Source organism: Bradyrhizobium sp. WSM3983, assembly GCF_000473045.1.
In the GTDB taxonomy this organism is placed as follows: Bacteria; Pseudomonadota; Alphaproteobacteria; order Rhizobiales; family Xanthobacteraceae; genus Bradyrhizobium.
In genome coordinates, this window is record NZ_AXAY01000004.1 from 340,804 (window position 1) to 397,972 (window position 57,169).

Sequence of the window (57,169 nt, forward strand, 5' to 3'; positions counted from 1 at the left end):
TCAGGACATTGGTCAGCACGTCGAGCCGGCCGACCAGGTTGAACTGCTGAAAGATCATCGCGGACCGCGCCCGCCACTGCCGCAGCTCCTTGCCGCGCAGTGAGGTGACGTCGAGGCCGTCGAACAGGATACGGCCCTGGGTCGGCGTCACCAGACGGTTGATGGTCCGCAACAGCGTCGACTTGCCGGCGCCGGAGCGCCCGATCACACCGACGAAGCCGCCGGGGGAGATTTGAAACGAAGCGTCGTCCACCGCGGCTTTTGCGCCGAAGCGGCACGTCAGACCTTCCACCACCAGCATGCAGGGCTCCAGAGTAGCTGGAGCCCACCGCTATCCCTGCCGCTTGACACTTGTGTGACATGCGCGATGCAGTGCGGCGATCCAACACATCTCATCCCCTGTCATTGTATCGTCATGACACTGTCATCGAGCCGCTCGAAGACGAGCGCCCCCGCCTTCCAACTATCGGACGCAACATGGCCAAGGTGCTTTCGGTCCAACCGACGATCGATCCTTCGGCGAAGCTGCATGAGACCCGGCTCGGCGCCTATACCGAGGTCGGCGCCCGCACCATCCTGCATGAAGTGGCGATGGGTGATTACTCCTACGTCGTCAACGACGCGCAGATCACCTACACCACCATCGGAAGGTTCTGCTCGATCGCGGCGATGACGCGGATCAATCCCGGCAATCATCCGATGCATCGCGCCACGCAGGCACACTTCACCTACCGCTCCAGCGCCTACTTTCCGGGCGAGAGCGACGACACCGATTTCTTCGACTGGCGGCGCCAGCATCACGTCCATATCGGCCATGACGTCTGGATCGGCCACGGCGCGATCGTGCTGCCGGGCCGCAACATCGGCACCGGTGCGGTGATCGCAGCGGGCGCCATCGTCACCAAGGACGTGCCGGCCTATACCATCGTCGCCGGCAATCCGGCGCGCATCGTGCGGCGCCGGTTCTCGGAAGAGGTTGCCGGACGGCTTGCCAAGCTGGCATGGTGGGACTGGGATCACGATAAATTGCGTGAAGCGCTGCCCGATTTCCGCAAGCTCTCGATTGAAGATTTCCTGACGGCATACGAAGCAGGGGCAAGCTCCTCTTCCAGCAAACGAAGCGCGGTCGCGTGACAGACATTTTCATCGAGGGCGGCCGGATCCTGATCGGCTCCGAGTTCGCCGAAACCTCACTTGCAGTATCGGGAACCGACATCGCGCAGATCGACGCATCTCGCTGCCGCGCGCGGCTGGCGATCGATGCGCGCAACCTGCTGGTGCTGCCCGGCATCGTCGACCTGCATGGCGATGCCTTCGAGCGGCAGATGATGCCGCGCGCCGGCGTCGATTTCCCGATCGACGTCGCGCTGGCCGACACCGACCGCCAGGTCATCAGCAACGGCATCACCACGGTGTTCCACGCCACCACCTGGTCGTGGGAGCCGGGCCTGCGCAGCGGCGACAATGCAAGGCGTCTGCTCGAGGCGATCGAGCGGCAGCGTCCGCAATTTGGCGCCGACACCCGCTTCCATCTGCGGCACGAGACCTACAATCTCGATGCCGAGGACGAGATCGGCCAGTGGCTCGCCGATGGTCGCGTCGACCTGTTCGCCTTCAACGACCACATGAACGGGGTCATTGCCGACATCTCCAATCCGCGCAAGCGCAACCGCATGGTGGAGCGCACGGGGCTATCGAGCGAGGCATTCGACAAGCTCGTCGCGCATATCGTCTCGCGCGCCGCCGATGTTCCGGCGTCGATCACCCGGCTTGCTGCCGCGGCTCGCGCAGCCGAGGTGCGGATGCTGTCGCATGACGATGCAACGCCGGCAATGCGCCGGGATTTTCGCGACATGGGCGTGAAGCTCGCCGAGTTTCCGATCAATGAGGAGACGGCGCGCGAAGCCGCAGATCATGGCGACGCCATCGTCTATGGCGCGCCGAACGTCGTGCGCGGCGGCAGCCACACCGGCTGGACCAAGGCCTCGGACATGATCGCGAAGGGACTCTGCACGGTGCTGGCCTCCGACTATTACTATCCGGCGCCGCTGCTCGCTGCCTTCCGCCTTGCCGCAGACGGCGTGCTGCCGCTGACGGAGGCCTGGAAGCTGATCTCGTCGGCACCGGCGCTAGCGACCGGCCTCACCGATCGCGGCACGCTCGCCGCAGGCCATCGCGCCGACATCCTGCTGGTCGACGACGGCACGCCACAGCGGCCGCGGCTGGTCGCGGTGATCGCCGCCGGCAAGCTCGTGCATCTCACCGATGCGACACGGCTGCTCGCTAATGCAGCGATGCCGCGCGAGACTGTCGTCGCGGCATAAATTGGTTATGCTCAGGCAATGACTGGTTTTTCCCGCTACGCGATCTATTTTGCCGCCGGCGCCGACCATGCGCTGTCCCGCTTCGGCGCCGAGTTGCTCGGCTATGATGCCTATACGGGCGACGAGATTTCGTTTCCGCAGGACGCCCTGCATGTCGCGCCGGACTGGCGCGACATCACCGCTGATCCCCGCAAATACGGCTTTCACGGCACGCTGAAGGCGCCGATGGCGCTGGCGCCCGGCAAGACCGAGGCCGAGCTCAAGGCTGCCTGCGCGGCATTCGCCGGCAAGACGCGACCGATGCCGGTGATCCGGCCGGTGGTCGCTGCCATCAGTGGCTTCCTTGCCGTCATCCCGGCCGAGCCAATCGACGCGCTCCAGCAACTCGCCGCCGATTGCGTCCGCGACTTCGATTCATTTCGTTCGCATCTGACGGCGGAAGACCGCGTGCGGCGCAAGCCCGAAAAGCTCACAGAGCGGCAGCGCGAGTATCTCGACCGCTGGGGCTATCCTTACGTGATGGAAGAATTCCGCTTCCACATGACGCTGACGGGGCGGCTCGATGCGGACCGCCGCGAGCCGATTTTGGAGATGCTGCGCGGGCGGTTTGCGACGCTTGATCTAGAGACGCTGACGATCGACCGCATCGCAATGTTCAGGCAGGAAGATGCCGCCTCACGCTTCCGTATCATCGGCGAATGGGCTTTGACGCGGTAGATTTCAGCGCCAGCTCGCAAGATTGAAGGCGAGCGCCACCGCGCCAACCAGAACGAGGCTGGCCGCCCAGACTGCATCCAGATTGAACCAGCTTCGCGAGACGAACCTCAATCCCAGATGGCGGTAGACCAGCCAGGCCAGACATCCGCCGGCGCCGATCATGGCGGTAACGTGCACCAAGGACACCAGCACCGCCATCCCGAGACTTGCCTTCATCAGCGCACCCGCCGCCTCATGGCCGGCATCGAGCTCGAAGGCCTGGCAGAGCCCGAGATAGATCGGTACGAGCATCAGGGCGGCGCCGTGAGCAATGGCAACGGCAAATGACCAGAGCGCCAATTGCGTTGGCGCAATTCGTGCCAGCGCGCGGGGATGGCGCCGCGCGATCAGCCGATAGACGCCGAAGCCGATGACGAGAAGGCTCGCGCCCAGCTGGATCAAACGCTGCCACTCGGCCAGTACGAGCAGGAACGCGAATGGCAGCAGCACGAGAAGTGTTGCCAGGAGATGCCCGGCCGACAGAGCCCACAACGCACGGAACAGCGCGCGTGGGCTCTTGTCCATGAGCCCGGCCGAAACGGCGAGCGGCCATCCCATTCCCGGATTGCCCCCGTGGTAGAGACCACTCGCAACAAGAGCGAGCCAGAGCCAGCCAAGCGCCGGGCTCCCGAGCCCCCCGTCTAGACCGACGGGTAACAAAAGGAGTCCGTCGAACAATCGCCGCCCTCGAGCCTGATCTGGTGCGCGCGATATCCGTCGGGGAAGCTCACGAAATAGTCCTTGTCGAGCTCGATGCCACCGTTGCGACCGACATTGGCCATGACCTCCACGCCCGGAACCCCATCGGGATAGAACTGGTCGTCCCAGGTGGAATAGAGGGAATTGGTCCAGTACACGCGCCTGCCATCGCGGCTGATCTCGACCATCTGCGGACCTGCCGCAAATGCCTTCCCGTTCGGATGGGGAGTTCGGCGCGCGATACCGCCGATGTAGACGGAGCCCGCAAGCTTCGGCTTTCGCGGATCACTCACATCGTACTGGCGCATTTCACCCGTGCCCCAGCACGAGACATAGAGAAACCGGTCATCCATCGACAGGTCGATGTCGGTCACCAGCGGCGGCACGGCGCCAAATCCCTGCAGCAGCGGCGGGAGCTCCTCCTTTGGCGCGGGTTCGGGAGGGATCGTCGCCGTCTTCTCCGCATGGAATTTTCCGCCGTCGCGCCACCAGGTCCAGATCGAGGCTTCGAGATTGGTGGTGTCGACCACCACGCCGACGAAACCGTATTCGCGCACCGGATCGTGTGCGGGTCGCACCTCCAGCGCCATCTGATGGTTGGCGCCGAGGTCGATGGTTTGAACGTTGCGCCGGGCCCGGAGATCCCAGAAGTGGAGCCGGTGGCCGTATTTGTTCGACAGGAGATCTTCGGGGACGATCCCGTTCTCGAACTGCGGCGGCAGCGCCCATTCGCTCGTCACCATGTAGTCGCGCGGCAAGTTCCACCAGAAATCATAGTGCCGCGTCTGCGGACCGCGATCGATCTCCCAACGTCCGAGAACCTCGAACGTCTCGCAATCCATTATGAAGATGCCCGGAGGCCCGCTCGTGCCATCCTTGCCGCCACCGCCCAGCGTGCTGACGTAAATGCCGTCCGGCCCGCAATGGATGGTGTGCGGCCGCGAGTAGCCGGTTTTCTTGAAGACTTCCTCCGGCTCGATGATCTTGTGAATCCTGGCTTTGGTCGGATCGGGCTTGGTGTCGATGATGTAGATGCGCGACGACCGCAGTCCCGGGATGATAAGATAGCGCCGCTCGATGAAGGCGTGTCCGGCGAGCGGAGACAATGCGGACGAGCAAGCATTCCAGCCGAAGTGATGAAACTCGTCGCCCTTGTTCGGCATCGTTACGGTGTGGACGATCTGGCTATAGGTCGGCGATCCCGGCTTGACGTCGATGACCGCGAGCACATCCGGCTTTGAAAAATCCGGACTGAGCAGCAACGTATAGGCAAAGGTCTCCGGCGGAGCTTCCATCGCGAGTTTGGGCGATGCGTGGAAGGTGGGATCCGGCCTCATTGTCATGGCACTGCCTCCCTGTTTGCGCGGCTTGCGCCAACCTGCTCGGGACACGGCATAATGAAGAGCTGTTGCGTGACGTCTTGAAGTCTCTTCAGCCTTGGCTGGCCAGCGCACAATACGTCATCGCGCCGCCCCGCGAAACTGCCCGAAGCGCGCCAATTCGACGCCTCCAGCCGAAATGGGGCTGGCGGGACTAGGCGGAACACTCGCGCGTCTTACTCGGGGTCGTCCCGGCCTGGTGCGCAATCGCGCGCGGGGGCCGGGACGACGACGGAGTGTTTGGCGTTATTTCCCCCAGCGCAGCGCCAGCGCGTCACGCTCCTTGGCCAATTCCAGCAACCCGGCCCGCGTCGCAGGATGCAGCGGCTGCAGCGGATGGCGCACAGCGTCCGATTTGATCACACCGCCGGCCTGCATCATCGCCTTGCAGGCGATCAGGCCGCATTGGCGGTTCTCGTAGTTGATCAGCGGCAGCCAGCGTTCATAGGCGGCCTTCGCCTCCTCGCGCTTGCCGGCAAAATAGGGATCGATGATCTGGCGAATGCCGTCGGGATAGCCGCCGCCGGTCATGGCGCCGGTCGCGCCCGCATCGAGATCGGCGAGCAGCGTGATCGCCTCCTCACCATCCCAGGGACCCTCGATATCCTTGCCGCCCGCCTCGATCAGGCTGCGGAGTTTTGACGCCGCGCCTGCCACCTCGATCTTGAAATAGCGGATGTTGGCGAAGTCACGCGCCAGCCGCGCCAACAACTCGACCGACAACGGCGTACCAGCCACCGGCGCATCCTGGATCATGATCGGGATGTTGATCGCCCCCGAAAGCACCCTAAAGAATTCGACGACGCCTTTTTCAGGCACCCGGAAGGTCGCGCCGTGATAGGGCGGCATCACCATCACCATCGCAGCTCCAGCGGCCTCGGCCTGCTGGCTCCGTGCCGCGCACACGGCCGAGCTGAAATGGGTGGTGGTGACGATTACGGGCACGCGGCCCGCGACCTGCTCCAGCACCGCATGCATCACGGTCTCGCGCTCGGCATCGGTCAGCACGAATTGCTCGGAGAAATTGGCGAGGATGCAGATGCCGTGCGAGCCAGCATCGATCATGAAATCGATGCACCGGCGCTGACCGTCCAGGTCGAGCTCACCGCGCTCATCGAAGATGGTAGGCGCGACCGGGAACACGCCGCGATAGGGGCGCTGGGCCTTGTGTGGGGTGACCGGCATCGAAATTATCTCCCTGTCGTCCTGCCGTTAGTTTTGATGCGCCGGCGAGGCATGTTAGAGCGTGGTACCGCTACCATTTACAGGGCGCAGGCACGCGCGGCAATGCCGATCCGCGCGCCGTTGAACAGGGAATGAAACTTACGCGGTCTTCACCGCGCCAAGGAAGCCCTCGACCGCGACGCGGAGGCGGTCGGCGTCGGCCGACATCTTGCTCACGGACTGGGACAGCACCGTGCCGGCGTTGCCAGTCTCCTGGTTGAGCTTGGCGACGCTGCCGATGGTATCGGTGACCTCGCGGGTGCCCTGGGCGGCATGCTGGAAGTTGCGCGATATCTCGGTGGTGGCCGCGCGCTGCTGTTCGACGGCAGCCGCGATCGCGGTCATCTTCTCGTCGATGCCGCTGATGGCACCGCCGATCGAGCGGATGGCGGCGACCGCCTGCCCGGTCGCACCCTGAATTTCCTCGACCTGGCGCGAGATTTCCTCGGTCGCGGTCGCGGTTTGGGCCGCGAGGCTCTTGACCTCGCCGGCAACCACCGCGAAGCCGCGGCCGGCTTCGCCGGCGCGGGCCGCCTCGATGGTCGCATTCAAAGCGAGCAGATTGGTCTGGCCGGCGATGGCGTGGATCATCTTCACGACTTCGCTGATGCGGCCCGCGGTCTGGTCGAGAATCTCGACGGTGGCGTTGGTCTGCTCGACCTGCGACACCGCTTCGCGCGCATCGCGTGCGCTGGACTGCACCTGCGCGGAGATTTCACCGACGGAAGCCGAAAGCTCCTCGGTCGCAGCCGCAATGCTTTCGAGATTGTTGGTGGCCTGCTCGGCGGCGGAGGAGACCGCAGCCGTCTGGCTGCTCGATTCCGAGACCAGCGTGCGCACATCGGTCGCGGTAGCATCGAGCTCCCTGGCCGACGCGGCAACGCTGTGAATCACCGCCTGCACGGTGTCGTCGAAACTACGGCACGCGTCGTCGACGGTACCGGAGCGGGCGAGTTGCAGCGCCTGCTGCGATTCGCGCTCCTGGCCCAGACGTTCCGCGGTCGCCGCGCTCTCGCGCAAGCTTTCGAGGGCAGCGGCCATGGTGCCGAACTCGTCGGGATAGCGGGATTGCGGAACCTGCGTTGCGTAGTCGCGGGCGCTGATGCGCGCGATGGCATCCAGGATGGACCGCACCGGACGCATCAGGCGATTGCGCACGACATAGACGCCGGTCAGGGTTACGGCGAGCGCGATCAGGAACGCGAGCGACTGGATCACGAGATTGGTCAGCGCCTTCGCCTGCACCGTCTCCGCCCGCGCGATCGACTGGTCGAGCGCCTTGGTCGCGACCGCGACGATCAGGGGGAACGGCGACTGGCACAGCGTATTCCATTCGGACGCAGGCATCGCCGGCTTGCCGCTGCCGTCAAAATTCCTGGTGAACTCGTTGATCTGCTTGAGGACACCGTCGGTCTTGGCCTGCGCGTCCTTCGCTGCGGTGACCAATTCCGCCGTCACGTCGGGCGCAGCCAGCAGTTCGCCCATGCCGGACCAGCCGGAGGCGATGGTTCCGTCCCACTGCGCCAGTGAACGCTTCTGGGTGTCGTCGAGTGGCTTGCTGCCGTTGACGTTCGAGCGCAGTGCCGAACAATGGATCCCATAGCGGTCGCGCACCTGCCAGGCGAGACGGCGGACCTGGATCATGCGGGCGATAAAGGGATCGTCCTTCCAGGCGCGGTTCGATACCGCGGTGGAGGCGAGGTTCGCGGTGTCGATCACCTTGGTGACGGCATCGTACCAGGAGTTGGTCCGCTCGATCTTGCGCTCGGCGCGCGGACGCTTGGCCTCATCGTAGAACAGCTGGAATTGCGGTGCGGCCTCGCCCCAGCGCTGCTTCAGCGTGCTCGCAAGCTCGTCGCGGCGGGCGAAATCGACAGTGGCGAGCGCGGTGCTGATTCCTTCATAGCCGCCTTGCTCGGCCTTCTCGGCTTCGCCCAGCTTGGCACGCGGATCGTCCTCGCCGAGGATGGCGCTCTGGGCGTCGCCGCGATTGTTGCGCAAGGATAGCACGCCATGGAAGATCGCCTTGTCGGCCGCGGCAAGCCGCGCGGTCTCGAGACTGTTGCTGTAGCGGCCGAAGGCCCCGACCATCTGGATCGCCGTGCTGGCGAGCGCACCGGCTGCCAGCAAGGCCATCAACACCAGGAGAAGCGAACTTACCGATTTCTTAAACATTGCCATAGGGTCAGGGGCCTACTCTTCACGAGAGGCCACCTTGCACCGCGAATGCCAATGTTCCGTTAAGGTTTTAGTCAAATGCCGGGAATGCCGGTTTGCCAAACCTCTGGGCAGGCCTAGGCGTCACGAAACCTTCGTGAAATCCGGCGGGCGTCGCTCGGCGAACGCCGTGAACGCCTCGCGTGCCTCCGCGGTGCGCAGGCGTTGCGCGAACTGCTCGCCCTCGGCCTGCATCTGCGCGACCAGCGCCTCGCCGTTGCGCATCAGCTTCTTGGTTGCGGTGAGCGCGCCGGCCGGCTGTCGGGCCAGACGCTGGGCGAGCGCGAGCGCCTCGGCGTCGAGCTTGTCGAGCGGCACCACGCGGTTGACCAGGCCCCATTCCAGCGCGGCCCTGGCGGGTACGGTCTCGCCGAGCGCAAACATCTCATAGGCACGGGCATAGCCGATGCGCGCCGGCATCAGCAGGCTGGAGGCGGCCTCCGGCACCAGCGCAAGGCTGACGAAGGGCGTCGACAATTGGGTGTTGTCGGCGAGCACGACGAGATCGCAATGCAAGAGCATCGTGGTGCCGACGCCGACGGCGCGCCCCTGCACGGCCGCGACCAGCGGGCGGGTGCAACGCGCCAGCGACTGGATGAAACGGCCGACATTGCGGCTGCCTTCGGACTTGCCGTTCGCCACGGCCGCAAACTCGCCGACGTCATTGCCGGCGGTGAACATGTCACCCTCGCCGCGGATCAGCAGCACGCGCGCGAACGGATCGAACTCGGCGGATTCGATGGTGTCGGCGAGCTTGGCATACATCGCATCCGTCAGCGCGTTCTTCTTGTCGGGGCGCGCCAGAGTGATCGTGAGAATTCCGTTGCTGTTCTCAACTCGCACATGCTCGGTCATGGGTCTCTCCTGTTATTCCTCTGAGTCTCTTGTGAGATCCCTTGGAAACTTGTCCTGAATGCTCGTCAGCCAGCGCGCGACGATGTCGATCTCCGCGCTGGTAAATCCTTCCGTCAAAGCCGTGTTGACCGCGGCCGCGTCGGTCTTCGCCTGCGCCAGCACGGTACGGCCCTTCGACGTCAGCCACACCCGCCAGGCCCGGCCGTCCTCGCGATCGGCCCGCCGCTCGACCAGTCTCGCCGCGGCGCTGCGATCGACCAGGCCGGAAATGCCGGCCGGCCCCATATCGAGCGCCGCGCCCGCTTCGCCCATCAGGACGCCATCCTGCTTGCCGAGGATGAACAGCAGCCCCGCCTGTGCCGGCGTCACTTCGCTCGAGGGCTGCGACGCCATCCAGCGCTGCAAGCGCCGTTGCGCGACGTTCAGCAGATAGATCAGCCGATGATGCCGCGCTTCGGCCGCTTTATTTCGCATGCGAAATACATAGTCGACACGGATCGGATTGTCAAAGGAAGCCGCTAGGACGATTTGGCGCGGCAGCCGTCGAGGAACAGCGCCGCGCAGATCTGCACGCGACGTTCGACCTGCTTGCGTGACGGCAGAGGTGCGCCGCCATAGATCGCGGCGCGCTGCGGCGCCGATGCGACCATGCCGATCAGCATGCCAGCCACGTCCTCGACATCGTCGATGACGATGCGCTTGCGCTTGACCTGAAGGCGCAGCCAGCCGGCAAGTGCCTTGGCAGTGCGGGCAATGCCGTTCGTGTAGAAGTTTGCAGCGAGCTCGGGAAATGTGGCGGATTGCTGCAGCACCATGCGTTGCAACGCCACGACTTCCGGATCGAGCGCGAGATCGGCGCAGGCCATCAGCGCGGCGCGTAAGCCCGTTTCGATATCGACGTCATCGCTGCCCTGAAGATCGACGGCAGAGAGCAGCCGCTCGAGCCTGTCCGCGCACATCGCCTCGAACAGCGCGGCTTTGCCCGGAAACAGGCGATAGAGCGTCTTGGTCGAGATGCCGGCGCGGCGCGCCAGCTCTTCGGTGCTGGTCGCGGCATAGCCTTCGACGGCGAACGCATGCCGTGCGGCTTCGAGGACGATTCTCGTCGTCTCCTCGTCGCTGCGCACCGGCGGGCGTCCGCGCGGACGGCATTCGCTTTCCGATTTTGCCTGAGCCATGTCTTTACATGATGACTGTCATTCCATTGACAATTCCAAAGCTAGTCTCATTTTGGAAATCGTCAAGTTTCCTAATTCAGGGATCCGGCCATGACCGTGCACACCACCCCATCCGTTGCCGCCCAAACTGCCCTTCCCGCTTCCGCCCTGGAGGGCATCCTGCCTGGCGCACCAGCCGGCGCCGTCCGTAAAAAGCTCAATGTTCGCAAATTGTTGCTGATGGGGGCCGCGATCGTCGCCCTCGCCGGCGCGAGCTGGTACGGCTACGATTACTGGACCGTCGGCCAGTACCTCGTCTCGACCGATGACGCCTATGTGAAGGCCGACAACACCACCATCGCGCCGAAGGTCAGCGGCTATCTCAATGGGGTCCTGGTCGCCGATAACGAGCATGTGAAGGCCGGCCAGGTGCTGGCCAGGATCGACGATCGCGACTTCAAGGTCGCGCTCGACCAGGCCAAGGCCGATGTGTTGGCAGCGAATGCCACCATCTCCAGCAAGGAAGCGCAGATCGAGGTGCAGCAGGCGGTGATCAAGGCCGCGCGCGCCACGCTCGACGTCGATCAGGCCAACCTCACCTTCGCCGCCCAGGACAACAAGCGCTACACCGATCTCGCCGCGACGGGCTCCGGCAGCGTGCAAAACGCGCAGCAGGCGCAGTCACGCATCGCGTCAGCCCAGGCGACGCTCGAACGCGACACCGCCAATCTCGCATCGGCCCTCAAGCAGGTCGACCTGCTCAAGGCCGAGATTATTCAGGCCAAGGCCGCCGCCGCGCGCGCGGAAGCCGTGCAGCACCAGGCCGAGCTGAACCTCGGCTACACCAATGTGGTCTCGCCGATCGACGGCGTGGTGGGAAACCGTTCTTTGCGCGTCGGCCAGTTCGTGCAGGCGGGCACGCAGTTGATGTCGATCGTGCCGGCCGAGGGCGCTTATGTCGTCGCCAATTTCAAGGAAACGCAGCTCACCCACGTGAAGTCCGGCCAGGCCGTCGATATCGAGGTCGACATGTTCCCGGGCCAGGTCGTGCACGGCCACGTCGATTCCATCGCGCCGGCCAGCGGCCAGGAATTCGCGCTGCTGCCGCCGGACAACGCCACCGGCAATTTCACCAAGGTGGTGCAGCGCATCCCCGTCAAGATCGCGCTCGATGCCGAACATGGACCCGCCATCGCGCTCCGTCCCGGCATGTCCGTGATCCCGACCATTGCAACACGTTCGACCGCGCCGACCGCGAATGCGGCCGACACGCCCAAGACAGCAGCAAAGGCAAAGCTCGTTTCCGGAGGATCGTGCCATGTCAAACAGCCTCTCACTTTCGACGCCCGCAACATCGGCCGCGACGTCTAATCGCGTCGCCGTCGATCCCAACCGCGCGAGCGCCGCAACCTGGATTGCCGTGCTCGCCGCCATGATCGGTTCGTTCATGGCGATCCTGAACATCCAGATCACCAACGCCTCGCTGGCCAATATCGAGGGCGGCATCGGCACCGGCGCCGACAACGGCTCCTGGATCTCGACGTCGTACCTGATCGGCGAGATCATCGTGATTCCGCTGACCGACTATATGAGCCGCGTGTTCACGTTCCGCCGCTACATGCTGGCGAGCGCGACGCTGTTCGCGGCGTTCTCGGTCGCCTGCGCCTTCACTCACGATCTGCCGTCGATGATCGCGATGCGCGGCCTGCAGGGCTTTGCCGGCGGCGTCCTGATCCCGATGGCGTTCACGCTGGTGTTGACCAAGCTGCCGAAACCACAACAGCCGGTTGGGCTTGCGATCTTCGCGCTGTCCGTCACCTTTGCACCCGCGATCGGCCCGACCATCGGTGGCTATCTCACCGAAAACTACGGCTGGCGCACCATCTTCTTCGTCAATGTGATCCCGACCGCCGTGATGGTCGCTGCACTTTACTTGACGCTGGAGCGGCAGAAGATGCAGCTTAGCCTTCTCAGGGAAGGCGACTGGGCCGGCATCGTCACCATGGCGATCGGTCTGTCGGCCCTGCAGGCCGTGCTCGAGGAAGGCAACAAGGACGACTGGTTCTCCTCGCCCTTCATCGTCAAGCTCGCGATCATCGCCGCCGTCAGCCTCACACTGTTCGTCACGATCGAGCTCACCATCGAGAAGCCGCTGATCCGGCTGCGCCTCCTGACGCAGCGCAATTTCGGCTTCGGCACCATCGCGATGACGATGGTCGGCTTCGCCCTCTTCGGCTCGGTCTATATCCTGCCGGCCTATCTCGGCCAGGCGCAGGGCTATAATGCCGAGCAGATCGGCAACGTGCTGGCCTGGACCGGCCTGCCGCAGCTCGTGCTGATCCCGCTGATCCCGAAACTGATGCAGCGCTTCGACACGCGCTACATCGCCATCACCGGCCTTCTGATCTTCGCCTATAGCTGCTTCATGAATACCGCCATGTCGCCGGACTATGCCGGCGACCAGCTCTGGATTCCGAACATCGTGCGCGCCGTGGGCCAGGCTATGGTGCTGACGCCGCTGACGTCGGTGCTGACGGGCGGCATCGCGCCGCAGGACGCCGCCGCGGCCTCCGGCATCAGCAACATGTTCCGCAATCTCGGCGGCGCGATCGGCACGGCGACGCTTGCAACCATCATCACCAAGCGCGAGCAGTTCCACTCCAACATCATCGGCCAGTCGGTCACGCTCGGCCGTGAAGAGGTCCGCACCCGCATCGCGCAGATGACCGATTACTTCATGGCCCATGGCGTGCCCGACCCCAACGCCGCCCGCGAGCAGGCCATCGTCGCGCTCGGCAAGACAGTGAAGCGCCAGGCGCTGGTGATGGGTTATTCCGACGCGTTTGCTGTGATCGGCATCGTGCTCGTGATCGCCGCGATCGCGGTGCTGCTGGCGCGGCGCGTGAAGGCGGCCGGCGGACCGGCCCACTAGGACCTCGCCCATCGATTGCAATTAATCGCGGCCGTCATGCTTGACGGCCGCCTCTTTTTATGTTCCCTATTTGTTCTTATCAATTATAAGTTGCGCAAAAGGGCGTTTCATGAGCGACACTCAGGCCGAAATCGTGCCGGTTCAACTCGTGCTGCACGACGACGAAGATGTTCCGCGCGAGTTCATCATCGACCTGATGCGCCGTGTCTTTGGCAAGTCGGAGAGCGAGGCAGCCTCGGTCATGGCTAACATCGGGAAGCACGCGACCGCTGTCTGTGGCCCTTACCCACCATCCGTCGCAGACGCCTTACTGGAATCTGCCCGGCGGCGTATCACCTTCGCCGGCCACTCTCTCCTGATCACGAGGGAAACGGCGAAGCCCTGCTGCGGACTTTGCGACCAGCCGACAGCGCAATCGGAAGTGCAGTTGATGGACCGCACAGTCTGGCTATGCGCCGATTGCGTGCTCGCGGCAGCAACCGCATCGCAGCAACTGCCCGCGGAAGAGTTCAACTATGCGTTCGGTGTCCTGGATTGGCATTTCGCCGACATCCCGCGGAGTCAGCTTGTAACCACGGTCCGCCAATTTCCCGGCCACATGCGAGCGGACGTCCAGGCCGCCATCGACGGACTATTCGCCTCGCCGGTCCGGTTGCTCGGCCTCGCCGAGGATCGTCGTTACGAAACGCTGTCCATGTCCCGACTGATGCAGACCGATAATTTCGCGGTGACAATCGCACCACTTCAGTACAACGACGTTGATATCGGCGAACAGACACCGGCCAAGTGCCTCGACAATGGTCTCTGGCTTTGCGCTTCGTCCGGCCTTCGCTATGCGATGCTTCTGGCCATTCATCGGGAATATAGCCGTGAGACCGGCGTGCGGATCGAGATTATGGTGCCGGCCGGGGCGGCGGGAGCGGCACTTGTCCAACAATGCTTCACCGCACTGGAGGACGCAGTACAGGCCGCGCGCACCTATCGCGGCAAAATCCTCTCGCTCGATGCCGATTCCGACTACCGCGGCCGCTCACGCGGAATCACGGTGCACAGACTTCCCTCGATCAGGCGTGACGAGGTGATCCTGCCCGACCAGACGTTGCGACTACTCGATCGCAACGTGTTGAACTTCGTAGGGACACGAGACATGCTGCGCCGGTTCGGGCAGTCGACCCGCAAGGGAATTTTGCTCTACGGACCGCCCGGCACCGGCAAGACACACACCATTCGCTATCTTGCGACCCATCTGCCGGGGCATACAACGCTGATCATCACGGCCGAGCAAATCGGCCTGCTCGGCGCCTATATGAACCTTGCCCGCCTCTTGCAGCCCGCCATGGTGGTGATCGAAGACGTCGATCTGATCGCACGGCAACGCGAGAGCATGAGCGGCTGCGAGGAACCGCTACTCAACCGGCTCCTCAACGAGATGGACGGCTTGAAGCAGGACGCTGAGATTCTGTTCGTGCTGACCACCAACCGCCCCCAGCAGCTTGAGAGCGCCCTCGCCGGCCGCCCGGGTCGCATCGATCAGGCGATCGAAGTGCCGCTCCCCGACGAGACCGGCCGCGGCAAGCTGGTCCGGCTCTACGGCAAGGGATTGCCGCTCGACGACGCGGTCATCACTGAGGCGGCCCGTCGCAGCGCGGGCACGAGTTGCGCTTTCATCAAGGAATTGATGCGGCGGCTGGCGCAGGCGAGCCTCGCGCGCGATGGCGGCAACTCCGTGACGTCAGCCGATATCGACGAGGCGCTCGACGACATGCTGTTCTCCGGCGGCCGGCTCAACGCGCGATTGCTCGGCGGCGCACAGGCCATGGCGGCGGGGTAAATCCACCGCCACGATGCTCTGTTCGCATTGCGCCTACGGCGCGCAAGCGAAACTCGCTGCCGCCGTCACAGGGCCGGACTTGTAGTGCGGCCAAGCCGGCCAGCGGCACAGCGGCATCGCGCGGAGCGTCGCGAACGAAGGTGCTTCGACCTTCTGCTCGCTGACTTCCAAGTCGCCCGGCGCCGTGCCCTTCTCGACCCAGTCGACCAGCGCACTCAGCATGTCGACGTTGGCCGGCGCGCCGGAGCCGACATGGTCGACGCCCGGTGCGGTGTAGAGCCGCGCGAACTCCGCCGTCTCGGCCTTGCCGAGCTTGCGCTCGACGCTCTCGAAATAGCGGATGCCGGCATAGGGGCTCTGCGCATAGTCCGCCATGTGCTCGAGCATGATCAGCCGGCCGCTGCGGGCGCGGAAGCGGCCGAGATCAGGATCGGTCGAATCCATCAGGCTCGAGACTTCGAGCAGCCGCGCCTTGTGGTCTTCCACCTTGTAGGTGGTGACGTCGAGCTTGGGATCGCGTGCGAACACATATCGAATGCCGCCGGCCCCATAGATCCAGGCAATGCCGTTGTTGGCTGCAGGCGGTTGCGCCGGCGGCGCGGTGCCGAGCCACCACGCCACCCAGCCGCCGGTCGGCCCGATCGCCGGCGTGTCCTCGCCCGAGACACCCCAGCCCGGATAGTCGTCGAGACCATTGGCGAGCGTGAACGGGAATTTGTAGGTGGCATGCAGCGTATCGACGGCCTTGATCTGCGCCGAGGTCAGGCACTGATCGCCGCTCCTGCCGTCGGCGCAACGCAATGTCTCGACCTTGAACGCCGCCTTGCAGCCCACGGGGTCCTGCACCAGCGCGTCGTCGGATCCGTCCGCCTTGTCGCAGGCCGCTCGCACCGCATCGCCCACGAGCTTGACCTGTGCCGGATTGATCCAGCCCTCGCCCATGGTGACGAGACCGGAGCGGGTGCCGGCATGCTGCAAGCCGACCCAGTTGATGACGGGGACGCGCGCGAAGATTCCGTCGAAATCGTCGGGATAGCGCTGCGCCATGGTCAGGCCTTCGCGGCCGCCTTCGGACGACCCCATGAAGTACATCCGGTCCGGCTTCTTGCCGTAGGCGCGCTGCATCAGCACGACCGCGGCGTCGCGCACCTTCTTGTAGGCGCGGTGGGCAAAATTCTCGAACGCTTCGTCATTCAAGGCAAACAGCTGCGGCGGCTCACCAGGCTTGGATTCATGACCGGAATCGGTGCCGTAGGTGACGAAGCCGCGTGCGAGCGGCGATGGCTTGTCGAAGGGATAGGCCGGCGGCAAACCGAGGCCGGTGATCAGCACGCCGTTGAAACCGCCGCCGCCATATTGCACCGAGCGTCCGTTCCATTCGATGGGCAGATTGACCTGGAATTTGACCGGCGGTGCCTTGGGATCAACGGGCTCGATATGGCCGAGCACCTTGCAGAAGACGGGATTGGCCGGCGTGATGCGTCCCGCCGGCGTCGGTCCGCGCTCGGCAACAGCGAGTTGCGACGGCGCCTGCAACGTCGCTGCGTCGATCATGACGGCATCGGTGCCGCCAACGAGACCTTTGCAGACCGTGTCCGCATCCTCCGCCAGCGTCGCTGCGAACGCGCCGCTCGCGCCCAGCGCCGCCGCCGTCCCCACCAGCCATGCGCACAGCCATGCACACAGCCTCGCCTTCATCAGCGCCATCGTTTCCACCCGGCCTTCTCGGTTTTTGCGTCCGACGGTTGGCTGCATTCAACGCAACCTTCGTGCCTGCGTCAATCGCTTCAGAAAGATCCAAGGGCGCTACCCAACGCAATGGCGGCGACCAGCGCCAGCAGCGACGACACGATGCCCACCATCACGATGTCGAAATAGCTGTCGCGGTGGGTCAGGCCGCAGATCGCGAGCAGGCTAACGACGGCGCCGTTGTGCGGCAGGATGTCAAGCGTGCCGGAGCCGATCACCGCGACCCGATGCATCAGCGCAACGTCTATGCCGGTGCGTGCGGCGAGATCGACATAGGTCTCCCCGAGCGCATCAAGGGCAATGGTCAGGCCGCCCGATGCCGAGCCGGTCAGCGCCGCCAGGATGTTGGTCGCGACCGCAAGCGACACCAGCGGGCCGCCTTCGATCGCAAGGACCCAGTCGCGTACGATCGTGAATGCCGGCAGCGCGGCCACGACGGCGCCAAATCCGACCAGGCTCGCGACACTGAATGCAGGCAGCACCGACGCATTGGCGCCGGCATCCATGGTTTGCCGCAACGCCGGCAGGCGCGCCCAGTTCAGCACGATGGTCGTGACGATGGCGCCGGTCAAGGCAACTGCGACCGACCACACGCCCGCAACCGCTGCGAGCGACGTACCGCCAAAGCGCTGTTCAGCGAGATAGGAGACATCGAGGCGCGGCAGCACGCCGAGCGACATCACGAGATTGACGGCGACAACGACGACCAGCGGCAGGATGGCACTCACGACTGGCGAGGGGTCGCTGCTGCGGCGGCCGTGCTTCATCTCGGCCGGATCGAACTCGCGCGCCGTCGTCGCGCGTTCGCGCACGAGCTCGTCGGACGCGGCACGCTCAGTCGTATCCTCGATATCGTCACCATAGCCCTCCCCGGCGCGCCGGGCCTTGGCTTCGGCGCGATGCAGCCACCACAATCCCGTGCCGAGCATGATGAGAGAGGCGATGATCCCGAGGCCCGGCGCGGCAAACGGCGTCGTGCCGAAGAATGGCATCGGGATCGCATTCTGGATCGAGGGCGTGCCCGGCAGGGCCGACATGGTGAAGGTCGACGTGCCCAGAACGATCGTGGCCGGAATCAGCCGGCGCGGAATTGCAGCCGCACGAAACAGCGAGCGGGCCATCGGCACGATGACGAAGAACGCGACGAACAGGCTGACGCCGCCATAGGTGACGAGCGCACCGGCCAGCACCACGGCCAGGATCACGCGGCGCTCGCCCAGACGTTTCGCCATGAAGGCGGCCACCGAGGTAACCGCCCCGCTGTCGTCCATCAGCTTGCCGAACACGGCGCCGAGCAGGAAGATCGGAAAGAACTGCGCCAGAAATCCTGCCGCATTGACCATGAAAACCTGGGTCAGGTTCGCAAGCAGCGGCTCGCCGCCGAACAACGCCGCCACCAGCGCGGCGAATGGCGCGAGCAGGAGCACGCTCCAGCCGCGAAACGCAAATAGCACGAGCAGGCCGAGCCCAACGAGGAGGCCGACAAGACCCATGCCTCAGCACTCCGCCAGGAGGACATCGAGATCGGCAGTCGAACGCCGGCCTATGTCGGCACCGTGCTCGACGAGAAATGCATCCGCGGCCATGCGCCCCTCTGCGCGCAGCATCGAGACGAACTCCCATTCCGCGTTGAGCTTCGACGATGCGCCGAATTTCGCCAGCATGTCGCTCTTGATCCGGTGGGTCCGCATCTTGGCCCAGCGCGCGCCCTCACCGCTGCCGGGATCGGCCGCCTGCCGCAGCAGCGCGATCATCCGCAGCTCCTTCATCAGCGGTGAATTGAAGGAAATCTCGTTGAGACGGTTGAGAATCTCCGCGGCCGTTCGCGGCTCCTCCAGCCGTTCGGTCGGATTGATCTGAACGAGGATGGCGTCGTGCGCGTCGCTCTCGCGCACCAGCGGCGTAATGGTCGGGTTGCCGGCATAGCCGCCGTCCCAATAAGGCTCGCCATCGATCTCGATCGCGCGGAACATGGTCGGCAGGCAGGCCGACGCCAGCAGGACATCCGCCGTGATCTCGGCGTTGCGAAAGATGCGGCCGCGGCCGGTGCGCACCCGCGTCGCGGTGACGAAGAGCTGGATCGGCGAGCGCGCGAGCCGCTCGAAATCGATGCTCTCGGCCAGCACCGCGCGCAGCGGGTTGTAGCCCATCGGATTGAGATCGTAGGGCGACAGCACCCGCGACATCAGGTCGGTCAGGATGTAGAAGGGCGACGTATCGAGCGTCCAGCGCCCCATCAGCCGGTCGAGCGGCGAGCGCTGCAGCGGGCTGAAGGCCGCAGCCTTCGAAACGCGGCGCCAGTACCGTTCGAGCGCATCACGCGCGCCTTCGGCACCACCCGCCGTCCACCCATCCGCCAGCACCGCCGCATTCATCGCACCTGCGGAGGTTCCGGAGATCGCGGCGACGGTGAGCCAGTTTTCCTCCAGCAGGCGATCGAGCACACCCCAGGAGAAGGCGCCGTGCGAACCGCCGCCCTGAAGCGCGAGATCGATCAGTACGGCGTCCCGTTCCATGGCGGATACTCACGCGGCTGAAGATCAAATTCGACGCGATTTGTACCACGCCGAAGACGACAGCAGTGTAGAGAGCAGTAGCCGCGAAATGCAACCGGAACGTGGCAGCCGTCTAGTGCTCGAACACCAGCCGCGCGCCGATCGTACCTTCGAGCGCGCGGATCTGCGCCAGCAGCGCGCCCGAATCCTCGCCACCGAGATCGGCATCGAGCACGACGTAGCCGAGGTCGCCGGCGGTCTCCAGATATTGCGCGGCGATGTTGATGTCGCGCTGGAGGAAGGCCTCGTTCAGCCGGCGCAGCATGCCCGGCACGTTGCGATGGACGTGGCTGAAGCGTACGCCGGAGGGACGCAAGTGCAGCTGCACCTCCGGGAAATTCACCGCGCCCATGGTCGATCCCGTGATGAAATAGTCGACCAGCTTGCGCGCCACCTCGCCGCCAATGCGCTCCTGCGCCTCTTCGGTCGAACCACCGACATGCGGCGTGAGGATGACGTTGCCGAGACCCTGCACCGGGCTCTTGAAGCGCTCCGAGTTCGACGAGGGCTCGACCGGAAACACGTCGATCGCGGCACCCGCAATGTGGCCGTCACGCAGCGCGCCCGCAAGCGCATCGAGATCGACGACCGTGCCGCGGCTGTTGTTGATCAGGAACGAGCCCGGCTTCATGGCCCGCAGTTCCCTCTCGCCGATCATGCCGGCGGTCTGGGGCGTCTCCGGCACATGCAGGCTGACCACGTCGCTCTGCGCCAGCAGTTCGTCCAGCTTCTCGACCGGCTCGGTGTTGCCGTGGCGGAGCTTGTCGGTGCGATCGTAGTAGATCACGCGCATGCCCATGGCTTCGGCGAGCGTCGAGAGCTGCGAGCCGATATTGCCGTAGCCGATGATGCCGAGCGTACGGCCCCGCACCTCGCGGCTGCCGGCCGCGGACTTGTCCCAGCCACCGTCATGGGCCGACACCGAGCGCGGGAAAATCTGCCGCAGCAGCATCACGATCTCGCCGATCACGAGCTCGGCAACGCTGCGCGTGTTGGAGAACGGTGCGTTGAATACGGGAATGCCGCGCTTGCGCGCTGCCAGCAGATCGACTTGGTTGGTGCCGACGCTGAAGCACCCAACCGCGAGCAGCCCGTTGGCGGCTTCCAGCACCTCGTCGGTGATCTGGGTGCGGGAGCGGATGCCGAGCAGCGACACACCCTTGAGCGCCTGGCGCAGCGCCTCGCCATCCAGCGCCTTGGTGAGGCGCTCGACATTGGTGAAGCCCGCGCTCCTGAACAGATCCACGGCGCTGTCGTTAACACCTTCAAGCAGCAGCGCCTTCGCGCTCCGCTCAGGGCTTTGGCCTGGGGCTGGCATAGTATCTCCATGAATGGCGGCTTTGCCGCAGCACATAGACCGCGGACGACATACAGCACAATAGGGTTTGGATATGGGATTTCGCTTCGCGCCGTCCAGACGACGCACTACAAACATACCGAACCGGACGGAAAATCAGCCTTCGCCCTGCATCAGCGGCTCGCCCATGCCCTGGAGCTTGATCTCGATCAGGCCGTATTGCTGGTCGAGCAGCGCCTTGAAACTCTCGAGCGGCATGTCGCCGGCGCGCTGGCCTTTGTGCCAGTCGCTGACCTGGCACATGGTGCAGCGGAAATTGCAGCGGCTGACATTCTCGATGTCGAGCTTGATCGGCAGATAGTCGACGACGCTGCGGTCGGTGGCAAGGCCTCGCCCGACCGCCCCGAACAACTCCGGTGGATCAACGCCACCGCTCTCAGATCACATAAAACCCGTGCGTGCCGTCGCGGCGGAGCTGGTCGACGAGGCCGTATTCCCAGTCGAGATAGTCCTGCATCGTTCGCTCGGCGATGTCGGTTCCCTCATAGGGGCGACGGTAGCGATGCGCGGGGTCGGGCTTTGGCAGGACCAGCGACGGGCCGACCTCGAGCGGGCCGGCATAGCCGCCGTCGAGCACATAGACCTCCCAGCCCATCTGCGCGAGCCAGGACGCCGTCATGTCGGCGCGGACGCCCTTGTCGTCGGTCAGGAGGATGCGCGCGCCGCGCACCGGCGCCGCCATGTCGGTCTCCTGCACGAGCTGGCCCCCGGGATAGTTGCGGAAACCCGACAGATGACCGGCCGCATATTCCTCCACGTCGCGCACGTCGAAGCGATAGAGCGTGCGGCTGGTCTGCGCGACCAGCGCCGACATCTCGTTCGCGCCGATATGGCGGACGCCAGCGCGATAGGCGACGTCGCGGGCATTGGCCGGGCCGCCCTCGAACGACCCGATCGCGCCACGCCGGTCGGCGCCATGAGCAAGCGTATGCCGCGCCAGCGTCCAGCCGATCGTGCCGTTGCGCAGCGCCCGCACCTTGTTGGGCACGCCGGCATTGATGAGCGACTGAGTGCCGATGATGGAGCGGGTGCGGCCGGCACAATTGACGATGATGGTGGTGTCGGGATCGGGCGCGGCCTGGCCGGCCCGCAGCACCAGTTCCGCACCGGGCACGCTGACCGAGCCCGGAATATTCATGGTCGCATATTCGTCGAAGCGGCGAACGTCGAGAATGGCGATGTTGGCCTTGTCCGCGATCAGTTTTGCCACTTCGTCGGCACTGAACGATGGCGTGTGGCGACGTGCCTCGACCAGCTCGCCAAACGCCTTGGAGTAGGAGTTGACGTCCTCGAACACCTCGTAGCCCGCCGCGCGCCAGGCCTTCAGCCCGCCATCGAGCGCACGGACATTGCTGTAGCCGAGTGCCGCGAGGCGTTCGGCTCCTACCGCGACCAGCCCCTCACCATCATCGAACAGCACGACCGGCACATCCTTGCGCGGCAGCCTCACCGCGGCCTCGATCGCGATCCGGTCCACGGCCAAGTTGGCTGCGAACAGCGGATGGCCGGTGGCGAAGGCGGCCTCGTGCCTCAAATCGAGCAGCGCTATCTCCTCGCGCAGCAGCAGCGCGCGGCGGATATCGGCGGGGGTGACAGTCGAAAGCTTCATGGCGTGAACCTTGGGAACAGGGCCAGAAGCTTTTTGAACTATCGTCGCGATGTTGGCTAGTCGTACCAGCGAACAGGGCTATCGCCAGTTCACCGTGCAGGCAGTCATCGCACTAGTCGCATTCATATGTGGCGACGACGCGCGAAAAGTCGAGTTGCGAGAGCGCATCCCGGTCGATCCAGAAATGAAGCACACACCCGATGTTGGAGTTCCAATCGAAGAATGCGAGGTCGCCCTGCACCTGGAGCAACAACATGTCCTCCAGATGCTCCTCGGTCGCACCTTGGGGGCCGCTGCCATATCCCAGCATCTGATGAAGCGCCGTTCTGAAATGACGGTACTTCCCTTCTTTCACGGTCGGGGTCTTCCAATGGTTCTGCCGCTCGAGATTCGCAACAAAGTCGAGAGGGGCATCATCGCAAGCATCGTCATCCTGGGTCGCCATGCAACGGATCGTGTGGTTGATGGCATTGCCCAGGTCTGCCGCAAATTCCCCCGCGTATGTGCGTACCTGCCCATGTATTCTCTCATAGACATGCACGACATCGAGCCACCAGGACCTAAAGGCTGTCTTTGTGTCCGCATCGACGTCGTCCATTGGAGTTAGCGTCCGACTGCGTTCAAGCCATCCGATTGCTCCAGCGCGAACCCGCTTCAGTTCGGCGACTACTTCGTCGGAAAGCGGCTTGCCGTAGTACCCTAGCTTCAGATCGCTGACGACGTGCGACAATACCGACCGAACCACATAATTAATCAGCAGCCAGTTGAAGGGCCAATGCTCGTCTCTCTCGTATTCGGCCGCTCGTCGGAACTGAAGCAGGTCCCTTTTCTCCGGCTCACCCGGGCCTAACACCTTGCACAATTCCTCGATCATGAGCTCGCCTCCAACGGCATCCTCATGGAAGTAGAAGTCGCGGAACAGCTGGAACGAAAGCGGGTACTTGAACTCGACCTTGGCATAAAAATCGAGCGCCGGATCGAGCCACTTGACCTGGGCGTCTCCGTCGGCACCAGCCAGCGGCATGAGATTTGGCGGTGGCGCACAGTCCGGATAGGCGCCGCCGTCGGTCGGACTATAGAGGACGCGGCAAGGTGGATGCCCTTCACCGACAAACACCGAGCTGCAGAAGAAATAGAGCGTGCCTTGCTTCGGAAGCGGCGACCACCCGGACCCGGGCACTTCCGCCAAGTCGATCTGGGCAACGAAGGTGAGAGCGACGATCTCTGGCGTCACGTTCGCCGTGACTTCCGCCACAGGCCAGTCGAGCTGCGGTGGAAGCCTGGGAAGTCCGCCAAAGAAACTTCGCGCCGGATGAGCAAGCGGCACAGGCAAATCGCTGCGTCTGACGAGCACGGCCGGCAGTGCTGACTCTTCAAGTTCGTCTCGTTCGGATCGCGCCATTGGGTCACCACGACTTAAGCGTGCAGGACTCGGATCGAACCATTTCGCGAAGCCTTGGACAAGCATTTCTTCTTCACCGCGCGGCGTAACCTCGGTGGCGACCTGTGCGATCGACTATCGCGCGACCGGTGACCCGTCAGCCGGGCGCTTCGCGATCACTCGCCAGGAACGAGCCGCCCGACCGGCGGCTGCGCCGGGCGCCGCAGCTTGCGGCGCGACAGATACAAGAGCACGCCAGTGATCGCAAACAACGGCATCAGCGCCGCGGCGATCATGAAGGCGAGCTTGCCGGGCCAACCCAGGACCGCGCCGCGGTGGATGTCGAGCACGCTAGCAATGACCTTCTCCCCAAGGGTCTTATCGGCATAGCGCTCCGCAGAGACCACCTGGCCGGTGACGGCATCGATGCGGAACTCATCGCGCATGCTATCGAGCGTGGAGTCCTTCGGCCACGACCGGATCCGCATCACCGTGCCCGAGCCGGCGGGAAGCGTTAGCTGAGCCCTGGCAAAACCGCCGCCCTCCTCATGCTGGAGGGCCGACCACGCGCGATCGAACCCGACCGGCTGCGCCGGTTCGGGACGACCGGGTGGACGCGGCTGCTTCGGCTGCATCTTCGCTGCCGCCACGTGTGGACGCGACAGCAACCAGACGGCGCCGTCCTTGTACCAGTCGAACGAATACCACAGTCCGGTCAGGGTCATCACGAGGTAGACCGGCAGAACCCAGGTGCCGATGACAGCGTGCAGCGAGCGGTGCAAGCCGCGGCCGCTGAGCCCGAGATTCGGCTTCAGCCACATCTTCACGCTGCTTGCGCGACGTGGCCAGCGCAGCACGAGGCCCGAGACCAGCATCACGAGCAGACCCAGCGCGGCCACACCGGTGATCTGACGTCCCCAGCCCTTGGCATCGCCGGGAATGAGTAGCCAGCGATGCAGTCTGCGCACCGTCGCAAAGAAGTCCTCGCCGCGCGGCACGCCGAGCACGCTCCCGTCATAGGGATCGACATAGAGCGAGGACGGACGCGCGCCCTGCTCGTCGCGGGCGAAGCGGACATGCACTGCCCCGGACGGATCGCTCGACAGCATGATGGCCGCAACCTTGCCAACATCCGGCACAGCCTTCAGGCGCGCGACGAGTTCATCCGGCAACAGCGCCGGCATCGTCCGTGGCGCAACCTGCATGATGCCGGCATTCAGATAGTCTACGATCTCGTCCTCAAAACTCATGATCGCGCCGGTCAGCGCGATCAGGGAGAACAGCAGCGCGAGCACGAGACCCGCAATGGAATGGACTTGATGCAGCGCCGCCTTGATCTTGTGCCAGAGCCTATGCATCGGCGCAGGCCCTCCCGGTCGGAATGACCGAGCCATCATCGTCTCTGCGCCGCACCCCCATCGCTAGAACTTCACCGTTGCCGACAACGAGATGCGGCGGCGATCGCCCAACGCGACGTTCAGGGCGTTTCCAGTGCTGGAGGTATAGTAGACCTTGTCGAACAGATTCTTGACGTTGAACTGATAGGTCACAGGCACCTTGTCGACCTTGGTGTCGTAGGTCGCAAAGATGTCCGCGACAGTATAGGCCGGCATGAAAAACGTGTTGGCGGAGTCACCGGGCCTGTCACCGACATAGTGTGCGCCGCCGCCGACGCGCAAGCGTCCGGGCAGCCGGTCACCGAAATCATAGACGAGATAGAGCGAAGCCGTGTTCATCGCGGCGTTGAACAATTTTGCATTGCCAACAACGGGATCGTCGATCAGGCGCGCATCGGTATAGCCATAACTTCCGATCATGCTCCATTCGTCGGTCAGCCTGCCGGTGACATCCAGTTCGACACCGCGCGACCGGGCCGCGCCCGAGGCGCGCGCCGCCGACTTGCCGCCGCCGATGTCATCCAACACCAGCACGTTCTTCTTCTGGATGTCGTAGACCGCCAGGGTGCCCGACAGCCGCTTGTTGACGTCGAACTTCAGGCCGGTCTCCCACTGCGTTCCCTCTTCAGGCGCGATGGTGGAGTCGACGACGAAGCCGGTTGTGAACGCTGCGATAACCGATGTTGGCTTCAGCGACTGCGTATAGCTCACGTAATATGAGAGCTGATCGCTCAGCTTGACGATGACGCCACCAAGCGGCAGCACCTTGTCGCCTGCCAGACTGGTGTTGGTGATGAACAGAGGCCGGCCCTTTCCGGCAAGCTGCTCGTATTCCATCCAGCGCACGCCGCCCACCACGGACAGCCAGTTGGTCAGATGGAACGTATCCTGGGCGAAGAAGCCGCGGGTGCCGAGCTTGTCGGTCTGCTCACTGTCGGTTGCCGAAACGGTCGTACCCGGTGTGACCAGTCCATAGACCGGATTATAGAAATTGAAGCTCGGCGTGGCCTGGCGGATCAAATCGTGGCGATCGATCGTGCGATACATCGCCTCGCCGCCGAACAGGATCTCGTTGCGGAAGCCGCCGACCCAGACGTCACCTTGCAGATAGGAGGTGCCGTAGCTGACGTTGCTCAACGAGTTCCGGGTGCCGTCGTTGCTGCGGGTTTCGACGCCGGTCGTGGCGTCGACTTTGGTGATGCGGAGCTGGTTGGCGCTGAAAGTCTCGGTGTTGTAGCTATAGGCCGCGGTGACCTTCCAATTGTCGTCGAGCTTCTGCTCGACCGAGCCCTGCACCAGGTCGGACGTGCCCCACATGTTGTTGAAGGGTTCATCAAGCCGGCGCGTCGCCGGGATCGCCAGCTGGGCGCCGTTGACGAAGGCCGTGCCGCGGTCGAACGGAGAGATGAATTCGCGGTGCTCATAGGTGAGCTGGACCGTCGTGGTCTCGCCGTACCAGGCGAGCGACGGGTTCACGAGCATTTCCCGATGGCGCCCGAAATTGCGCCAATAATCCTCGCTGACACCATAGCCGATGAAGCGATAGGCGAGACCGCCGTCGCCGATCGGACCGGTAACGTCGAGGGTGCCGTCGGCACCGTTGCGATTGTTCGCGTAGATCGAGCCGAGCAGCGTGGCCGAGCCATGCTGATAGAGCTCCGGGCGCTTGCTGATGGTGTTCACGATGCCGCCGGGATCCATGATGCCGTAGAGCAGCGAGGCGGGTCCCTTCAGCACCTCGACGCTGTCGACCGCGGCGTTCAGGCTGCGGCCCTGCACCAGCGGCATGCCGTTGCGCATGATCGAACCGTCGCGATTGTCGCCGAAGCCGCGTCGGATCACCGCGTCCTGGGTTCCCGCGAGCGTATTGGTCTGGGTGATGCCGCTGATGTTGACAAGCGCATCGTCGATGTTGCGCGGCAGCTGGTCCTTGAGGACCTGTGCGGGCACGACGTTGACGGATTGCGAGGTGTCGAGCGGCGATGCGCCCGAGCGCAGCGTGCTAGCACTCGGCATCGCGCGATAGCCGAGCTTTGCGGCTTGTTGTGCGGCGGCGTCCGCCGCAGCACGTTCGGACGGCGTCGGTGCTACGGGTGGAACTGCATTCGAGTTACGGCGCGCGGCCGTCTGTGTACGTCGTTGCGACTGCTCCGAAGCACGCGCCGGTTTTGGCCGCGGCGCCGGCGCATCCACATTCACCGGGGGCAGCGCCGTTTGCGCCTGCGCAGTGGTGTTGAGGGGACATTCGGCGAGCATGACGGCCGCTCCGATGAGAAGGCTAGCGCGGCTCTTGCCGGCGCGATTTCGATGGCCACTGACGCGATGGCCATCCATAAGGGCACGCACTTTCGATTCACTTCCAAGTCACAGCATTGAAGTTGGCGCATCTACCAGCCGCTGCGAATGAAGAGAACATGGCGGCGACTTGAATCGCTCTAGTGTTGAATCGTTCTAAGAACGGGAACGATCGCGCGATCATGCGGCGCCCGATGTTGTGACCTTTTCGCCAGCAAGAACCGGAACAGCGCGATTGGAACGCGCACGAAATGAGCGCACCCGCTCCATTGTCGATGCTGATGAGGTCATCGACGCGACGCCATGTCGCACGAGAGCTCCGCGCTCGCGCAAGCTCGCCCGCCGCCATCGCCGCGGTCGGGATTTCCGCTCACATCAGATTAACTGTACAGTTATTCTTTGCAGGTTACCTTCAGATGTGCTATTCACTCAGCCATGATCAATTCATCGGACCAACGCCCGTCCGCGCGCGCCGGCGCGCTCGCAGAAGACCTCCGTTCGCTGGTCGGAAAGCTCAAGCGCCGGCTGCGCGAGCAGGCGGGTCCGGAGGATTTGACCCCGTCTCAGGTGTCCATCCTGCTCCGCCTGGAAAAGGATGGCCCCGCCACGGTGTCGAGTCTGGCGCGATCGGAAAAGATGCGCCCGCAATCGATGAGCACGGCGGTCGCCGCGCTTCTGGCCGCAGGCCTGGTCAGTGGCGCCCCCGATCCGGAGGACGGACGTCAGACCATTCTGTCGCTGACGAAAGCGTGCCGCGACTGGATCCGGGTCGGTCGCGCCGCCCGGCAGGACTGGCTCTCGCGCACCATTTCGGCACGGCTGTCAGCGCGGGAGCAGGACGAACTGGCCGCCGCCGTCTCTCTGCTCAAACGGCTCGTCGACGATTGACGCGGCCCCGCCGCGCTGCCGGAAGGACATGATCATGGCTCTTACGATGCTCGACCCGATCACTGCGCTCATCATCGTCGACCTGCAGCGCGGCATCGTCGATCTCCCCTCGGTCCATTCCATTGGAGACGTCGTGGCGCGCGCCGGCGCGCTTGCCGCGGCGTTTCGGCGGCATCGCCTGCCGGTCGTGCTGGTCAATGTCGCTGGCGGCGCGCCGGGCCGCACTGAGCGGGCGCGCCCTGACGGTCCGTTCCCCAACGGATGGACCGACCTCATTCCCGAACTGGATCGACAGCCCGACGATATCGCCGTGACCAAGCGGACATGGGGCGCATTCGCGAGCACCGATCTCGAGAGCCAGCTGCGGCAGCGCGGCGTCACGCAGGTCGTCATCGCCGGCGTCGCCACCGGCACCGGCGTCGAGTCCACCGCGCGGCAGGCTTACGAGGCGGGCTTCAATGTCGCCCTTGCCACCGACGCCATGACCGATTCGCGTTCGGAGGCCCACGACTACAGCATCGCAAACGTCTTTCCGCGGCTTGGCGAGAGTGGCTCGACGCAGGCGATCATCGATCACCTGGCAACACGGAGCGCGCAGGCATGAGCTGGCTTCATTTCGTATCCTATTTCTTCGGTGGCGCGTGTCTCGCGAACACCATTCCGCATCTCGTCAGCGGCCTGCGCGGCGAACCGTTCCAGAGCCCGTTCGCAAAACCGAGAGGAGAAGGGCTATCCTCGTCGACGGTCAACGTGCTCTGGGGCTTCTTCAACCTCGTGGTCGGATATCTCCTCGTCTGCCGTGTCGGAGAGTTTTCACTGCTGGACATAGGTGACGTCGCAGCTCTCGGGCTCGGCGCTCTGCTGCTGAGCCTGTTTTGCGCGCGGCGGTTCGGCCAGTTCCACGGCGGCAACACGCCGACAGGGTCGTGAGCATGGCGGGCGCGGGTACGTTTCGCTCACTGCGGAACTACAATTACCGCGTCTGGGCAGCGGGCGCGCTGGTGTCCAACACCGGGACATGGATGCAGCGCGCCGCGCAGGACTGGCTCGTTCTCACCGAGCTCACACGACACAATGCGTCGACCGTCGGCGTGGTGATGGCGCTCCAGTTCGGGCCGCAGCTTCTGCTGATGCCGTGGACGGGTTTTGCCGCCGATCATTTCGACCAGCGACGGCTTCTGGTCGCGACTCAGGCGACGATGGGCGTGCTGGCGCTCGTTCTCGGCCTTCTCACGGTCACCGGCCTGGTGCAGCTCTGGCATGTTTACGCGTTTGCCTTCCTGTTCGGCTGTGCCGCGGCCTTCGACGCCCCGGTGCGCCAGACGTTCGTGGCCGAGCTCGTCGGCGACGGCGAGCTCTCCAATGCGATCGCGCTGAACTCGACGTCCTTCAATGCCGCACGGATGGTCGGGCCCGCGGTGGCAGGGATTGTCATCGCTTCGATCGGCACCGGGTGGGCCTTCCTGCTCAACGCCGCATCCTTTATGGCGGTGCTCGGCTCGCTCGCTATGCTCCGCACCTCCGAGCTTCGCCCGAACGCACGGGCCCACCGGACCAAGGGCGGCATGACGGAGGGCTTTCGCTACGTGTGGTCACGCAGCGATCTCAGGGCGATCATGATCATGCTGTTCCTGATCGGCACGTTCGGACTGAATTTTCCGATCTTCATCTCGACCATGGCGGTCAGCGTCTTCCACACCGATGCGCGCGGCTTCGGCCTTTTGTCATCGACGATGGCGATCGGCACGATCTCAGGCGCGCTGCTGGCTGCAGGGCGCGCGCGGCCGCGGTTCGTCTCGTTGCTGCTGGGCGCGGCTGCTTTTGGCGCGGGATGCACTCTGGCCGCGCTCGCGCCCAGCTACTGGCTGTTCGCCGGCAGCCTGGTCCTGATCGGAGTCGCGGCGCTGACGGTCACGAATACCTCGAACGCCATGATGCAGCTCTCCACCGAGCCGCGAATGAGGGGACGCGTGATGGCGTTGCGCCTCGGCGTCGCGCTGGGCGGCACACCGATCGGCGCACCGATCGTCGGATGGGTGGCGGACAATCTGGGCCCGCGCTGGGCGCTCGGCGTGGGCGCGGCGGCAGGCTTCGCGGCGGCGCTGGTTGCGGCCCGCGCCATGTCGGCGCGCACGCGGAGGTTCACCGCGAATGAAACGCGCGCTTAGGCGATCGCGGGGCTGGTCAGTTCGTCCAGCTTCGCCTTGAGCGCGGTGCCGTCAGTCAACGCACGCAGCGGCGGCCGCACGCGCAACCAGCCTGCGTCGCCGGTCTGCGCGGCGAGAATGGCCTTCAGCGTCGTCAGGAAGGACGGAGACTTCACCACGATATCAACCGCGGCCTGCATGCGTGCCTCGACATCCTTGCCGTCGATCATCGCCTTGACCAGCTCCGGCGTGATGTTGGCCATGCCGCAGATGGTGCCGGCGCCGCCGCCGGCGATCGCACGCGCGATGTCGGTTTCGTTACCGACAGTGATGGCTAGCTCAGGAGCAGCAGCGCGGAATGCCTGGAACTGCTTGAAGTCGCCGCTGGAGTCCTTCAGACCCGCGACCACCTTGCCGTAACGCTTGCGAAGGTTCGCTGCGACCGTTGTCGGGATCGCAACGCCGGAGACCTGCGGGATGTGATAGAGATAGGCGCGCAGACGATCATCGGCGACACCGTCGAAGATCGCCGCGAACGCATCCTCGATGCCTTCAGGCGCGGCGCTGCGATCGAAGTAAGGCGGCAGATACAGGACGTGGCGCAGACCAAGGCCGAGCACGGCGCGCGTCAGCGCGATGCCGTCGCTGATGGCGGGGAAGCCGCCGCCAATGCCGATGCGCTCCGCCGGCACGCCGGCCTTGAGCACGGCTTCGATGGTCGCGACGCGTTCAGCGACATTGAAGGAGGTGCCCTCGCCGGTGGTGCCGAACAGCACGACGCCGTCGACGCCCTTGCCGAAGAGCTGTTTGGCATGAGCGGCAAGCCTGGCGGAGTCCACGCTGCCGTCCGTCGCCAGCGGCGTCGCCGACGCCACCCAGAACCCGCGAATTGCCTCCGTCATAGCACCACCCATTGTTGCGGCTCCCCGTGATCTCCAATGATCTTGGAGGGCTTACCGAGCCTTGTTTTTACTTTACTTTTTGTCCTGTACCTTACATACAAGATAGACGCAAATCCTTTCCGCCGTCGCGGCGCGCATGAGGCGCAGCCAAATTTTGAGGAGGTCTCGCATGAACATGGTGACCTCCTTCGGACATCCCGAGCCGTTACTCGCCGCCTTGCGCGACAAGCTCGGCTCCGCGGCCGTGCTGACCGGCAGCGACGTGCCCGCGCGCAATTGCAACGACTGGAGCGCGAGCCTGCCGCAGACGCCGCTTGCGGTGATCCGGCCGCTCGATGCGCAGGGCGTTGCCGATGCGATCCTGACCTGCCGGCAGGCGCGCCTGCCCTTCGTGCCGCAGGGCGGCTTGACCGGGCTCTGCCGCGGCGCCGCGCCCGAAGCGGGCTGGGTCGCGATCTCGCTGGAGCGCATGACCGGCATCGAGGAGATCGATCGCGCCTCGATGACGATGACGGTGAAATCGGGCACGCCGCTCGAGGCGATCCAGAAGGCTGCCGACGAGGCCGGCTTCTTCTTTCCGCTCGATCTCGGCTCGCGTGGCTCCTGCGCGATCGGCGGCAATCTCTCCACCAATGCCGGCGGCAACCGCGTGATCCGCTACGGCATGACCCGCGAGCTCGTGCTCGGTCTCGAAGTGGTGCTGCCGGACGGCACCGTCATCACCAGCCTCAACAAGCTGATGAAGAACAATGCCGGCTACGACCTGAAACATCTCTTCATCGGTTCGGAAGGCACGCTTGGGATCATCACCCGCGTGGTGCTGAAGCTGTTTCCGAAACCGCGCTCCACCATGGCTGCGCTCTGCGCGCTGAAGGATTATGCCGCGGTGATCGCGCTGCTCGATGCCGCACGCAGCGGGCTCGGACCGCTGCTGTCGGCGTTCGAAGTGATGTGGCCGGACTATTGGGACGTGATCACAACGCGGGCCGGCGTCAAGCCGCCGGTCGCCGCCGGCCAAGGTCTCTATGTGCTGGTCGAGGCGCAGGGCACCGACGAGAGCATCGATGCGCCACGTTTCCAGGCCTGGCTCGAAGAGCTGATGGAGCGCGGGCTATTGGCCGATGCCGCCGTGGCGCAATCGCTGGCGCAGACTCAAGCCTTCTGGCGCGTGCGCGACATCTGCGCCGAATTCGGCCAGGTGCTGGGTCCGCACATCTCCTACGACATCGGCCTTGCTGTGGCGCGGATGGACGAGTTCGCCACGCGCTGCAAGGCGGCGCTCGCTGATGGCATCAAAGGCTGCGAGAGCGTCTATTACGGCCATATCGGCGACGGCAATCTGCATCTCGTCTCCTGGGTCACGGGCCTTCCCGTCGAACAGCAGCCCAAGGAGGAGATGGACACGATCATCTATGGTCTGGTGCGCGACATGGGCGGCAGCGTCTCCGCCGAGCACGGCATCGGCACGCTGAAGAAGAAATGGCTGGGACATGCGCGCAGCGAGGCCGAGATCGCCCTGATGCGGACACTAAAGGCCGCGCTCGATCCCGATCATCTACTCAACCCCGGCAAGGTGATCTGAGAGCATCCATGCGCTCGCTGAAGCTCGATGCGCCGAAATCGCTGTCGCAACGGGTGATGCTGCGGCTGCGGCAGGCGATCATCGACGGCGAGTTTGCGCTCGGTGCCGCGATCTCCGAGGAAATGGTGGCAAACTCCTTCGGCGTCAGCCGCACGCCGGTGCGCGAGGCGATGGGCCAGTTGCAAGCACAAGGGCTCGTGGTGATCCGGCCGCAGGTCGGCAGTTTTGTATTCACGCCGAGCGCGGAGGACATTACCGCGCTCTGCACTTTCCGCATCGCGCTCGAGCCCAAGGCCGCAGAGCTCGCCTTCAGCAACGACCGCGACGGCGCGATCGCGACGATGAGCGAGGCGATCGCGGCGATGGAGCCGGCGGTCGAGGCCAAAGACAACATCGCCTATGGCCGCGCCGACGCCGCCTTTCACGAGGGCCTGTTCGCGCATTGCGGCAACCGCTATCTCGCCGAATCCTACCAGCTCGTCTCGGGCCGCGTCGCCGCGCTCCGCACCAATCTGACCTCGCCGATCGACGTGCGCACCCGCTCCTCCTTCGACGAGCATCGCAAGCTGCTCGATCTGTTCGCGCGCGGCGAGCACGCCTCCTTCGAAGCGGCGATGACGACGCACATCACCAACTCGGGCCTGGTCTACGCAAAAGCGCTGAAGGTAGATTGAGCGGTCCTACCGCGCGTCTCTCGATTCCGGTCTGTCCAGAAAATCCAGCGCGGTGTTGATCTGTTCGAGCTGGTGCTCGATCTTGTCGCGGTCCTCGACCGACTGCGCCTTCTCGAGCTGTTCCACAAGCTTCTGCTTCCGCGACAGCAAATTCTCTATGACGGTACTCACAGCTCCCCCATCGCCCGAGGCGAATATCGAGGCAATCTAAATCCAGGATATAAGCGCGCGCCGGAATCGCCGCGAACCCTCCCATCAAAATGTTCGCGAAGGCAGATGGTTCCTCACTCGACAGGGATGCGCTGTCGGCCTCGACGCCCGCCCCGCCCGGTTTGCCGCCTGCGGAACCTTAATCTTTCACGTGTCCGTCGGTTGTATTCGGTAGCCCGGGGCCCTATGCCTGTGCGCCATGGACACCCAGATCATCACCGCCGAAAAGCCCCTGATGGCCCAGGCGCGCCCGCGCAAGCCGGCGCCGTTCCTCCCGATGAGCCGCGCCGAGATGGACGCGCTCGGCTGGGATGCCTGCGACATCGTGCTGGTGACGGGGGATGCCTATGTCGACCATCCGAGTTTTGGCATGGCGATCATCGGCCGGCTGTTGGAGGCGCAAGGTTTCCGCGTCGGCATCATCTCGCAGCCCGATTGGCAGTCGGCCGAGCCATTCAAGGTGCTGGGCAAGCCGAAAGTGTTCTTCGGCGTCACTGGCGGCAACATGGACTCCATGGTGAACCGCTACACCGCGGATCGCCGCCTGCGCCATGACGACGCCTATACGGCCGGTGGCGAGGGCGGCAAGCGGCCCGACCGCTGCACCGTCGTCTACGCCCAGCGCTGCCGCGAGGCGTTCAAGGATGTACCGATCGTGCTCGGCGGCATCGAGGCCTCGCTGCGCCGGATCGCGCATTACGATTACTGGTCCGACAAGGTGCGCCGCTCGGTGCTGGCTGACGCCAAGGCCGACCTGCTGCTCTACGGCAACGCCGAGCGCGCCGTCGTCGAGGTGGCCAACCGCATCGCCGCCGGCGAAGCGCCGCGCGAACTGAACGACATCAGGGGCGTCGCGCTGTTCCGCCGCGTGCCGGAGGACTATGCGGAGCTGCACGCCGACGATCTCGATTCCGCCGACGAAGGCGCAACGCGCCAGAAGGGCGCGACCGTGATCCGGCTGCCGGCGCTGGAGCAGGTCGAGCAGGACCGCGAAGCCTATGCGCGCGCCTCACGCGTGCTGCATCGTGAGAGCAATCCCGGCAACGCACGGCCTCTGGTGCAGCGGCACGGCGACCGCGATCTCTGGCTCAACCCGCCGCCGATTCCGCTGACGTCGGATGAGATGGACGCGGTCTACGATTTGCCCTACGCCCGCGCGCCGCATCCGTCCTACGGCGACGCGAAGATCCCGGCCTGGGATATGATCAAATTCTCGGTGACGATCATGCGCGGCTGCTTTGGCGGCTGCACCTTCTGCTCGATCACCGAGCACGAAGGCCGCATCATCCAGAACCGCTCGGAAGGATCGATCCTGCGCGAGATCGAAAAGATCCGCGACAAGACGCCGGGCTTCACCGGCGTGATCTCCGACATCGGCGGCCCCACCGCCAACATGTACCGGATGGCGTGCAAGGACCCGAAGGTCGAGGCCGCGTGCCGCCGCCCGTCCTGCGTCTTCCCCGAGATCTGCCCGAACCTCAACACCTCGCATGACGATCTGATCAGGCTCTATCGCAAGGTGCGCGAGACCAAGGGCATCAAGAAGGTGATGGTCGCCTCGGGCGTGCGCTACGACCTCGCGGTCGAGAGCCCCGAATACATCAAGGAGCTCGTCACCCATCACGTCGGCGGCTACCTCAAGATCGCCCCTGAGCATACCGAGCGCGGCCCGCTCGACAAGATGATGAAGCCCGGCATCGGCGCCTACGACAAGTTCAAGCGAATGTTCGATGAAGCGGCCGAACAGGCCGGCAAGAAATACTATCTGATCCCATACTTCATCGCGGCGCATCCGGGCACGACCGACGAGGACATGATGAACCTCGCGCTCTGGCTCAAGAAGAACCGCTACCGCGCCGATCAGGTTCAGACCTTCCTGCCCTCGCCGATGGCCACCGCCACGGCGATGTACCACACCGGCGTCAATCCGCTGCGCGGCGTGCGCCGCGGCGGCAGCGACAAGGTCGAGGCGATCAAGGGCCTGCGCCAGCGCCGCCTGCACAAGGCGTTCCTGCGCTATCACGACCCCGACAATTGGCCGGTGCTGCGCGAAGCGCTGAAGGAGATGGGCCGCGCCGATCTGATCGGCTCGCGCCCGGACCAGCTCGTGCCTGCGCACCAGCCCCCCGGCACCGGCAAGGCCGCCGGCACCAAGCGTCCGCTGCGCCCCGGCGGCAAGACGCAGAAGTTCACGACCAAGGGTCTGAGGGTGATGAAGTAGCGGGCGAACGCCTGCCTTCTAAGACAAATATCGAAAACAACCCCATGCACAGTAGGCAGGGATAGCGAAATCAAGGCCTTAAAGCGCAACGAGATTGGAGCAATCGTCATTGCGCCTGAGCTCGTCATCCGAGCACGCCATTTCCGAAAAACCGAAAATCGCTTGACCTGTCGGGCAAAACAGGAGCATGATGTCACCATCGCGGCATGCGGGATCAAGCGACGTCATCGACTTTTGGTCCGTTCGCCGGATGACTGCCTCAACGAGAACAGCATTCAACTCAAGCTCACCACGAACGCGTTGATCGCGTCTGCCGCCTGTTTCGGTTGCTGGCACATCCACCAGTGACCTGCATTCAAGATGGCGACCTTTGCGCCCGCTCGTTCGGCGGACCGGCGCGCCAACTTCTCCCCGCCACAATATCCATCCTCGGTAGCAATGACGGCGAGGCCCGGCTTCGCAGCGGCATTGTGCAATCCACGTCCAAGATCGCGCATGACGGGCTGAGCGGCCGATCGGTACAGGGTCAGGATGGCCCGGCCCAGTCCCTCATTTGCCCCCGCGACCACGCGAGCCGCGATCGCCGGCGTCATGCCGAGACTCATGAAACGCTCGATACGCGATTCGCCAGACACGCTCGCCATCTCGGCAAGCGCCTGTTCACCAACCTGCTCCGTCTGCCAGACCTGCGCGAGGTCATGCCAGACGTAATCACGATCGAAGCATCCCAGAATGTCGCTGCTCCACGACCGGATCAGGTCCGGACGCTCCATCGCAATTCGCACGACATGGCCGCCGCCCCAATCGTGGCCTATCAAATCGATAGGTTGCGGAAGTCTGGTCAATTCCCCGGCCAGCCAGTCCCGATAACCGTCGGTGGTGCACGCGAACCCCGCAGGAATCGGCGAGCCGAACCCAGGAGGCGACAAGCGAACGACCTCGCCACTGCGAAGATGTGGCACGAGATCGTCCCATATTGCCGCGGTCTCGGGGTTTCCGTGAACAAGAACAATCGTCATCGAACACATCCCTTCTTTGAAAATGGGACCCGGGCGGCGCGCGAAGCTTTGAGACGCACCTTATCGGCTCGACATACCCAGGGATAGCCGGCCGGTGCTTTCCAAACGGACAGGCCGGTCGGGGCGTCCCTGCGGCGAGTTCGTCTCCCGATGACGCGGCCCCGATTGACATTGTTGGGAAGGTGCATCAACCTCAGAGCATATTGTCGACATTTGTCCGGCCGCACGAAGGCACGGGCGCACCGCTTATTTTTAATGGAGATTGCAATGTCCAGTTTGTTGGGCACGCACGCCATTGTCATTGGAGCAGGCATCGGCGGCCTCGCGACGGCAAAACTGCTGTCGTCCTATTTCGCAAAAGTCACAGTGCTGGAACGCGATGCGCTTCCCGATCGCGCCGAGCCGCGAGTGGGTACGCCGCATTGCCGGCAGGCCCATGTTCTGCTCAAGGCGGGGCTCCAGGAGCTCCTCAATTTGTATCCCGAGCTGGAGCGCGAGCTCGAGCTTGCAGGCGCCGTTCGGGCCAGGACCGCCGTCGACATCCTGATCGAGACGCCAGGGATCGATCCATGGCCACAGCGGGATTTTGGATTTGATACCTTGTGCATGACGAGGCCTCTGCTCGAGTTCGTCGTGCGGTCCATGACTACAAAGGAAGCCAACATCGATCTGCAACCGCAGTGCCGGGTCACGAAGCTTCGACTCTCCGCCGATCAGCGCGTCACCGGGTTGACTTATGAGCAGGCCGGCGCTGCCAGAGAGATCACCGCGGAGCTCATTGTCGATGCGTCCTCGCGCGGCAACATGACGCTGGAGACGCTCGATGCCTGCGGTATTCCCCGTCCGGATGAAATGGACATCGGCGTCGACATTGCCTACGGAACGGGCCTATTCCGGCTTTCAGAGAATGCGTCGCGCTCTTGGCGCGGCGTCATTCATCGGCCAGCCGCAGCAAGCGGTCGCGGCGGTTTCGTTTTCCCGTGCGAGAACGAGAGCTGGCAGGTGACCCTGAACGGAATGCACGGCGATGGTCCGCCTGAAGACCTGCCCGGGTTTATCGCCTTTGCCAAGACGTTCCGCACCTCGACCATCTACGGCGCGCTCAATGAGGCGACCCCGCTCGGGGTCATTCACCGCTTTGCCTTTCCCAGCAGCCGGCGTCGACGCTTCGAGGCGCTGACCGCCTTCCCACATGGACTCCTTCCGATCGGCGATGTCATCTGCCGGTTCAATCCAGCGTTCGGACAGGGGATGACAGTGGCCGCGCAGGAGATAGGTGTCCTCCGGCGGCTGCTCGACGAGCAGGTCGGCGCGACCGCTCCCCTCGAGGGTTTGGCATCCGCATTTTTCAAAGCCATCCAGAATGTTCTGGCCGCACCATGGTCGTTGGCAGAGAGCGATTTCATGTACGAAAAGACCCGCGGTGCGCGCCCTGCGGACTTCGCGCAGCGCATGCAATTCAGCGGCGCCCTGATGCGTGTCGCCGCCCAGGATGCGCGCGTGCATCGTTTGCTGACCGAGGTCAATCATCTGATGGCATCTCCGACCTTGCTGCGAGATCCAGAGATCGTCCGCAAGGTGAGCGCACAAATGGCCGCTTCCACCTGAGTGCCAGGGGACCGGGCACCGCTGCCGTCAGGTTCACGGCGTCGGGTGAGGCGCTGGGTGTGACTGAGGGGTGGGGAGCAGGCTGTTGCGGCAATCGAGAAGAAGGCTGCCGCTGCGGAGCAGTGACCGGCTGTTGATCGCCGCCCCGAGGGCGATCGGCACAACTAGATCGACGATCTGATATTTCGGCACGGGCCGAAATCAATTGACCTCGGCACTCATGAAACATATAAAGTTACATGAGGCGAGATTCCCGACTATCCGGCGTGCTGCACGTCCTGCTGCACATGGCGCCGCAGCCTGGCCCATTCACATCCGAGACTTTGGCGAAAGCGATGGACACCAATCCCGTGGTGATCCGGCGCATCATGGCGGGCCTGCGGGAGCTCGGTTACGTCCGCTCCGAGAAGGGGCACGGCGGCGGCTGGACGCTGGCTTGCGACCTGTCGAAGGTAACGCTGCGCGACGTCTACGCCGCGCTCGGAAGTCCCTCGTTGCTCGCCATCGGCAACCGGACCGAGGCGCCCGGCTGCCTGGTCGAGCAGGCCGTCAATGCCGCACTCGATCAGGCCTTTCGCGATGCCGAGGCGCTGCTGCTGTCGCGTCTCGGCGAGGTGACGCTGGCGATGCTCGGCGGCGATCTGCGCAAGCGGCTGGGATCCCGCAATGTCCGCGACATCAACGCGCATCACGCGTGACTGGCTTCCTTCGGCAGGGCAACATCATGACCGACATTCAAACCATGTTCTCCGATCCGCAAGCCGTGGCGAAATACACGGAAGGCCCGCCCCGCTTCGTTCCCGGCTACAATGCCATGCTGTCCATGGCCGCGATCCTCCTGGCCGAGCGGGCGCCCGAGAACGCGCAGGTGCTCGTCCTCGGCGCGGGCGGCGGCCTGGAGCTGAAGGCGTTTGCAGAAGCGCATCAGGGCTGGAGCTTCGATGGCGTGGACCCGTCCGCGGCAATGCTGGGGCTCGCCAGGAAAACCCTCGGATCGTGCGCGCCCCGCGCGCGTCTTCATCAGGGCTACATTGACGATGCGCCGGACGGACCGTTCGACGGCGCCACCTGCCTGTTGACCCTGCATTTCGTCGACGTCGCGGAACGGCGTCGCATCGCCTCGGAAGTCCGGCGCCGCCTGAAGCCGCGCGCCCCCTTCGTGGTCGCCCATTTGAGCGCCCCCAATGGCGACCACGAGCGTCCGCTATGGCTGTCGCGATACTCCGCCTTCCTGGCCGCCTCCGGCGTCGAGCCCGACAAGGCGGCTGCCGCGCGGGACGCCGTCACCAACCACCTGGAGATTCTCGCCCCCGCCCAGGATGAAGCGATTTTCCGCGAGGCTGGCTTCTCCGATCCAACGCTATTCTATACCGGCTTCGCCTTCCGCGGCTGGGTTGCTTACGCCTGAGGCGTCACGGCTTCATCAACACGGCCGGACACCAGGGCGTGCACTCATGAAGCGGACAGTCCGCGAAGCAGGCCCTCCGTTCTGCCTTTGAAACCGGACAGGGCCAATTCGCCTTTGCGAGTCAGCAAGGGCCCAGAAGCGGAAATCCCAAGAATGAGGATAATGCGCCGCCGGCGGGACGGGCTCGGCGGCCGCTGATGAGAGATAGATCTTGAACTTGCGGGTTTCCGAGGAAGATTGCGTTAGATTAGCCAGCGCTGCGAAACCTATGAGTTTTGCACCACTCGCGCAGATGAATAAAATGTGGCCTTGATCGCTAAATGGCGCGGTTTTTTGGTTGCTAAGTGGCATCCATGAGCATGGCACAGCGGAAATTTTTGAGCGATGGTTGCGCGTCCGGACTCGATCCTATGCGGACCTTGCGGGGGTCGCGAAGGCCAAGATCACGCGGTAGGCTTTAGCGAGACAGGCCCCATCGAGCCCGCTCGAAAATATCCGCCGGCGGCATGACTTCGGAAAGCTCGACTGGGCGTCGCTGCAATTCGACCACGGTCCAGTCTTCGGCATTGGGCGCGCGACCGCCAATTTCCTCTTCTTTCAGGACAATGCCGTCAGCCGTGCGCCATTCGGTGCGTATGCGCTCGCTCCTCATGTCCGTCGTGATCTTGCACTCTTGTCCCAGCAATGTCCCGAGTTTGACGATGACGTCCTTTTGCTCAGCGACACTTCCGGCGACGCTCCACGAGTCCTCCGACCATATCTGAGGTTCGCTGATCGACAGGCTCTCGAACGCGCCCTGCACCGTGGCGCGGAACCGGAGCGCGGCATGGTTTCGTTCGTTTACGATTTCGATAATCCAAGCGCCATTGGCGAATTTCGTGTCCGTTCTTAACCACGGAATATGTCGCTTTCTGTACCTAACGCCGGCACCGTAGTAGTCATAGCGGCCATCCATTCTCGCGACGAAATCCGGTTCAGTTTCAGCTTCCAACGAGGGCATTGGCGCGGCAAAAGCCGTAAAGTTCCTCCAATCAAACAATTCCGCAGGTGGCGACGTCTCGTCCTCGGGGACCGCCGTGCGTGTCAAACTCGTTAGCCACCACTGAGGCGGCTGCCTGATTCCGCTGTCTTCGGCCGCCCAGCCATGCGCCATCCGAATGCCGTCGTGCGTGATGCAGTCGCGGAGGGACATACTCCTTCCTCCGATGGGGTCCGCGGGGCTAACAAGATCCCAAATCGTGCAGGTCTCGCCGAGATAAGTCTCCAGTTTCCCAGTCTTTACACTTTTCGGCCGCGTCCAATCGGGGACAACCTCCTGTTTGATTTCGAACCGATCGTAGCGGTCGCCGTCCAGCGCGCGCGTGAACCAGACATGACGTCCCGGGCCCTCAAAATAGCTGCTTCGTTCGCCATCAACCCGTAGCCATCCACTATGATGGCGCAGATTCACCTGCCGCGTGGGCGGTCCGCTGTACTCTCTTGTCGCTACGTAATCGGGAACGTTATTTACCACATGGCCCTCCTCTTGCGCTTGCCCCGAAGACGCGGCGAGGAAAGCCGTCATCACCAGAATGGCGTAAATGTGAGCTTTCCGCCCTAAGCGACCGGACTCGCTTAGTTGTCCTGATTTTTTGCCAAGTCCGGAATACCGATCGATCACAACGTTTGATCCTCGACGCAGCCAAGCCGCCGAAACTCCTCAAAAAAGAAACGATAACCGAGAGTGCTCGTCGCCTCGTTTAGGGTCTCCACCGGGGCGATCGGATGGATGTAGGCAATCCGGTAGGGCTTTCCCGGTTGCTGGGCTGGCGCAGACGCTGGCCATGCTACAGCCGATGCGCACCGACGAGCGCCATGAACTCGCGTCGCTTCATTGTCTATCCGGCCCCCGATACTCTCAACCTGAGCGTAAGCGGTTTTTCGGTGCAGGTCCAAGGGATCGGATGTCCGAGATGGGTCAAAATGCGAAGAACCCAACCTGAGCAAATGTGGCTATCCCTTGCTAAGCGGACGTGAGCCGAGCGTGCGGAGCCTCCCGACCCGGCGGTCGTGCGCGACATTTTTGGATTGACGCTCGGGGAAGCAAGGATCGCGTCCCTCGTTTCCTCTAGCGTTGCTCCGAAAGAGGCTGCGGAGCGTCTCGGCATTGCCGAGGATACGGCACGTAACATCCTGAAGCGGGTCTTTGCGAAGCTCGACGTTTCGCGGCAAAGCGAACTCGCGGCGCTGCTCGGGCGGCTGGTTTTGCGATGATCTCGGATCACGTGGTGACGTGCAACCGCATTGGTCGCGTCCAAACGTTCTCGTCACCATGATTACCGCCTGCGGAGATGGGGGTTGCGCTTGATGCGTGGTTCGATGAAGTCAAAAAGCGCGGTGCTGCGGATATCAAGCGCAGCTATGCGACCGCCAGCATCATCTCGGCCGACCGGGTTGTGTTCAACATCAAGGGCAACGACTATCGGCTGGTCGTCGCCATCGATTTCGAGAAAAGCATCGTGTGGATCAAATGGATCGGCACGCACCGGGACTATGACAAGATCGATGTAAGAGAGGTTCGACATGGCGGCGACTGAGATCAAGCCGATCCGGACGAAGCGCGATTATGAAGCTGCGCTCAAGGAGGTGGAGCGCCTCTGGGGCGCAAAGTCTGGCACACCTGAGGGCGACCGGCTGGACGTGCTTGCGACGCTCATCGATGTCTACGAGGCCGAGCATTATCCAATGGACCCACCCGATCCTATCGAGGCCATCAAGTTTCGCATGGAGCAGCAGGGGCTGACGCGTCGAGACCTGGAAGAGATTATCGGGACCCGGACCCGGATTGCCGAGGTTCTGAATCGAAAGAGGGGGCTATCAATCACGATGATCCGCCGACTTCACGAGCGTCTTGGCATCTCCGCAGACGTTCTGATCCGACCGAGCCGAAAAAAGGCGGCCTGACGGAGACGTTGACCCGTCGGGCAAAACAGGCGCAGGATGACATCATCGGGGCACGCAGGCTTTCCCGGCCGCATCGTCCGTCTCACCTGAATGTCAGAAGACGAACCTCTCCCCACCATCCATAGATGACCCCATGAAGAAAATCGGATTCCTCTCCTTCGGACACTGGACACCCTCGCCGCAGTCGCAGACGCGCTCGGCTGGCGACACGCTGCTGCAATCGATCGAGCTGGCCGTCGCGGCGGAACAGCTCGGGTTGGACGGCGCGTATTTCCGCGTGCATCATTTCGCGCGCCAGCTCGCCTCGCCCTTTCCGCTGCTCGCCGCGGTCGGCGCCAGGACCAGCACCATCGAGATCGGCACGGCCGTGATCGACATGCGCTACGAGAACCCGCTCTACATGCTGGAAGACGCCGGCTCCGCCGATCTCATCGCCGGCGGACGGCTCCAGCTCGGCATCAGCCGCGGCTCGCCCGAGCAGGTGATCGATGGCTGGCGCTATTTCGGTTACCGGCCGGCCGAGGGCCAGAGTGACGCCGACATGGGCCGGCGCCACGCGGAAGTCTTCCTCGACCTGCTGCGGGGCGAGGGTTTTGCCGAGCCCAATCCGCAGCCGATGTTTCCCAACCCGCCCGGCCTGCTGCGCCTGGAGCCGCATGCCGCGGGTCTGCGTGAGCGGATCTGGTGGGGCGCCGGCTCAAACGCCACCGCGGTATGGGCGGCAAAACTCGGTATGAATTTGCAAAGCTCGACGCTGAAGAACGACGAGACCGGCGAGGCTTTTCACGTGCAGCAGGCCGCGCAAATCCGTAGCTATCGCGCGGCGTGGAAGGAAGCAGGCCACACCCGCGAGCCGCGCGTCTCCGTCAGCCGCAGCATTTTTGCGCTGATCGACGACCGCGACCGCGCCTATTTCGGCGGCGAGCGCGGAGGCGAGGACCAGATCGGCTTCATCGACCCGCGCACGCGGGCGATCTTCGGGCGCTCCTATGCCGCCGAGCCGGATGCGCTGATCGAGCAGTTGCGTCAGGACGAGGCGATCGCCGAGGCCGATACGCTGTTGCTGACGATTCCGAACCAGCTCGGTGTCGACTACTGCGCACATGCGATCGAGGCGATCTTGAAGCACGTCGCGCCGGCGCTTGGCTGGCGGTGAGGGGCTATCCGCCAACTGACTGCGCAAGTCAGGACTTACTGGCTCTGATTTTCTCGAGCCAGGCCGCTAAACGGGGGTGCCTCGCATATCGGTCCTCGAGGCCTGCCAATTCCTGCTGAAACACCGGCATCGAAAGCAGCCTTTCGATATCGGGCTCCCTGATCTTCCAGAGCGCGGGCGGAAAGAAGCCGTGGACTTTGAGCTCATAGAGCTCGAAGATCGAGTGGATGATCTCATGCACGGCCCGGCGCTCTTCCGCGCTTATCTCGATGTCGCCAGCGGCTCCTCGTTCGAGGAATGCCGAGACTGGAAGGCGGCGCCGCAGGTCCGAGACCCGATCGGAGTATCGAAGGAAGATGTCAGCACCCAGACGCCGATTGTTGGTGTGTAGCGCTGCGTAGATCGCAACACTGCCGACGATGACCGTCCCGAGCGTCATGAACCTGAGAATGTGGTCGAGCACGCGTCTGTCTCCTTGCGCTGGGCGCCAGAGTGACAGAAATAGCCCAGACCGCGGGCCGATAAAACGGGTCGGCTGAGGCTTCCGGACGGTCAAGAGCGTTAATTGGGCCAGCATTATTGTGGCGACGTCAGTCGCGCGACCGTGGGCCGATGTCGTGCTATCCTCGTCTTCCTGACGGCGAACCTGCCGCCATTCGCCGGATTGCGCGATGAATCAGCATCTGTCCCTCATCAGTCTCGTGGTCGCGGACTATGACGAAGCGATCGCCTTCTTCACGGGCGCTCTGAACTTCGAGCTTTGCGAAGACACGCCGCTCGGCGGCGGCAAGCGCTGGGTGGTCGTGCGACCGCCGGGCAGTTCAGGCTGCGGCCTGCTGCTGGCGAAGGCGGACGGTCTGGTTCAAGCGGCACGCATCGGCGACCAGACCGGAGGGCGCGTCTTCCTGTTCCTGGAGACTGATGATTTCGAGCGCGATCATGCGCGCATGATCGCCGCCGGCGTCCGCTTCGTTCGGCCGCCACGGCAGGAGGCCTATGGCATCGTGGCGGTGTTCGAGGATCTCTGTGGCAACCGCTGGGATCTGGTCCAATCAGTCAAGCGCAGTTGACGCCGCCCTCACCCCGTCTTCGTCCCGGTGATGACAGCCAGCGCCTCGACGAGCCAGTCGAGATCGGCCTCGTTGGTGAAGAGTGCCGGAGTCACGCGGATGCACTGGCCCTTGGCGACGCCGGCCCGGCGCACCGTCATGATTTTGTGGCTGTCGCGGAGCTTCGCCACGATGGCGTCGTTGTCGGCCTTGCTGGTTTTGCCGGCGAGACGGAAGGACGTGATCGCGCCATATGAGCCGGCTTCATCCGGCGTCAGGATCTCGATGTCCTTGAATCCGCGGGCGCGGCTCACCCAGGAGTCGCGCAGATGGCGCAGCCGCGCCTGCTTTGCCGCTGCGCCGATCTGCTGATGCAGCGCCACGGCGGTGGGCACCGTCAGCACCGTGGCGAAATTAACCGTGCCGGTGTGCACCCGCGAACGGATATCGGTTTCCGCAAAATCCTCGTCGCCCATGTCGCGGTCGATGTCGGCGAGGCGGTCCTTCCTGATGTAGAGGAAGCCCACGCCGAGCGGCGCGCCGATCCATTTGTGCAGGTTGAAACCGACGAAATCGGATTCGAGCTCGCCCACGCGGAAGTCGATCTGTCCCCAGGAATGCGCGGCGTCAACGATAGTGTCGATGCCCTTGGCCTTCGCCATGCGGGCGATCTCGGCGACCGGCATGACGAGCCCGGTGCGATGGCTGACATGGGTCAGCAGGAGCAGTCTGGTCTTCGGGTTCGCCTCGATGGCGCGGGCATAGGCGTCGAGCACGACCTGGCGGGTGGCGGGCTCGGGCACGTCGAACTTGACCACGTCGACGCCACGGCGCGCCTTGAGCGCGTTCATCGCATACTGCATCGAATCGTAGTCGAGATCGGCATAGAGCACGCCGTCGCCGGGCTTCAGCCTGTTGTAGCCGCCGATGAGGAGCTGCAGCGCTTCGGTCGCGCCGCGGGTGAGCGCGATCTCGTCGAGCGCGGCGCCGACCGCCTCCGCCACCTTGGCGCGCACGGCCTCGAAGTCGGCGCCCGCGCGCTGCCGCGCGTAATAGGTGTTCTGATAATTGATCATGTCGGACTGGCGGATGAACTCGCGCCGCACGGGCTCAGGCATGATGCCCCAATAGCCGTTCTCGAAATTGGCGACATCAGGCGTCACGGAATAGAGCCCCTTCACAGCCGTCCAATAGGCCTTGTCGGTGGCGATTGCGGCCGCCGTTCCGGTCGGCTGCGCCGGCAAGCCATCGGCGGCCATGGCCGGCGCCGCCAGCGACGTGACAGCCGCGGCCGCGAGGCCCTTCAGGATCGAGCGGCGGTCGGACGAAATTGTCTCAGTCAGATGCATGTCAGCCACTCCGATGCGCGACGAAGGGAGCCGCAATCAATAGAGCGCGAATGACAAGGCGGTGACAGTTCGATGATGCGTCTTGTGCGAAGAAGCAAACTCCACGGCCAGCGCTGATGCGCGGGATCACCGGCTCACCTAGGGCTATCGCATATCACGGTTGGAGATCGCCGGAAGAGCTGGGCCTGCATGGTTCGAGACGCCCGCTTAAGCGGGCTCCTCACCATGAGGGTCTAATATCTCGCCGCAAAACGTGACCTCATCCTGAGGGCCCGCCGGAGGCGGGCGTCTCGAAGGATGGCCGCAGGCGAGCTTCATGCCACACGTTCGCTTACGAGATAGCCACGCCCCCTCATCCCGCCTTCACGCTCGCGTCGATCAGCAGCTTCGCCGCGGCAAGCGCCGACTGCGCCGGGCCGTCTTCGGACTGCTGGCCGGTGACATAGATGCCTTCGATCAGCAGCAGCAGCGCATCGCCGATCACATTCGGCTGGCGCGCGCCCATGCCAGCTGCGAGTTCGCGCAGGCGCTTGCGGAAGACCTTCTTGTGCGCTTCGGCGACCTGGCGGGCGGGATTGTCGCGTGACGGATATTCCACTGCGGCGTTGCTGAGGCCGCAGCCGCGATAGCCTTTGGCGACAGCGCGCGACGCGAGCTGGCTGATATAGGCGAGCACATGATCGCGCGCATTGCCGTAGGTCTTGCCGCCGGGGCGCTCGAAATTTTCCCAGAAGCTCAGATCGTAATCGCGCAAATAGGCGGCGGCGAGATCGTCCTTCGAGGCAAAGCTGCGATAGAGGCTGGGCTTTGTCACGCCGGCGCGGTCCACCACCTCGTCGACGCCGACGGCACGGATGCCCTCGCGGTAGAACAGCTCGCTCGCGGACGCGCGAATCCGGTCGGCGGCCCGGAGCGGGGCGGCGGCAGGCGTTTCGGCTTTTTTTGTCATCTGGCTTCGTCCGACCTTCGGCATTGCGCTTGACAATGTTACTGACCGGTACGTATTAGTACCGCATCGCAATACGTACCGGTAAGTAATATGCCCCCAGCTTCGGTTCAATCCTCCCCCGTGTCCCGGCGGCCGTTCGGCCCGAACTATGCCTTCGTGGTCGTCGCCGTGATCTTCCTGGCGCTGCTGGCGTCCGCAGGCCTGCGCGCGACGCCGGGCGTGCTGATGCTGCCCCTGCAAAAGACTTTCGGCTGGGACGTCAGCGTAGTCTCGTCGTCGGCCGCGGTCGGTATCTTCCTTTACGGCCTCGCGGGCCCGTTCGCCGCGGCCGTGATGCAGCGCTTCGGCATCCGCCGCACCGTGCTCGGCGCGCTGGCGCTGATGTCGGCATCGACGGCTGCGAGCTACTTCATGACCGCGCCGTGGCAATTGTTCCTGACCTGGGGATTGCTCTCGGGCATCGGCTCGGGCGCGGTCGCCAACGTGCTCGGCGCCACCATCGTCAATCGCTGGTTCACCACCAATCGCGGCCTCATCATGGGACTGCTGACGGCGAGCACCGCTACCGGCACGCTCATCTTCATGCCGGGCCTTGCCGCGCTGGTCGAATGGGGCGGCTGGAAGCCGGTGGTGCTGACGGTGGCCGCGTGCTGCGCGGCGCTTATACCGCTGGTGTATCTCCTCGTGCCCGAGCGGCCTGCGTCGATCGGCCTGCGCTCCTACGGCAGTCCGCATGAGGATCAGCCCGCGGCGCCAGCGCAGGGCAATCCGTTCGTCGCCGCGATCAGCAACCTCGTGCGCGCGGCCAAGGCGCCGACTTTCTGGTTCCTGTTCGCGACCTTCTTCATCTGCGGCTTCACCACCAACGGCCTCGTCGGCACCCATCTGATCGCGTTCTGCGGCGACCACGGCATCTTCGAGGTGCAGGCCGCAGGCCTGCTGGCGCTGATGGGGTTCTTCGACCTGTTCGGCACCACGCTGTCGGGCTGGCTCACCGACCGCTTCGATCCGCGCAAGCTCTTGTTCTTCTACTACGGCCTGCGCGGCCTGTCGCTGATCTACCTGCCCTACTCGGATTTCTCGTTTGTCAGCCTGTCGGTGTTCGCGGTGTTCTACGGCCTCGACTGGATCGCGACCGTGCCGCCGACCGTGCGCATCGCCAATGAGGCGTTCGGCGACAAGAACGCGCCCTTGATCTTCGGCTGGGTGGTCGCCGGCCATCAGTTAGGGGCCGCCTGCGCCGCTTTCTTCGCCGGCTTCATGCGCTCGTCGCAAGGCGATTATCTGCAAGCTTTCATGATCGCAGGCGCGACCGGCATCGTCGCCGCCGTGCTGTCCTTGATGATCGGCCGGCGGCCGGTGCAGCCTGCGCTCGCTGCGGCGTAAGCTCACGCCTCATCATCTACCGTTCGTCAGCCCTGGGATTTGCGGTCATGCCATCGCAGCCGCCGCTGCCGTCCTGACGCGCGAGCATGAATCTGACGCGACACATCCGCCTTTCGCCAAGCGGCTCGCCAATCTCGGCTATGCTGATGTTCCCGAGATCGACGAAGTCGGCACTTCCGCCATCGACCAGCTTCTCTCGTGGGATGCGGCAAAAGACATCCCTGCCCGTTTCGACGCGGAATGGCGAAAGAAGGCGCAAGCCTGGGTCACTGTCGGCAGGTGAGCGCCGTCACCACTGATACTTCACGACGCTCTTGCCGGCATGGCTGCTCGTGACGTAAGCAACGCGCCATGGCCACGAGCTACATCATCGGTCCGTTCCGGCTTGATGCAGACGCTGCGATCCTGTTTCGCGGCAGCGCGCCCGTCGCGCTTGGCCAGCGCGCCATCGCCGTGCTGCGCGTGCTCGTGGAACGGGCCGGGGCCCCGGTGTCCAAGGATGCGCTGATCAAATCGGCCTGGGCCGGCCTGATCGTCGAGGAGAGCAATCTGCCGGTGCAGATCGCGGCGCTGCGCCGGGTGCTCGGCGAAGAGCCGGGCGGTGAGCGCTGGATCGAGACGATGCCGAAATACGGCTATCGGTTCACAGGTCCGGTGAGCGAGGCTGCGCGGCAGACCGCGCCATCGCCGATATTTGGCGCGGGAGCGGAAGCGCCGCCGCTTCCGGCCCAGCCGGCGGTCGCCGTGCTGCCGTTCCAGAACATGAGCGGCGATCCCGAACAGGAATATTTCGCCGACGGCGTCGTCGAGGAGATCATCACGACGCTGTCGCGCTTCCGCTCGCTGTTCGTGATCGCGCGCAATTCCAGCTTCACCTACAAGGGCCGCGCCGTCGATATCAAGCAAGTCGGCCGCGAGCTCGGCGTCGGCTTCGTGCTCGAGGGCAGCGTGCGCCACTCGGTCGACCGCGTGCGCATCACGGCCCAGCTCATCGATGCCTCGACCGGCGCACATCTGTGGGCGGACCGGTTCGACGGCCCACTTGCGGATATCTTCGATTTGCAAGACCAGGTCGCGCGGCAGGTGGTGGGACTGCTGGTGCCGAAGCTCGAGCACTCCGCGATCGAGCGCGCCAAGCGCAAGCCGACGGAGAGCCTGGGCGCCTACGAATATTATCTGCGCGGCACCGCCGCGATCTACCGCTTCACCATTCGCGAGGCCAATATCGAGGCCCTGCAGATGTTCAGGCGCGCGATCGAGCTCGATCCGGACTTCGCCTCCGCCTATGGCATGGCGGCCTATTGCTACGTCAAGGACAGGACCAATCGCTGGCCGACGGACGATCTCGCGCGCGACATCGCCGAGACCGACCGGCTCGCCCGTCATGCGATCCGTCTCGGCAGCGACGACGCGCTGGCGCTGGCGACGAGTGCGGGCGCGCTCGCCTACGTCGTCCGCGATCTCGACGCCGGTGCGGCGTGCATCGACCAGGCGCTCCAGGTCAATCCCAACATGATGTGGGCGTCCTATTTCGCCGGCTTCATCAAGAGCTGGCTTGGCGAGCCTGAGGCGGCGGTGGGGCATCTGGCCTATGCGATGCGGCTCAGCCCCGTCGATCCCTTGATGCCGTTGATGCAGGCGGCGATGGCGCATGCGCACTTCTTCGCGGGACGTTATGGCGAGGCCTCATCCTGGGCGAATACGGCCCTGCGGGGCACACCCAGGCTGCTGCCGGCCCTGCGCATTGGCGCGGCCGCCGATGCCTTCGCCGGAGAGCTCGACGCAGCTCAGAAGGCGGTGGCCCGGTTGCTCGAGATCAACCCCCATGAGCGCGTGTCCAACCTCGAAGCGATCTACGGACCCTACCGGCGGCCGGACGATGCCTGGCGCTACGGTGAAGGGCTACGGCGGGCGGGCCTGCCGCAGTGACCGGCGGCGGGATTTGATTATTGATTCCGTTGATGAAATTTGAAATATTGCGACGACGAAGCGGGCGGATCGAAGGCTCGTGCAGGGGCTGACTATTCGCGTTGCGTCCAGCTCCATCTCAATCAACCGAAACGACCTGTGGCGGCGCTGGCGGATGAGCGATTCCCTTCTTTCAACGGTCGGTGACCATTTCTTCCTTGGCCTGCGGCCGACGAGCGTCCTCGATGACCGCGACCGTGCGCTGCTGCGGGATCTCCGGCCGGCCGGCGTCATTCTCTACAAGAGCAATTTCCGCCACGATCTGCCGTATCGGGAGTGGCTGTCGATCCACCGCGATCTGATCGCCGCGATCCGCGACGCCTCGCAGCGCGACAAGCAATTCATCGCCATCGATCATGAAGGCGGACGCGTGTGCCGCACGCCGCCGCCGATCACGCGCTTTTCCTATGCAGCGCGATGGGCTGCCACCGCCGAGCAGGTCGGCGACGCCATGGGCGTCGAGCTCGCCTCGCTCGGCTGCAATCTGAATTTTGCGCCGGTGCTCGACATTCACAGCAACCCCGCCAATCCCGTGATCGGGGAGCGCGCCTTCGGCCGCTCGGCTGACGACGTCATCAAGTCGATGCTGCCGTTCACGAAGGCGATGGAACGCCGCGGTGTCCGGGCCTGCGGCAAGCATTTCCCGGGGCATGGCGACACGCAGGTCGATTCGCACCACGAATTGCCGGTGCTGGATCTCGACCTCGACCAGATCAAGGCGCGCGAGCTGCTGCCCTTTGCCGCCGCGATCGAGGGCGGCATCGAGATGATGATGACGTCGCATATCCTGTTCCGGAAACTCGACGCCAACGATCCCGTCACGCTGTCGCGCGCGATCATGCACGGACTGTTGCGCGAGGCGATGAATTTCCGCGGCGTGATCGTGTCCGACGACGTCGGCATGCGTGCAATGGCGGGCCGGTTCGATGCACCGGATTCCGGCGCACGCTTCATGGAAGCCGGCAACGACATGTTGATGATCTGCTCGCATCTGACCGACACCGAACGCGCCCGCGGCCTCGCCCAGTCGATCATCAACGGCGTGGACCAGGGTAAGCTCGATCCGGCGGTGCTGAAGGCATCAAGCCAGCGCGTCCACGCGATGCTGGACAGCACCGCGCAAAACGCGGTCTCGGAGCTATCAGGCGAGGTGCTTGCCCGCCATCGCGCCGCCGGCACCCAGTTCGAGGCGGCGACCGTCGAAGTCGTATAGGGGGCCTGCATCCTGCTGGTCGGCATGGTGATGAAGAACGCCCCATGATGGTCGACTATGCCCTCGACGCGGAGCGGCATCGCGGCCTCAACGCCCGCGACGCCATCCTGCTCGCAGCACGGCTGCGGGCGCGGCCGATCACGATGACGACACCCGGTCATCCCGGAGAGGCCGCAACCTTCGCGCAAGCTCCCCCTGTTGAAGTCGAATCAACCGCGACGCCAAAGAGGCGGGGTTGCGCCCGTCAGAAGCCGCTGCCGCCACTGAGGTGGACGTTCGCCATGAACGGGACTTGAGCAGCGATGAGCACACCAGCCGCCTTCTGTGAGGCGGGCCTTGCGCATTTCAGGGACGGGCGGCATCTCGACGCGCGTGCTTGCTGCCAGCAGGCCCTCGGACTCGATGCGGAGCACACGGACGCTCAGCATCTCATGGGGCTGCTGTTTCTCCACGCCAGGCAATACAACGATGCCCTGCAGTGGATCGTCCGCGCGATCCAGCGCGCACCGAAGCCCGAATATCTGGCGAGCTTCGCGACGGTGCTGCAGCAATATGGGCGTTGCGACGAAGCACTCAGCGTCCTCGACCAGGCTATACAGCTGCGGCCTGACGACGCCGAGCTATGGCGGCAGCGTGGTGACATCTTCATTCAGCTTGCGCGCCTCGATCAAGCCCTGCTGAGCTTTCAACACGCGCTCGAGCTCAATCCACATCATCACGACGCCCTGTATAAGAGCGGGGCTCTGCTCCACAAGCTCGGGCGGAACGAGGAGGCTATTGCAGCTCTTGATCTCAGCGACAGCCTGTTCCCGAACCACGCCCCCACGCTGCGGACTCGCGCATGGGTTCTCTACTGCCTGAAACGGTTCGAGGAATCCGCGACCGACGGCAGGCGGGCGCACCAGCTCGATCCTGACAATGCCGAGATCTGCAACAATCTGGGCCTTTCATTGCGGCGGCTCGGCAGGAATGAAGAGGCGCTGGCATGGTTCGACAGGGCCATCGAGATCCAACCGCGCTTCGTGGACGCTCTCGACAACAGACTGGTCGCGCTCTTCCACCTTCATCGCTTCGACGAGGTCTTCGCGCTGTCCGATCGCATGAAGTCGCTCGGACTGAGCAGTACGGTGACCGAGTGGAATGTGTCTCTGGTGCATCTCCTGACAGGCAATCTCGAAGCCGGCTGGCTCGGGCACCAGACTCGTTTGAAACTGCCTTCGGCAAGACACCCTCAGTTTCAACGACCGATGTGGCTCGGTGATGAAAGCATCGCGGGAAAGACGATCCTTGTCGCTGCGGACGAGGGCTTAGGCGACACCATTCACTTTGTCCGCTACGTCCCCATGCTGGCGGAGCGCGGAGCACGCGTTATTCTCGTCGTTCAAGACCCGTTGCATCGGCTGATGTCGACGCTGAGTGGTGCATCATTGTGCATTCCGAGGTCGGCTATGGGCGCGCTGCCGGCTTTCGATTTGCACTGCCCGATATCCAGCCTTCCGCTCGCCTTCAAGACCCGCCTCGATACGATCCCGTCGGAACCGTATCTGCCCGCCCCGCCAGACAGCCTGGTTGAGGCCTGGGAGGATCGTCTGGGCTCTCGAACCAGGCTTCGGGTCGGCCTGGTCTGGTCCGGCGATCCATTCCACGTGAATGACGAGACGCGCTCGATTCCACTGCGAACGCTGTCCCGCATCCTCGACGTCGACGCCACCTATGTCAGCCTGCAGAAGGCCCCGCGCCCGCATGATGCGACCGTGCTGCGGGAGAGAAACGACATTGTCGACCTGACTGCAGATCTCACCGACTTCGCCGACACCGCCGCCTTGATCGCTTGTCTGGATCTCGTGATCACCGTCGATACCAGCGTTGCCCATCTCGCCGGCGCCCTTGGCCGTCCAACCTGGATCCTGCTGCCATGGACGCCTGACTACCGCTGGCTGCTCGATCGCGCGGACAGCCCCTGGTATCCGAGCGTACGGCTGTTCCGGCAGACCGAGACGCGTGAATTCGAGAGTGTGCTTGACCGCGTGCGGGACGAATTGCGGGCGCTGAGCACCGCAGTCGGACACTGAGGTCCGCGGCGAATGACGCGCAGCGCCTGCAAAATGTTTGCACTCGTGTACCGAAATGGCGCGCCCGGAACGATTCGAACGTCCGACCCTCAGATTCGTAGTCTGATGCTCTATCCAGCTGAGCTACGGGCGCGTGTTTCGCAAACAGCGATGCGGGCTAGGCCCGCGCGCAGCCTCCGGACAGCGCCGAAGGGGTGCGAAAGAGCGCTCTGACTAACCGCTCCTGTCCCGATTGGCAAGGTCCGAGATGGGGAGATTTTGCACGGAAATGACGGTTTTTGCGTCGGCCTCTGACCTGACCTACGCCCGCGCCCGTTCGTTGCGGATGGAGAGGAGTTCCACGGGGCGGTCGGGGATGACGATCCGGAAGGTGGCGCCGATGGTACCCTCGACCAGGTGGATGTCGCCGCCATGGGCGCGGACGAGCTCGGCGGCAATGGCCAGACCCAGCCCGCTGCCGCCGGGGCGGCCCGAGGTCTGGAATGCCTCGAACAGATGCTCCCGGGTCCTCTCGGGCACGCCGGGGCCGGTATCGGAGACCTCCAGGATGGCGACCGCGCCTTCGCGCTTGCCGGTGATCCGGATCTGTTGCGGGCCGCCGTCGCCGGAGGCATGGCTCTCCAGCGCCTGGGCGGCGTTGCGCACGAGGTTGAGCAGCACGCGGAACAGCTGGTCGGGATCGGCGTCGACCGCGAGCCCACGCTCGATCGCGGCGACCCAGGCAATCGAGACGTCGTTGGCAAGACCCGCGGTCTCGCGCACCTCCAGCACGACCGGCTCGATCAGCATCATGCGGCGGTCGGGCGCGGCCTCCTGGGCACGGCCGTAGGACAGCGTCGACTGGCAGAAGGCGATGGCGCGCTCGAGCGAGCGCACGAGCTTTGGCGCAAAACGCTGCACGCGCGGATCGGGCACGCTGGCAAGCTGGTCCGACAACAGCTGCGCGGAGGCCAGCAGATTGCGCAGATCATGGTTGATCTTGGAGACGGCAAGGCCCAGCGCGGCGAGCCGGCTCTTCTGATGCAACATCGACATCAGGTCGCGCTGCATGTCCGACAATTCGCGCTCGGCGACGCCGATTTCGTCGCTGCGCTGGCTCGGCACAATGATGCGCGCCGAGCTTTCGGGATTTTCGTGGAAACCGACCAGGCTCGCGGTCAACCGCCGCATCGGCCGCACGAAGAGATAATGGAGCGCGAGATAGACGAGGCCCGCGGTCAAAACGCCGATGATCAGCGCGACCACGACGACATTGCGGGAGAAGCGGTACATCGACTGCCGCAGCGGCAGATCATCGGTCACGATCTCGATGAACTGGGCGTTGCCGACGCCGGGGCCGACGATGCGGATCGGCTGGTTGCCGGTCTCCAGCATCATCTGGAACGAGCCGGTGATGGCCTGCCACACCGTCATGTCGCGCAGGTCGATGTCGTGCTCGATCGTAGCAGGCAGATTGTCGCTGGCGAGCAGGCGACGCTGCTGGCCCATCTTGATCGCGACCGCACGAGCATTGATGCTTTTCAGGATCTCACGCGACAGCGAATCCGGCACCATGCCGAGCGGCGCCGCATCGAGCACCAGCGCCGCGGTGTTGGCCGCCGCGACGCGGTCGTTGAGCCGGTTGACCCAGAAGTTGGCGATCGCAGGCACGTAGAGCAGGATGGCCGCGATCATCACCAGGGGGACGGTCAGCAGCAACAGTTTGCCGGACAGGCCAAGCCCGCCCGGCCCGCGAGACCGCGTCACCGGCTGGTCCGCCGGCCGATCCGTATCTCGATCCAGATTTTGGATCGGCTGCTGGAGGTCTGTCGCTACCACGAAATTCGCCCCTGCTGGCTTTCTGATAGAGCTCGACTGATGGAGGATGCGACCCGCCCCGAGGGGTGGTCAAATTACGGATCGCTAATCTGCCAAGGTCGGATGTAGGCGCAGATATCGCTAATCGCCACCTCAAGGGTTAAAAACCCCAAGGAAACAGTGATATTCACCGGAACTGCGCGGTCCTGCGGCGTTGACGAAAACAAGACGCTCGCATATAAGCCGCGCAAATTGTCCGCGATGACCCGGTGCGACACCGGGAGCGGCTCTTCTGGGGCCGGAAACGGCCCATTTTGGGCCGCATCTTCCGGACTTTATCATCAATTCTACAGGCAAATTGCCCGGTCAGCGGAGAAAAACCCGTGAAGCGGACTTATCAACCCAGCAAACTGGTGCGCAAGCGCCGCCATGGCTTCCGGGCCCGTCTCGCGACCGCCGGCGGTCGCAAGGTTCTGGCTGCCCGCCGCGCCCGCGGCCGCAAGCGTCTGAGCGCCTGAGCGGACCCCCTTTTTGGGATTTCATCATGGATCGGCTGAGGCAGCGAGCGGATTTCCTCGCCGTTGCCAATGGCGCGCGGGTGAATAGTCCCGCGTTCGTCCTGCAAAGCCGCAGCCGCGACGACAGCGGCCCGATCCGGATCGGCTTCACCGTTACCAAAAAGAACGGCAACGCCCCCCAGCGCAATCGCATCCGGCGCCGGCTTCGCGAATTGGTGAAGCGGCTCGATCCGGTATCGATGCACCCCCATCATGATTACGTGCTGGTCGGCCGCAGGGACGCGCTTTCGCGCGACTTCACGACCATGCTCGACGATCTGCGCATAGCGTTCACGAAGCCCGCGCGGCATACGGACAAGGGACAGGCAAGGGGACGCGGGCCGAGGCCCGGCC

52 protein-coding genes and 1 tRNA gene (2 of these 53 running past the window's edge) are annotated in these 57,169 nt (G+C 64.2%); 27 read left to right on the top strand and 26 right to left on the bottom strand.

Translation table 11 applies throughout. The features are described from left to right. Positions 1-301 carry the 5' end (the start) of a phosphonate ABC transporter ATP-binding protein gene (gene phnC, locus YUA_RS0108965; RefSeq protein ID WP_027530378.1) on the bottom strand. Its footprint begins 509 nt before the window's first position, so only the first 301 of its 810 coding nucleotides appear in the window; the start codon lies at positions 299-301; its stop codon lies beyond the left edge, outside the window. 176 nt (positions 302-477) lie between these two features. Here phnC and YUA_RS0108970 point away from each other — a divergent pair, with 176 nt between their 5' ends. Genes YUA_RS0108970 through YUA_RS0108980 form a run of 3 tightly spaced genes read left to right on the top strand, consistent with a single transcriptional unit; the run spans position 478 to position 3,041 of the window. Then, the gene (locus tag YUA_RS0108970) at positions 478-1,134 is read left to right on the top strand and encodes a chloramphenicol acetyltransferase (RefSeq protein ID WP_027530379.1); all 657 of its coding nucleotides are present in this window, start codon (positions 478-480) and stop codon (positions 1,132-1,134) included. Continuing rightward, a complete protein-coding gene (locus tag YUA_RS0108975) occupies positions 1,131-2,324 on the top strand; it encodes an alpha-D-ribose 1-methylphosphonate 5-triphosphate diphosphatase (RefSeq protein ID WP_027530380.1) in 1,194 nt (397 codons plus the stop codon). The genes YUA_RS0108970 and YUA_RS0108975 overlap by 4 nt, the downstream gene beginning before the upstream one ends. Before the next feature lie 18 nt (positions 2,325-2,342). Continuing rightward, the gene (locus tag YUA_RS0108980; RefSeq protein ID WP_027530381.1) at positions 2,343-3,041 is read left to right on the top strand and encodes a DUF1045 domain-containing protein; all 699 of its coding nucleotides are present in this window, start codon (positions 2,343-2,345) and stop codon (positions 3,039-3,041) included. 3 nt (positions 3,042-3,044) lie between these two features. Here the strand turns inward: YUA_RS0108980 and YUA_RS0108985 are convergent, their stop codons facing one another. From YUA_RS0108985 to YUA_RS0109015, 7 genes are all read right to left on the bottom strand, one after another. Further along, the gene (locus tag YUA_RS0108985; protein ID WP_035970686.1) at positions 3,045-3,638 is read right to left on the bottom strand and encodes a hypothetical protein; all 594 of its coding nucleotides are present in this window, start codon (positions 3,636-3,638) and stop codon (positions 3,045-3,047) included. A gap of 83 nt (positions 3,639-3,721) precedes the next feature. Continuing rightward, a complete protein-coding gene (locus YUA_RS0108990) occupies positions 3,722-5,122 on the bottom strand; it encodes a selenium-binding protein SBP56-related protein (protein WP_027530383.1) in 1,401 nt (466 codons plus the stop codon). A gap of 282 nt (positions 5,123-5,404) precedes the next feature. Beyond that, entirely contained in the window at positions 5,405-6,343 is a 939-nt protein-coding gene (locus YUA_RS0108995; protein WP_027530384.1) for a dihydrodipicolinate synthase family protein, read from the bottom strand. 138 nt (positions 6,344-6,481) lie between these two features. Further along, positions 6,482-8,563 (bottom strand): methyl-accepting chemotaxis protein, encoded by a 2,082-nt coding sequence (locus YUA_RS0109000; protein WP_027530385.1) that lies wholly within the window; start codon positions 8,561-8,563, stop codon positions 6,482-6,484. A gap of 120 nt (positions 8,564-8,683) precedes the next feature. Further along, a complete protein-coding gene (locus YUA_RS0109005) occupies positions 8,684-9,454 on the bottom strand; it encodes an enoyl-CoA hydratase (protein WP_027530386.1) in 771 nt (256 codons plus the stop codon). 12 nt (positions 9,455-9,466) lie between these two features. Continuing rightward, a complete protein-coding gene (locus tag YUA_RS0109010; RefSeq protein ID WP_027530387.1) occupies positions 9,467-9,928 on the bottom strand; it encodes a MarR family winged helix-turn-helix transcriptional regulator in 462 nt (153 codons plus the stop codon). Positions 9,929-9,972: 44 nt separating this feature from the next. After that, positions 9,973-10,632 (bottom strand): TetR/AcrR family transcriptional regulator, encoded by a 660-nt coding sequence (locus tag YUA_RS0109015; RefSeq protein ID WP_027530388.1) that lies wholly within the window; start codon positions 10,630-10,632, stop codon positions 9,973-9,975. A 90-nt stretch (positions 10,633-10,722) separates the two neighbouring features. Between YUA_RS0109015 and YUA_RS0109020 the strand changes: the two genes are divergently transcribed. The 3 genes from YUA_RS0109020 to YUA_RS0109030 all read left to right on the top strand — a co-directional run bounded on the left by YUA_RS0109020 (position 10,723) and on the right by YUA_RS0109030 (position 15,374). Continuing rightward, positions 10,723-11,982 carry an HlyD family secretion protein gene (locus tag YUA_RS0109020; protein ID WP_027530389.1) on the top strand — a complete coding sequence of 420 codons (1,260 nt, stop codon included), beginning with the start codon at positions 10,723-10,725 and terminating at the stop codon, positions 11,980-11,982. Continuing rightward, a complete protein-coding gene (locus YUA_RS0109025) occupies positions 11,930-13,543 on the top strand; it encodes an MDR family MFS transporter (RefSeq protein WP_027530390.1) in 1,614 nt (537 codons plus the stop codon). Before YUA_RS0109020 ends, YUA_RS0109025 begins: the two co-directional genes overlap by 53 nt. 109 nt (positions 13,544-13,652) lie before the next feature. Beyond that, on the top strand, positions 13,653-15,374 hold the full coding sequence (locus YUA_RS0109030; RefSeq protein ID WP_027530391.1) for an ATP-dependent Clp protease adaptor ClpS: 1,722 nt from the start codon (positions 13,653-13,655) through the stop codon (positions 15,372-15,374). A 33-nt stretch (positions 15,375-15,407) separates the two neighbouring features. Here the strand turns inward: YUA_RS0109030 and YUA_RS0109035 are convergent, their stop codons facing one another. The 9 genes from YUA_RS0109035 to YUA_RS0109075 all read right to left on the bottom strand — a co-directional run bounded on the left by YUA_RS0109035 (position 15,408) and on the right by YUA_RS0109075 (position 27,678). After that, positions 15,408-17,072 carry a tannase/feruloyl esterase family alpha/beta hydrolase gene (locus YUA_RS0109035; protein WP_035970739.1) on the bottom strand — a complete coding sequence of 555 codons (1,665 nt, stop codon included), beginning with the start codon at positions 17,070-17,072 and terminating at the stop codon, positions 15,408-15,410. 89 nt (positions 17,073-17,161) lie between these two features. Beyond that, positions 17,162-18,616, bottom strand: coding sequence for a GntP family permease (locus YUA_RS0109040; protein ID WP_027530393.1), 1,455 nt, complete (start codon positions 18,614-18,616; stop codon positions 17,162-17,164). A 3-nt stretch (positions 18,617-18,619) separates the two neighbouring features. Further along, positions 18,620-19,639, bottom strand: a complete 1,020-nt coding sequence (locus tag YUA_RS0109045; protein WP_027530394.1) for a patatin-like phospholipase family protein — start codon at positions 19,637-19,639, stop codon at positions 18,620-18,622. Positions 19,640-19,751: 112 nt separating this feature from the next. Next, positions 19,752-20,996 (bottom strand): phosphoglycerate dehydrogenase, encoded by a 1,245-nt coding sequence (gene serA / locus YUA_RS0109050; RefSeq protein WP_027530395.1) that lies wholly within the window; start codon positions 20,994-20,996, stop codon positions 19,752-19,754. A 135-nt stretch (positions 20,997-21,131) separates the two neighbouring features. Next, positions 21,132-21,386 carry a radical SAM protein gene (locus tag YUA_RS0109055; protein WP_027530396.1) on the bottom strand — a complete coding sequence of 85 codons (255 nt, stop codon included), beginning with the start codon at positions 21,384-21,386 and terminating at the stop codon, positions 21,132-21,134. Between the two features lie 25 nt (positions 21,387-21,411). Beyond that, positions 21,412-22,644 (bottom strand): rhodanese-like domain-containing protein, encoded by a 1,233-nt coding sequence (locus YUA_RS0109060; RefSeq protein ID WP_027530397.1) that lies wholly within the window; start codon positions 22,642-22,644, stop codon positions 21,412-21,414. Positions 22,645-22,756: 112 nt separating this feature from the next. Then, positions 22,757-24,046 (bottom strand): DUF1963 domain-containing protein, encoded by a 1,290-nt coding sequence (locus YUA_RS0109065; protein ID WP_027530398.1) that lies wholly within the window; start codon positions 24,044-24,046, stop codon positions 22,757-22,759. A 155-nt stretch (positions 24,047-24,201) separates the two neighbouring features. Next, positions 24,202-25,383, bottom strand: a complete 1,182-nt coding sequence (locus tag YUA_RS0109070; protein WP_027530399.1) for a PepSY domain-containing protein — start codon at positions 25,381-25,383, stop codon at positions 24,202-24,204. Between the two features lie 63 nt (positions 25,384-25,446). Further along, positions 25,447-27,678 carry a TonB-dependent siderophore receptor gene (locus tag YUA_RS0109075; RefSeq protein ID WP_245285127.1) on the bottom strand — a complete coding sequence of 744 codons (2,232 nt, stop codon included), beginning with the start codon at positions 27,676-27,678 and terminating at the stop codon, positions 25,447-25,449. 474 nt (positions 27,679-28,152) lie between these two features. Between YUA_RS0109075 and YUA_RS0109080 the strand changes: the two genes are divergently transcribed. Genes YUA_RS0109080 through YUA_RS43715 form a run of 4 tightly spaced genes read left to right on the top strand, consistent with a single transcriptional unit; the run spans position 28,153 to position 30,773 of the window. Next, on the top strand, positions 28,153-28,605 hold the full coding sequence (locus YUA_RS0109080) for a MarR family winged helix-turn-helix transcriptional regulator (protein ID WP_027530401.1): 453 nt from the start codon (positions 28,153-28,155) through the stop codon (positions 28,603-28,605). 34 nt (positions 28,606-28,639) lie between these two features. Further along, positions 28,640-29,209: an isochorismatase family protein gene (locus tag YUA_RS0109085; RefSeq protein ID WP_027530402.1), complete on the top strand. Its 570-nt coding sequence runs from the start codon at positions 28,640-28,642 to the stop codon at positions 29,207-29,209. Next, positions 29,206-29,535, top strand: a complete 330-nt coding sequence (locus tag YUA_RS0109090; protein WP_027530403.1) for a hypothetical protein — start codon at positions 29,206-29,208, stop codon at positions 29,533-29,535. Before YUA_RS0109085 ends, YUA_RS0109090 begins: the two co-directional genes overlap by 4 nt. A 2-nt stretch (positions 29,536-29,537) precedes the next feature. Continuing rightward, positions 29,538-30,773 (top strand): MFS transporter, encoded by a 1,236-nt coding sequence (locus YUA_RS43715; RefSeq protein WP_035970690.1) that lies wholly within the window; start codon positions 29,538-29,540, stop codon positions 30,771-30,773. On the opposite strand, the gene YUA_RS0109100 is transcribed toward YUA_RS43715, so the two are convergent. After that, positions 30,770-31,654, bottom strand: coding sequence for a dihydrodipicolinate synthase family protein (locus YUA_RS0109100; RefSeq protein ID WP_027530404.1), 885 nt, complete (start codon positions 31,652-31,654; stop codon positions 30,770-30,772). The two genes, YUA_RS43715 and YUA_RS0109100, sit on opposite strands and share 4 nt — an antisense overlap. Before the next feature lie 169 nt (positions 31,655-31,823). On the opposite strand from YUA_RS0109100, the gene YUA_RS0109105 reads away from it, so the two are divergent. Together YUA_RS0109105 and YUA_RS0109110 are read left to right on the top strand one after the other, a co-directional pair. Beyond that, positions 31,824-33,236, top strand: coding sequence for an FAD-binding oxidoreductase (locus tag YUA_RS0109105; RefSeq protein WP_027530405.1), 1,413 nt, complete (start codon positions 31,824-31,826; stop codon positions 33,234-33,236). 8 nt (positions 33,237-33,244) lie between these two features. Continuing rightward, positions 33,245-33,910, top strand: coding sequence for a GntR family transcriptional regulator (locus YUA_RS0109110; RefSeq protein WP_027530406.1), 666 nt, complete (start codon positions 33,245-33,247; stop codon positions 33,908-33,910). Between the two features lie 6 nt (positions 33,911-33,916). On the opposite strand, the gene YUA_RS50920 is transcribed toward YUA_RS0109110, so the two are convergent. Then, positions 33,917-34,081 (bottom strand): hypothetical protein, encoded by a 165-nt coding sequence (locus YUA_RS50920; RefSeq protein WP_198029387.1) that lies wholly within the window; start codon positions 34,079-34,081, stop codon positions 33,917-33,919. A gap of 238 nt (positions 34,082-34,319) precedes the next feature. Here YUA_RS50920 and YUA_RS0109120 point away from each other — a divergent pair, with 238 nt between their 5' ends. Beyond that, the gene (locus tag YUA_RS0109120; protein ID WP_027530407.1) at positions 34,320-36,341 is read left to right on the top strand and encodes a YgiQ family radical SAM protein; all 2,022 of its coding nucleotides are present in this window, start codon (positions 34,320-34,322) and stop codon (positions 36,339-36,341) included. Between the two features lie 275 nt (positions 36,342-36,616). On the opposite strand, the gene YUA_RS0109130 is transcribed toward YUA_RS0109120, so the two are convergent. Further along, on the bottom strand, positions 36,617-37,360 hold the full coding sequence (locus YUA_RS0109130; RefSeq protein ID WP_027530408.1) for an alpha/beta fold hydrolase: 744 nt from the start codon (positions 37,358-37,360) through the stop codon (positions 36,617-36,619). A 213-nt stretch (positions 37,361-37,573) separates the two neighbouring features. Here YUA_RS0109130 and YUA_RS0109135 point away from each other — a divergent pair, with 213 nt between their 5' ends. The 3 genes from YUA_RS0109135 (at position 37,574) to YUA_RS0109145 (ending at position 40,376) form a co-directional block, all read left to right on the top strand. Further along, on the top strand, positions 37,574-38,968 hold the full coding sequence (locus YUA_RS0109135; RefSeq protein WP_198029388.1) for an NAD(P)/FAD-dependent oxidoreductase: 1,395 nt from the start codon (positions 37,574-37,576) through the stop codon (positions 38,966-38,968). 239 nt (positions 38,969-39,207) lie between these two features. Then, complete coding sequence (locus tag YUA_RS0109140; protein WP_027530410.1) at positions 39,208-39,666, top strand: Rrf2 family transcriptional regulator; 459 nt, start codon at positions 39,208-39,210, stop codon at positions 39,664-39,666. Positions 39,667-39,692: 26 nt separating this feature from the next. Next, positions 39,693-40,376 (top strand): class I SAM-dependent methyltransferase, encoded by a 684-nt coding sequence (locus tag YUA_RS0109145; RefSeq protein ID WP_027530411.1) that lies wholly within the window; start codon positions 39,693-39,695, stop codon positions 40,374-40,376. Positions 40,377-40,833: 457 nt separating this feature from the next. On the opposite strand, the gene YUA_RS0109150 is transcribed toward YUA_RS0109145, so the two are convergent. Continuing rightward, positions 40,834-42,036, bottom strand: a complete 1,203-nt coding sequence (locus YUA_RS0109150; protein ID WP_156947085.1) for a hypothetical protein — start codon at positions 42,034-42,036, stop codon at positions 40,834-40,836. Between the two features lie 670 nt (positions 42,037-42,706). Between YUA_RS0109150 and YUA_RS43720 the strand changes: the two genes are divergently transcribed. The 3 genes from YUA_RS43720 (at position 42,707) to YUA_RS0109170 (ending at position 44,475) form a co-directional block, all read left to right on the top strand. Then, a complete protein-coding gene (locus YUA_RS43720) occupies positions 42,707-42,952 on the top strand; it encodes a type II toxin-antitoxin system HigB family toxin (protein ID WP_084292291.1) in 246 nt (81 codons plus the stop codon). Next, positions 42,939-43,319 (top strand): type II toxin-antitoxin system HigA family antitoxin, encoded by a 381-nt coding sequence (locus YUA_RS0109165; protein ID WP_027530414.1) that lies wholly within the window; start codon positions 42,939-42,941, stop codon positions 43,317-43,319. The genes YUA_RS43720 and YUA_RS0109165 overlap by 14 nt, the downstream gene beginning before the upstream one ends. A 133-nt stretch (positions 43,320-43,452) precedes the next feature. After that, positions 43,453-44,475, top strand: coding sequence for an LLM class flavin-dependent oxidoreductase (locus YUA_RS0109170; protein ID WP_027530415.1), 1,023 nt, complete (start codon positions 43,453-43,455; stop codon positions 44,473-44,475). 28 nt (positions 44,476-44,503) lie between these two features. Here the strand turns inward: YUA_RS0109170 and YUA_RS0109175 are convergent, their stop codons facing one another. Continuing rightward, complete coding sequence (locus tag YUA_RS0109175) at positions 44,504-44,938, bottom strand: hypothetical protein (RefSeq protein WP_156947086.1); 435 nt, start codon at positions 44,936-44,938, stop codon at positions 44,504-44,506. A 208-nt stretch (positions 44,939-45,146) separates the two neighbouring features. Here YUA_RS0109175 and YUA_RS0109180 point away from each other — a divergent pair, with 208 nt between their 5' ends. Beyond that, complete coding sequence (locus YUA_RS0109180) at positions 45,147-45,545, top strand: VOC family protein (RefSeq protein WP_027530417.1); 399 nt, start codon at positions 45,147-45,149, stop codon at positions 45,543-45,545. A gap of 8 nt (positions 45,546-45,553) precedes the next feature. Here the strand turns inward: YUA_RS0109180 and YUA_RS0109185 are convergent, their stop codons facing one another. Both YUA_RS0109185 and YUA_RS0109190 read right to left on the bottom strand, forming a co-directional pair. Continuing rightward, positions 45,554-46,873: an aminotransferase class V-fold PLP-dependent enzyme gene (locus YUA_RS0109185; RefSeq protein ID WP_027530418.1), complete on the bottom strand. Its 1,320-nt coding sequence runs from the start codon at positions 46,871-46,873 to the stop codon at positions 45,554-45,556. 352 nt (positions 46,874-47,225) lie between these two features. After that, positions 47,226-47,822: a TetR/AcrR family transcriptional regulator gene (locus YUA_RS0109190; protein ID WP_027530419.1), complete on the bottom strand. Its 597-nt coding sequence runs from the start codon at positions 47,820-47,822 to the stop codon at positions 47,226-47,228. Positions 47,823-47,912: 90 nt separating this feature from the next. Here YUA_RS0109190 and YUA_RS0109195 point away from each other — a divergent pair, with 90 nt between their 5' ends. The 5 genes from YUA_RS0109195 to YUA_RS43725 all read left to right on the top strand — a co-directional run bounded on the left by YUA_RS0109195 (position 47,913) and on the right by YUA_RS43725 (position 54,461). Continuing rightward, positions 47,913-49,208: an MFS transporter gene (locus YUA_RS0109195; RefSeq protein WP_027530420.1), complete on the top strand. Its 1,296-nt coding sequence runs from the start codon at positions 47,913-47,915 to the stop codon at positions 49,206-49,208. A gap of 351 nt (positions 49,209-49,559) precedes the next feature. Next, on the top strand, positions 49,560-51,137 hold the full coding sequence (locus YUA_RS0109205) for a winged helix-turn-helix domain-containing tetratricopeptide repeat protein (RefSeq protein WP_035970696.1): 1,578 nt from the start codon (positions 49,560-49,562) through the stop codon (positions 51,135-51,137). A 154-nt stretch (positions 51,138-51,291) separates the two neighbouring features. Further along, the gene (locus tag YUA_RS0109210) at positions 51,292-52,389 is read left to right on the top strand and encodes a glycoside hydrolase family 3 N-terminal domain-containing protein (RefSeq protein ID WP_027530423.1); all 1,098 of its coding nucleotides are present in this window, start codon (positions 51,292-51,294) and stop codon (positions 52,387-52,389) included. Positions 52,390-52,433: 44 nt separating this feature from the next. After that, a complete protein-coding gene (locus tag YUA_RS52525; protein ID WP_027530424.1) occupies positions 52,434-52,685 on the top strand; it encodes a hypothetical protein in 252 nt (83 codons plus the stop codon). Positions 52,686-52,691: 6 nt separating this feature from the next. Next, positions 52,692-54,461 carry a tetratricopeptide repeat protein gene (locus tag YUA_RS43725; RefSeq protein WP_084292293.1) on the top strand — a complete coding sequence of 590 codons (1,770 nt, stop codon included), beginning with the start codon at positions 52,692-52,694 and terminating at the stop codon, positions 54,459-54,461. A 56-nt stretch (positions 54,462-54,517) separates the two neighbouring features. Here the strand turns inward: YUA_RS43725 and YUA_RS0109225 are convergent. Further along, positions 54,518-54,594 (bottom strand) — tRNA-Arg (locus YUA_RS0109225). A gap of 167 nt (positions 54,595-54,761) precedes the next feature. Then, entirely contained in the window at positions 54,762-56,279 is a 1,518-nt protein-coding gene (locus YUA_RS0109230) for a sensor histidine kinase (RefSeq protein WP_027530425.1), read from the bottom strand. A 362-nt stretch (positions 56,280-56,641) separates the two neighbouring features. Between YUA_RS0109230 and rpmH the strand changes: the two genes are divergently transcribed. Together rpmH and rnpA are read left to right on the top strand one after the other, a co-directional pair. Beyond that, the gene (gene rpmH, locus YUA_RS0109235) at positions 56,642-56,776 is read left to right on the top strand and encodes a 50S ribosomal protein L34 (RefSeq protein WP_008542748.1); all 135 of its coding nucleotides are present in this window, start codon (positions 56,642-56,644) and stop codon (positions 56,774-56,776) included. 26 nt (positions 56,777-56,802) lie between these two features. After that, a protein-coding gene (gene rnpA, locus YUA_RS0109240) for a ribonuclease P protein component (RefSeq protein WP_027530426.1) crosses the window boundary here: on the top strand, positions 56,803-57,169 show its 5' portion. 26 nt of this gene lie beyond the right edge of the window; the window shows 367 of its 393 coding nt (coding positions 1-367); the start codon lies at positions 56,803-56,805; its stop codon lies beyond the right edge, outside the window.

Bases quoted from the DNA above. Each gene is read 5' to 3' on its own strand.
- YUA_RS0108970 (WP_027530379.1), top strand. From the start codon at position 478: ATGGCCAAGGTGCTTTCGGTCCAACCGACGATCGATCCTTCGGCGAAG.
- YUA_RS0108980 (WP_027530381.1), top strand. From the start codon at position 2,343: ATGACTGGTTTTTCCCGCTACGCGATCTATTTTGCCGCCGGCGCCGAC.
- YUA_RS0108985 (WP_035970686.1), bottom strand. From the start codon at position 3,638: ATGGGATGGCCGCTCGCCGTTTCGGCCGGGCTCATGGACAAGAGCCCA.
- YUA_RS0108990 (WP_027530383.1), bottom strand. From the start codon at position 5,122: ATGACAATGAGGCCGGATCCCACCTTCCACGCATCGCCCAAACTCGCG.
- YUA_RS0108995 (WP_027530384.1), bottom strand. From the start codon at position 6,343: ATGCCGGTCACCCCACACAAGGCCCAGCGCCCCTATCGCGGCGTGTTC.
- YUA_RS0109000 (WP_027530385.1), bottom strand. From the start codon at position 8,563: ATGGCAATGTTTAAGAAATCGGTAAGTTCGCTTCTCCTGGTGTTGATG.
- YUA_RS0109005 (WP_027530386.1), bottom strand. From the start codon at position 9,454: ATGACCGAGCATGTGCGAGTTGAGAACAGCAACGGAATTCTCACGATC.
- YUA_RS0109010 (WP_027530387.1), bottom strand. From the start codon at position 9,928: ATGCGAAATAAAGCGGCCGAAGCGCGGCATCATCGGCTGATCTATCTG.
- YUA_RS0109015 (WP_027530388.1), bottom strand. From the start codon at position 10,632: ATGGCTCAGGCAAAATCGGAAAGCGAATGCCGTCCGCGCGGACGCCCG.
- YUA_RS0109020 (WP_027530389.1), top strand. From the start codon at position 10,723: ATGACCGTGCACACCACCCCATCCGTTGCCGCCCAAACTGCCCTTCCC.
- YUA_RS0109025 (WP_027530390.1), top strand. From the start codon at position 11,930: ATGTCAAACAGCCTCTCACTTTCGACGCCCGCAACATCGGCCGCGACG.
- YUA_RS0109030 (WP_027530391.1), top strand. From the start codon at position 13,653: ATGAGCGACACTCAGGCCGAAATCGTGCCGGTTCAACTCGTGCTGCAC.
- YUA_RS0109035 (WP_035970739.1), bottom strand. From the start codon at position 17,072: ATGAAGGCGAGGCTGTGTGCATGGCTGTGCGCATGGCTGGTGGGGACG.
- YUA_RS0109040 (WP_027530393.1), bottom strand. From the start codon at position 18,616: ATGGGTCTTGTCGGCCTCCTCGTTGGGCTCGGCCTGCTCGTGCTATTT.
- YUA_RS0109045 (WP_027530394.1), bottom strand. From the start codon at position 19,639: ATGGAACGGGACGCCGTACTGATCGATCTCGCGCTTCAGGGCGGCGGT.
- serA (WP_027530395.1), bottom strand. From the start codon at position 20,996: ATGCCAGCCCCAGGCCAAAGCCCTGAGCGGAGCGCGAAGGCGCTGCTG.
- YUA_RS0109060 (WP_027530397.1), bottom strand. From the start codon at position 22,644: ATGAAGCTTTCGACTGTCACCCCCGCCGATATCCGCCGCGCGCTGCTG.
- YUA_RS0109065 (WP_027530398.1), bottom strand. From the start codon at position 24,046: ATGGCGCGATCCGAACGAGACGAACTTGAAGAGTCAGCACTGCCGGCC.
- YUA_RS0109070 (WP_027530399.1), bottom strand. From the start codon at position 25,383: ATGCATAGGCTCTGGCACAAGATCAAGGCGGCGCTGCATCAAGTCCAT.
- YUA_RS0109075 (WP_245285127.1), bottom strand. From the start codon at position 27,678: ATGCTCGCCGAATGTCCCCTCAACACCACTGCGCAGGCGCAAACGGCG.
- YUA_RS0109080 (WP_027530401.1), top strand. From the start codon at position 28,153: ATGATCAATTCATCGGACCAACGCCCGTCCGCGCGCGCCGGCGCGCTC.
- YUA_RS0109085 (WP_027530402.1), top strand. From the start codon at position 28,640: ATGGCTCTTACGATGCTCGACCCGATCACTGCGCTCATCATCGTCGAC.
- YUA_RS0109090 (WP_027530403.1), top strand. From the start codon at position 29,206: ATGAGCTGGCTTCATTTCGTATCCTATTTCTTCGGTGGCGCGTGTCTC.
- YUA_RS43715 (WP_035970690.1), top strand. From the start codon at position 29,538: ATGGCGGGCGCGGGTACGTTTCGCTCACTGCGGAACTACAATTACCGC.
- YUA_RS0109100 (WP_027530404.1), bottom strand. From the start codon at position 31,654: ATGACGGAGGCAATTCGCGGGTTCTGGGTGGCGTCGGCGACGCCGCTG.
- YUA_RS0109105 (WP_027530405.1), top strand. From the start codon at position 31,824: ATGAACATGGTGACCTCCTTCGGACATCCCGAGCCGTTACTCGCCGCC.
- YUA_RS0109110 (WP_027530406.1), top strand. From the start codon at position 33,245: ATGCGCTCGCTGAAGCTCGATGCGCCGAAATCGCTGTCGCAACGGGTG.
- YUA_RS0109120 (WP_027530407.1), top strand. From the start codon at position 34,320: ATGGACACCCAGATCATCACCGCCGAAAAGCCCCTGATGGCCCAGGCG.
- YUA_RS0109130 (WP_027530408.1), bottom strand. From the start codon at position 37,360: ATGACGATTGTTCTTGTTCACGGAAACCCCGAGACCGCGGCAATATGG.
- YUA_RS0109140 (WP_027530410.1), top strand. From the start codon at position 39,208: ATGAGGCGAGATTCCCGACTATCCGGCGTGCTGCACGTCCTGCTGCAC.
- YUA_RS0109145 (WP_027530411.1), top strand. From the start codon at position 39,693: ATGACCGACATTCAAACCATGTTCTCCGATCCGCAAGCCGTGGCGAAA.
- YUA_RS43720 (WP_084292291.1), top strand. From the start codon at position 42,707: ATGGGGGTTGCGCTTGATGCGTGGTTCGATGAAGTCAAAAAGCGCGGT.
- YUA_RS0109165 (WP_027530414.1), top strand. From the start codon at position 42,939: ATGGCGGCGACTGAGATCAAGCCGATCCGGACGAAGCGCGATTATGAA.
- YUA_RS0109170 (WP_027530415.1), top strand. From the start codon at position 43,453: ATGAAGAAAATCGGATTCCTCTCCTTCGGACACTGGACACCCTCGCCG.
- YUA_RS0109180 (WP_027530417.1), top strand. From the start codon at position 45,147: ATGAATCAGCATCTGTCCCTCATCAGTCTCGTGGTCGCGGACTATGAC.
- YUA_RS0109185 (WP_027530418.1), bottom strand. From the start codon at position 46,873: ATGCATCTGACTGAGACAATTTCGTCCGACCGCCGCTCGATCCTGAAG.
- YUA_RS0109190 (WP_027530419.1), bottom strand. From the start codon at position 47,822: ATGACAAAAAAAGCCGAAACGCCTGCCGCCGCCCCGCTCCGGGCCGCC.
- YUA_RS0109195 (WP_027530420.1), top strand. From the start codon at position 47,913: ATGCCCCCAGCTTCGGTTCAATCCTCCCCCGTGTCCCGGCGGCCGTTC.
- YUA_RS0109205 (WP_035970696.1), top strand. From the start codon at position 49,560: ATGGCCACGAGCTACATCATCGGTCCGTTCCGGCTTGATGCAGACGCT.
- YUA_RS0109210 (WP_027530423.1), top strand. From the start codon at position 51,292: ATGAGCGATTCCCTTCTTTCAACGGTCGGTGACCATTTCTTCCTTGGC.
- YUA_RS52525 (WP_027530424.1), top strand. From the start codon at position 52,434: ATGATGGTCGACTATGCCCTCGACGCGGAGCGGCATCGCGGCCTCAAC.
- YUA_RS43725 (WP_084292293.1), top strand. From the start codon at position 52,692: ATGAGCACACCAGCCGCCTTCTGTGAGGCGGGCCTTGCGCATTTCAGG.